The 56,803-nt window shown below is 72.7% G+C and carries 47 protein-coding genes (1 of these 47 running past the window's edge); 22 read left to right on the top strand and 25 right to left on the bottom strand.

The genetic code is table 11. The features are described 5' to 3' along the window. Positions 1-983, top strand: the 3' portion of a protein-coding gene (locus ACWD11_RS27865) for a magnesium and cobalt transport protein CorA (protein WP_389420514.1). It extends 145 nt beyond the left edge of the window; the window shows 983 of its 1,128 coding nt (coding positions 146-1,128); its start codon lies beyond the left edge, outside the window; its stop codon occupies positions 981-983. A 70-nt stretch (positions 984-1,053) separates the two neighbouring features. On the opposite strand, the gene ACWD11_RS27860 is transcribed toward ACWD11_RS27865, so the two are convergent. Next, positions 1,054-1,515, bottom strand: coding sequence for a hypothetical protein (locus ACWD11_RS27860; protein ID WP_451286257.1), 462 nt, complete (start codon positions 1,513-1,515; stop codon positions 1,054-1,056). Positions 1,516-1,857: 342 nt separating this feature from the next. On the opposite strand from ACWD11_RS27860, the gene ACWD11_RS27855 reads away from it, so the two are divergent. Further along, positions 1,858-2,160, top strand: coding sequence for a hypothetical protein (locus tag ACWD11_RS27855; RefSeq protein WP_451286255.1), 303 nt, complete (start codon positions 1,858-1,860; stop codon positions 2,158-2,160). A gap of 24 nt (positions 2,161-2,184) precedes the next feature. Here ACWD11_RS27855 and ACWD11_RS27850 read toward each other — a convergent pair whose 3' ends face one another. Genes ACWD11_RS27850 through ACWD11_RS27840 form a run of 3 tightly spaced genes read right to left on the bottom strand, consistent with a single transcriptional unit; the run spans position 2,185 to position 3,999 of the window. Beyond that, entirely contained in the window at positions 2,185-3,039 is an 855-nt protein-coding gene (locus ACWD11_RS27850) for an aminoglycoside phosphotransferase family protein (protein ID WP_451286253.1), read from the bottom strand. Between the two features lie 11 nt (positions 3,040-3,050). After that, entirely contained in the window at positions 3,051-3,524 is a 474-nt protein-coding gene (locus ACWD11_RS27845) for an iron chaperone (protein WP_389420510.1), read from the bottom strand. Positions 3,525-3,549: 25 nt separating this feature from the next. Further along, positions 3,550-3,999 (bottom strand): carboxymuconolactone decarboxylase family protein, encoded by a 450-nt coding sequence (locus ACWD11_RS27840; protein WP_451286251.1) that lies wholly within the window; start codon positions 3,997-3,999, stop codon positions 3,550-3,552. Between the two features lie 183 nt (positions 4,000-4,182). On the opposite strand from ACWD11_RS27840, the gene ACWD11_RS27835 reads away from it, so the two are divergent. From ACWD11_RS27835 to ACWD11_RS27820, 4 genes are all read left to right on the top strand, one after another. Then, positions 4,183-6,627 (top strand): ATP-binding protein, encoded by a 2,445-nt coding sequence (locus tag ACWD11_RS27835; RefSeq protein ID WP_389420508.1) that lies wholly within the window; start codon positions 4,183-4,185, stop codon positions 6,625-6,627. A 74-nt stretch (positions 6,628-6,701) separates the two neighbouring features. Continuing rightward, complete coding sequence (locus ACWD11_RS27830) at positions 6,702-7,472, top strand: polysaccharide deacetylase family protein (protein WP_451286249.1); 771 nt, start codon at positions 6,702-6,704, stop codon at positions 7,470-7,472. Positions 7,473-7,487: 15 nt separating this feature from the next. After that, complete coding sequence (locus ACWD11_RS27825) at positions 7,488-7,928, top strand: SRPBCC family protein (RefSeq protein ID WP_451286247.1); 441 nt, start codon at positions 7,488-7,490, stop codon at positions 7,926-7,928. Between the two features lie 24 nt (positions 7,929-7,952). Beyond that, a complete protein-coding gene (locus ACWD11_RS27820) occupies positions 7,953-9,266 on the top strand; it encodes a lanthionine synthetase LanC family protein (protein ID WP_389420505.1) in 1,314 nt (437 codons plus the stop codon). Here the strand turns inward: ACWD11_RS27820 and ACWD11_RS27815 are convergent. The 5 genes from ACWD11_RS27815 to ACWD11_RS27795 form a co-directional block, all read right to left on the bottom strand. Beyond that, on the bottom strand, positions 9,218-10,369 hold the full coding sequence (locus ACWD11_RS27815; protein WP_389420504.1) for an XdhC family protein: 1,152 nt from the start codon (positions 10,367-10,369) through the stop codon (positions 9,218-9,220). The two genes, ACWD11_RS27820 and ACWD11_RS27815, sit on opposite strands and share 49 nt — an antisense overlap. Before the next feature lie 40 nt (positions 10,370-10,409). Continuing rightward, positions 10,410-11,867 carry an NCS2 family permease gene (locus ACWD11_RS27810; protein WP_389420503.1) on the bottom strand — a complete coding sequence of 486 codons (1,458 nt, stop codon included), beginning with the start codon at positions 11,865-11,867 and terminating at the stop codon, positions 10,410-10,412. Between the two features lie 186 nt (positions 11,868-12,053). Beyond that, positions 12,054-14,450 carry a xanthine dehydrogenase family protein molybdopterin-binding subunit gene (locus ACWD11_RS27805; RefSeq protein WP_389420502.1) on the bottom strand — a complete coding sequence of 799 codons (2,397 nt, stop codon included), beginning with the start codon at positions 14,448-14,450 and terminating at the stop codon, positions 12,054-12,056. A 2-nt stretch (positions 14,451-14,452) separates the two neighbouring features. After that, entirely contained in the window at positions 14,453-15,037 is a 585-nt protein-coding gene (locus tag ACWD11_RS27800; protein ID WP_389420501.1) for a (2Fe-2S)-binding protein, read from the bottom strand. Beyond that, positions 15,037-15,927: an FAD binding domain-containing protein gene (locus ACWD11_RS27795; RefSeq protein ID WP_389420500.1), complete on the bottom strand. Its 891-nt coding sequence runs from the start codon at positions 15,925-15,927 to the stop codon at positions 15,037-15,039. The genes ACWD11_RS27800 and ACWD11_RS27795 overlap by 1 nt, the downstream gene beginning before the upstream one ends. Positions 15,928-16,314: 387 nt before the next feature. On the opposite strand from ACWD11_RS27795, the gene ACWD11_RS27790 reads away from it, so the two are divergent. Together ACWD11_RS27790 and ACWD11_RS27785 are read left to right on the top strand one after the other, a co-directional pair. Further along, positions 16,315-17,988 (top strand): PucR family transcriptional regulator, encoded by a 1,674-nt coding sequence (locus ACWD11_RS27790; RefSeq protein ID WP_389420499.1) that lies wholly within the window; start codon positions 16,315-16,317, stop codon positions 17,986-17,988. 156 nt (positions 17,989-18,144) lie between these two features. Next, positions 18,145-18,915, top strand: coding sequence for a hypothetical protein (locus tag ACWD11_RS27785; protein ID WP_389420498.1), 771 nt, complete (start codon positions 18,145-18,147; stop codon positions 18,913-18,915). A gap of 309 nt (positions 18,916-19,224) precedes the next feature. Here ACWD11_RS27785 and ACWD11_RS27780 read toward each other — a convergent pair whose 3' ends face one another. Further along, the gene (locus ACWD11_RS27780) at positions 19,225-20,010 is read right to left on the bottom strand and encodes a GntR family transcriptional regulator (protein WP_451286243.1); all 786 of its coding nucleotides are present in this window, start codon (positions 20,008-20,010) and stop codon (positions 19,225-19,227) included. 155 nt (positions 20,011-20,165) lie between these two features. Here ACWD11_RS27780 and ACWD11_RS27775 point away from each other — a divergent pair, with 155 nt between their 5' ends. Both ACWD11_RS27775 and ACWD11_RS27770 read left to right on the top strand, forming a co-directional pair. Beyond that, on the top strand, positions 20,166-21,014 hold the full coding sequence (locus ACWD11_RS27775) for a (2Fe-2S)-binding protein (RefSeq protein WP_451286241.1): 849 nt from the start codon (positions 20,166-20,168) through the stop codon (positions 21,012-21,014). 301 nt (positions 21,015-21,315) lie between these two features. Beyond that, the gene (locus tag ACWD11_RS27770) at positions 21,316-22,368 is read left to right on the top strand and encodes a DUF2637 domain-containing protein (protein ID WP_389420495.1); all 1,053 of its coding nucleotides are present in this window, start codon (positions 21,316-21,318) and stop codon (positions 22,366-22,368) included. 80 nt (positions 22,369-22,448) lie between these two features. Here the strand turns inward: ACWD11_RS27770 and ACWD11_RS27765 are convergent, their stop codons facing one another. Further along, positions 22,449-22,832, bottom strand: coding sequence for an ATP-binding protein (locus ACWD11_RS27765; protein ID WP_389420599.1), 384 nt, complete (start codon positions 22,830-22,832; stop codon positions 22,449-22,451). Between the two features lie 314 nt (positions 22,833-23,146). Beyond that, entirely contained in the window at positions 23,147-23,764 is a 618-nt protein-coding gene (locus tag ACWD11_RS27760; protein ID WP_389420494.1) for a hypothetical protein, read from the bottom strand. Between the two features lie 190 nt (positions 23,765-23,954). Here ACWD11_RS27760 and ACWD11_RS27755 point away from each other — a divergent pair, with 190 nt between their 5' ends. Next, on the top strand, positions 23,955-25,505 hold the full coding sequence (locus ACWD11_RS27755; protein WP_451286239.1) for a helix-turn-helix domain-containing protein: 1,551 nt from the start codon (positions 23,955-23,957) through the stop codon (positions 25,503-25,505). Here the strand turns inward: ACWD11_RS27755 and ACWD11_RS27750 are convergent. Together ACWD11_RS27750 and ACWD11_RS27745 are read right to left on the bottom strand one after the other, a co-directional pair. Further along, the gene (locus ACWD11_RS27750; RefSeq protein ID WP_451286237.1) at positions 25,502-27,244 is read right to left on the bottom strand and encodes a pyruvate dehydrogenase; all 1,743 of its coding nucleotides are present in this window, start codon (positions 27,242-27,244) and stop codon (positions 25,502-25,504) included. The genes ACWD11_RS27755 and ACWD11_RS27750 overlap by 4 nt on opposite strands. 71 nt (positions 27,245-27,315) lie before the next feature. After that, entirely contained in the window at positions 27,316-28,509 is a 1,194-nt protein-coding gene (locus ACWD11_RS27745) for a PP2C family serine/threonine-protein phosphatase (RefSeq protein ID WP_451286235.1), read from the bottom strand. A gap of 155 nt (positions 28,510-28,664) precedes the next feature. Between ACWD11_RS27745 and ACWD11_RS27740 the strand changes: the two genes are divergently transcribed. Further along, positions 28,665-29,147 carry a DUF456 domain-containing protein gene (locus ACWD11_RS27740; protein ID WP_389420490.1) on the top strand — a complete coding sequence of 161 codons (483 nt, stop codon included), beginning with the start codon at positions 28,665-28,667 and terminating at the stop codon, positions 29,145-29,147. Between the two features lie 2 nt (positions 29,148-29,149). On the opposite strand, the gene ACWD11_RS27735 is transcribed toward ACWD11_RS27740, so the two are convergent. The 5 genes from ACWD11_RS27735 to ACWD11_RS27715 form a co-directional block, all read right to left on the bottom strand. After that, positions 29,150-29,674 (bottom strand): methylated-DNA--[protein]-cysteine S-methyltransferase, encoded by a 525-nt coding sequence (locus ACWD11_RS27735; RefSeq protein ID WP_451286233.1) that lies wholly within the window; start codon positions 29,672-29,674, stop codon positions 29,150-29,152. After that, positions 29,671-31,068, bottom strand: a complete 1,398-nt coding sequence (locus tag ACWD11_RS27730) for a DNA-3-methyladenine glycosylase 2 family protein (protein WP_389420598.1) — start codon at positions 31,066-31,068, stop codon at positions 29,671-29,673. The genes ACWD11_RS27735 and ACWD11_RS27730 overlap by 4 nt, the downstream gene beginning before the upstream one ends. Positions 31,069-31,137: 69 nt before the next feature. Next, on the bottom strand, positions 31,138-32,229 hold the full coding sequence (gene rsgA / locus ACWD11_RS27725; protein ID WP_451286231.1) for a ribosome small subunit-dependent GTPase A: 1,092 nt from the start codon (positions 32,227-32,229) through the stop codon (positions 31,138-31,140). A gap of 236 nt (positions 32,230-32,465) precedes the next feature. After that, complete coding sequence (locus ACWD11_RS27720) at positions 32,466-33,962, bottom strand: cellulose binding domain-containing protein (protein WP_451286229.1); 1,497 nt, start codon at positions 33,960-33,962, stop codon at positions 32,466-32,468. A gap of 139 nt (positions 33,963-34,101) precedes the next feature. Further along, complete coding sequence (locus ACWD11_RS27715) at positions 34,102-35,421, bottom strand: radical SAM protein (protein ID WP_389420486.1); 1,320 nt, start codon at positions 35,419-35,421, stop codon at positions 34,102-34,104. Positions 35,422-35,597: 176 nt separating this feature from the next. Here ACWD11_RS27715 and ACWD11_RS27710 point away from each other — a divergent pair, with 176 nt between their 5' ends. The 6 genes from ACWD11_RS27710 (at position 35,598) to ACWD11_RS27685 (ending at position 44,217) form a co-directional block, all read left to right on the top strand. Continuing rightward, positions 35,598-36,848, top strand: coding sequence for an FAD-binding protein (locus ACWD11_RS27710; RefSeq protein WP_451286227.1), 1,251 nt, complete (start codon positions 35,598-35,600; stop codon positions 36,846-36,848). Positions 36,849-36,940: 92 nt separating this feature from the next. After that, a complete protein-coding gene (locus tag ACWD11_RS27705; RefSeq protein ID WP_451286225.1) occupies positions 36,941-38,170 on the top strand; it encodes an ROK family transcriptional regulator in 1,230 nt (409 codons plus the stop codon). A 137-nt stretch (positions 38,171-38,307) separates the two neighbouring features. Then, entirely contained in the window at positions 38,308-39,573 is a 1,266-nt protein-coding gene (locus ACWD11_RS27700; protein ID WP_389420483.1) for an ABC transporter substrate-binding protein, read from the top strand. A gap of 22 nt (positions 39,574-39,595) precedes the next feature. After that, complete coding sequence (locus tag ACWD11_RS27695) at positions 39,596-40,507, top strand: carbohydrate ABC transporter permease (protein WP_389420482.1); 912 nt, start codon at positions 39,596-39,598, stop codon at positions 40,505-40,507. After that, positions 40,504-41,346 (top strand): carbohydrate ABC transporter permease, encoded by an 843-nt coding sequence (locus tag ACWD11_RS27690; protein ID WP_389420481.1) that lies wholly within the window; start codon positions 40,504-40,506, stop codon positions 41,344-41,346. Before ACWD11_RS27695 ends, ACWD11_RS27690 begins: the two co-directional genes overlap by 4 nt. Positions 41,347-41,358: 12 nt before the next feature. Then, positions 41,359-44,217, top strand: a complete 2,859-nt coding sequence (locus ACWD11_RS27685; protein WP_451286222.1) for a glycoside hydrolase family 2 TIM barrel-domain containing protein — start codon at positions 41,359-41,361, stop codon at positions 44,215-44,217. Positions 44,218-44,232: 15 nt separating this feature from the next. Here ACWD11_RS27685 and ACWD11_RS27680 read toward each other — a convergent pair whose 3' ends face one another. Next, positions 44,233-44,748: a hypothetical protein gene (locus ACWD11_RS27680; RefSeq protein WP_389420479.1), complete on the bottom strand. Its 516-nt coding sequence runs from the start codon at positions 44,746-44,748 to the stop codon at positions 44,233-44,235. Continuing rightward, the gene (locus ACWD11_RS27675; protein WP_451286220.1) at positions 44,745-46,442 is read right to left on the bottom strand and encodes a PHP domain-containing protein; all 1,698 of its coding nucleotides are present in this window, start codon (positions 46,440-46,442) and stop codon (positions 44,745-44,747) included. The genes ACWD11_RS27680 and ACWD11_RS27675 overlap by 4 nt, the downstream gene beginning before the upstream one ends. Positions 46,443-46,701: 259 nt before the next feature. On the opposite strand from ACWD11_RS27675, the gene ACWD11_RS27670 reads away from it, so the two are divergent. Continuing rightward, positions 46,702-48,021, top strand: coding sequence for a jacalin-like lectin (locus tag ACWD11_RS27670; protein WP_451286218.1), 1,320 nt, complete (start codon positions 46,702-46,704; stop codon positions 48,019-48,021). Positions 48,022-48,097: 76 nt separating this feature from the next. Beyond that, positions 48,098-48,682: a TetR/AcrR family transcriptional regulator gene (locus tag ACWD11_RS27665; protein ID WP_451286217.1), complete on the top strand. Its 585-nt coding sequence runs from the start codon at positions 48,098-48,100 to the stop codon at positions 48,680-48,682. On the opposite strand, the gene ACWD11_RS27660 is transcribed toward ACWD11_RS27665, so the two are convergent. From ACWD11_RS27660 to ACWD11_RS27645, 4 genes are all read right to left on the bottom strand, one after another. Continuing rightward, positions 48,634-49,428, bottom strand: a complete 795-nt coding sequence (locus ACWD11_RS27660) for an isocitrate lyase/PEP mutase family protein (protein WP_389421277.1) — start codon at positions 49,426-49,428, stop codon at positions 48,634-48,636. The two genes, ACWD11_RS27665 and ACWD11_RS27660, sit on opposite strands and share 49 nt — an antisense overlap. Beyond that, a complete protein-coding gene (locus tag ACWD11_RS27655; protein ID WP_451286215.1) occupies positions 49,425-51,152 on the bottom strand; it encodes a DUF2264 domain-containing protein in 1,728 nt (575 codons plus the stop codon). Before ACWD11_RS27655 ends, ACWD11_RS27660 begins: the two co-directional genes overlap by 4 nt. A gap of 67 nt (positions 51,153-51,219) precedes the next feature. Further along, positions 51,220-52,257 carry a rhamnogalacturonan acetylesterase gene (locus tag ACWD11_RS27650; RefSeq protein WP_451286213.1) on the bottom strand — a complete coding sequence of 346 codons (1,038 nt, stop codon included), beginning with the start codon at positions 52,255-52,257 and terminating at the stop codon, positions 51,220-51,222. Further along, positions 52,254-53,666: an RICIN domain-containing protein gene (locus tag ACWD11_RS27645; protein WP_451286211.1), complete on the bottom strand. Its 1,413-nt coding sequence runs from the start codon at positions 53,664-53,666 to the stop codon at positions 52,254-52,256. The genes ACWD11_RS27650 and ACWD11_RS27645 overlap by 4 nt, the downstream gene beginning before the upstream one ends. A 176-nt stretch (positions 53,667-53,842) precedes the next feature. Here ACWD11_RS27645 and ACWD11_RS27640 point away from each other — a divergent pair, with 176 nt between their 5' ends. Continuing rightward, the gene (locus tag ACWD11_RS27640; protein WP_451286209.1) at positions 53,843-55,387 is read left to right on the top strand and encodes an FAD-dependent monooxygenase; all 1,545 of its coding nucleotides are present in this window, start codon (positions 53,843-53,845) and stop codon (positions 55,385-55,387) included. A gap of 74 nt (positions 55,388-55,461) precedes the next feature. Beyond that, positions 55,462-56,370 carry a homocysteine S-methyltransferase gene (gene mmuM / locus ACWD11_RS27635; protein WP_389421272.1) on the top strand — a complete coding sequence of 303 codons (909 nt, stop codon included), beginning with the start codon at positions 55,462-55,464 and terminating at the stop codon, positions 56,368-56,370. Positions 56,371-56,803 lie beyond the last annotated feature (433 nt).

Below are 56,803 nucleotides of genomic sequence, written 5' to 3'. Positions count from 1 at the left end.
TGCGCGTGGCCTCTCCCGCCACGCTCGCCGACACCTACCGCGAGCTGCACGAACAGTCCGGCGGCATGGCCTGGATCGGCCTGGCCCGCCCAACCGAGTCCGAACTGCTGTCCCTGGCCGCCGAGTTCGATCTGCACCCGCTGTCCGTCGAGGACGCGATGGAGGCCCATCAGCGGCCGAAGCTGGAGCGCTACGGCGAGACGCTCTTCGTCGTCCTGCGCGCGGCCCGCTATCTCGACGCGGTGGAGGAGGTCGACTTCGGTGAGCTGCACGTGTTCGTCGGCCCCGACTTCGTGATCACGGTCCGCCATGGCGCGGCGCCCGATCTGTCGGCGGTCAGGCGCCGGATGGAGGAGACCCCGGAGCTGCTGAAGCGGGGCCCGGAGGCGGTGCTGTACGCGATCCTCGACGCCGTGGTCGACGGGTACGCACCGGTCGTCGCGGGCGTGCAGAACGACATCGACGAGATCGAGACGGAGGTCTTCCGCGGCGACCCGGAGGTCTCCCGCCGCATCTATGAACTCTCCCGCGAGATGGTGGAGTTCCAGCGCGCCACCCGCCCCCTGGTCGGCATGCTGCACGGTCTGATGGCGGGCTTCGCGAAGTACGGCACGGACGAGGACCTGCAGACGTATCTGCGGGACGTCGCCGACCACGTCACGCACACCAGCGAGCGCGTGGACGGCTTCCGCCAGGCCCTGACCGACATCCTCACGGTGAACGCGACTCTGGTCACCCAGCAACAGAACGCGGAGATGCGGGCGTTGGCGGAGGCCGGTTTCGAACAGAACGAGGAGATCAAGAAGATCTCGTCCTGGGCGGCGATCCTGTTCGCGCCGACGCTGGTCGGGACGATCTACGGCATGAACTTCGACCACATGCCGGAGCTGCACTGGCTGTTCGGGTATCCCTTCGCCATCGGCTTGATGGGGGTGGTCTGCGTCAGTCTGTACGTGATTTTCAAGCGGCGCGACTGGCTCTAGGAACCTGACTGCCGGCAAGGAGGTCCTCGGCTGTCGATCCGCTTCTCGCTGCCCCTGGCCAGGCCCGTGTTCACCGGCCCTGGAGGAGGGAGATCTCGCTCGCGGAGCGCTGCAGGACCACCTCCAGGACGTCGGGCATGATCAGCGTGCCGGTGCCGTCGGGCGGGCACAGCCAGCGCACGGCGCCCCAGCGGCAGTGGGGTGCGGGAGCGGCGATCCACGCGCCTCTGCCCAGGTAGCGCAGACCGGTGCCGACCCACACCGCCTGGGGGTCCGGGGGCAGGAGGAATCCCACGTGATGGGTACGGGCGTCCAGCAGGCACGGTCCGGGCTGGATCAGCGGCAGTTCGTCGAGGATTCCGGCGACGCGCAGACCCAACTCCTCGGGGACGACCAGGACGTCCCAGAACCGGCCGGCGGCCAGCAGCGCGATCCCGGAGGGGCCGTTCTGCCACTCCTCCTTGCAGGCGCGGGGGTCCTCCGCCGCCGCAGCCAGCCACTCCATCGACCTCGTCCAGTGTGCGAGTGCCATCACAGCCTCCTTGGGGGTGCCGATGTCCGGGACGACGCGCAGGGAATGCGGGCGGCGAAGTCCGGAGCGTCGAACGGCTCGCGGCCATTCCGGTCAGCGTGATCGGTGGAGGACCCAGTGCAGCCGGATCGGCGACCTGTGGCCAGGAGGAAGCGGCTCAATTCGCCGTATGGGGCGAGCGCCGGAGCGCCCCGAGGGCAGATATATGCAGCCGCGCGCCCCTCTGCTCCCACAGCCCTACTGATTGCGGCATTCGGGGGATCGTCGCCGGGTGCCGCAACCGGAGTGCCCCGCCCCGCGACTTCACCGGGTGACAGACACCCCGAGCGAGGGAGACCAGCGGTGAGCTCATACGGCGACACACTCGTCCCGTTCCAGGAGGTGTGGCCCATGTGCGACCAGTACGCCTCCCCCTGCGATCTCGACACCGGCGGCGACTACCCGCTGCCGCCCCCCGACCCGGCCCAGCGCCTGAACCTTCCGCTCAGCGCCGCCGACCACCGGCGCCTGGACCTGTACGCCGCGCTCACCGTCCGCGGCATCGCGCCGGTCCCCGGCGACCAGCACGCCATCGACACCATCAGCACCCTCGGCGACGAGGTGACGACCGCCGTACTGCGCTGGGTCGCCGGCGCCACCGGGTGACCCGGGGACTATGCAGGCATCGGGTCAGCTGGACCCGCCCGGGGAACCGGAGCCCTGGACCGTCGAGGTGAGGCGGCGCAGCGCGGCCCGGGCCGGCGGGCCCCAGGTGGGCTTGCCGCCCGGCCGGCCGTGGATCCCCGCCTCCGCGATGAAGAGGCAGGCGAACGCCTTCAGCACCGCCCAGCCGCGCGCCCGGCGTCGTGTCGCGGGGTCCGCGGTGGGCCGGTAGGCGGCGTGGAAGCGGTCGACGGCGCCGTCCGGCAGCAGGATCCACGCGGCGGCCAGGTCGCAGGCCGGATCCCCCGCGAAGAGGTCGCCGAAGTCGATCACGCCGCAGAACGTGCCGTCCGCGGTGAGGACGTTGGCCGGGTGCAGGTCGCCGTGGAGCCACAGCGCCGGGCCCGTCCACGCGGGCGCGGTGACGGCGTCCTCCCAGACCGCGCGCACGGCGTCCGGGTCGGGCAGCAGGCCCAGTTCGGTGGCCGAGGCGAGTCCCCGCGCGAACGGTTCCGCGTAGTCGGCGAGCGGGCCCCCGCGGTCCCGGCCGGCGGGCGCCCCTTCGGGGGCGGGCCGGTGCAGGGCCGTCAGGAAGGCGGCCAGGGCGTCGGCCGCCTCCGCGGCGCGCACGGCGGGAGCCCGGTCGGCGGGCGCGCCCGGCACCCAGGTGGTGACGGTCCAGGGCCGCGGGAACCGCTCGGAGGGCTCGCCCAGCCGCTGCGGCACGGGCACCGGCAGCGGCAGGTCCGGGGCGAGGACGGGAAGCCACGCGTACTCCTTGCGCAGCAGCGCGTCCGCGGACGGTGTCGCCCAGGGCAACCGGACGGCGAGCTCGTCGCCGAGCCGCCACAGTTGGTTGTCCCAGCCCCGTGCTCGTGACACGCGCCCCCCGGCTACTTGACGGCCCTCGCCACCAGCTCCCCGATCCGCGTCTCGTCCGCCGCCGTGAGCCGGGTGAGGGCGAAGGCGGTCGGCCACATGGTGTCCTCGTCGAGGTTCGCGGTGTCGTTGAAACCGAGGGTGGCGTACCGGGCGTTGAACTTCTGCGCGCTCTGGAAGAAGCAGACGACCTTGCCGTCCCTGGCGTAGGCGGGCATGCCGTACCAGAGCTTCGGTGCCAGCTCCGGGGCGCTCGTCGTGACGACGGCGTGGATGCGCTCGGCCATGACCCGGTCCGACTCCTGCATCTCGGCGATCTTCGCGAGCACGGCGGCCTCGTCCTGGGCCGCCTTGTCGGCCTTCGATCCGCGGCGGGCGGACGCCTTGACCTCCTTGGCGCGCTCCTTCATCGCGGCGCGCTCCTCGTCCGTCCACTGCTCGGACGCGGTGTTCTCGGTGCTCTTGGTGGACTGCTGTGCCTTCGTCATGACTGGTTCCTTACACGTGAGTTCGTCAGGTGGTGGAGCTCTGGCGGGTGGTGGCGCCGAGCCGGTTGAGCAGGTTGGTGACGCCGGTCAGCAGGACCAGCGCGGCGAGCTGGGTCTCGTCGTAGTGGGTGGCGGCCCGGTCCCACACCTCGTCGCTGACCGCGTCGGGGCGGTCGGCCAGCCGGGTGGCGGACTCGGCCAGGTCCAGGGCCGCCCGCTGCGCCGGGGTGAAGTGCGGGGTGTCCCGCCAGGCGGTGAGGGCGAGCAGCCGTTCGTCGCTCACTCCGGCCTCGCGGGCCGTCCGGGTCCCGTCGTCCACGTCGGCGGCGCACCCGTTGATCTGGCTGATCCTCAGGCGCACCAGTTCCAGCGTCCGGGGCTCCAGGCCGGCCGAGCGCACGGTCGTCAGGAGCTCCTGGAGGGGGGCTGCCGCGCCGGACAGGACGACGGCGGGGTTCCGCATGCGGGACCGCACGGGGCTCTCCTTCGCTTCCGGTTCGGTGCCCCGTTCCGTCGGGGCGTGACTCCATGACAGCCCGGCCCGCGCCGCCGGGCCATGACGGTGGGACGGCGTGGGACAGCGGAACGGGCCTTGACCTGCGGCGAACGGGGTGAGAAGACTTCTCGCACGGTGGGACGGACAGACGGGGGAACAGAGATGGACGCGTCCACAGCGGATCCGCAGGAGGAGCTGGCGGCCCGGCTGCGCATGCTCCAGGAGCTCTCCGGGCTCGGCGTACGGGCGCTCGCCCGCGACGCCGGACTGAGCTCCTCGTCGCTGTCGCGGTACCTCAACGGCCGTACGCCGCCGCCCTGGCCCGCCGTCGTCGCCCTGTGCCGCCTCGTCAAGCGCGACCCGCGGCCGCTGCGCCCGCTGTGGGAGCGGACCGCGCACCCGCTGCCGGCGCCGCCGAGGAGCAGCCGCCAGGTGAGGCCCGCGCCCCGCAACACACTGCCGCGCGACGTGGCCGACTTCACCGGGCGCGAGGAGGCGCTGGCCGCCGTGCTCGCGGCGGTGGACAGCCACCGGGCGGTCTGCGTCGACGGCATGGCGGGCGTCGGCAAGACCTCCCTCGCGGTGCACGCGGCGCACCGGCTGGCCGCGGGCTTCCCGGACGCCCAGCTCTACGTCGACCTGCACGGGTTCACCGAGGGCCGGCCCCCGCTCGACCCCGACTCGGCGCTGCGGATGCTGCTCGGGGCGCTGGACGTCCCCTCCGAGCGGGTTCCGCAGGAGGGTCTGGAGCAACTGGCCGCCTGCTGGCGGGCGGAGCTGGCCGGACGGCGCGCGGTCGTGGTCCTCGACAACGCCGCCGACGCCGAGCAGGTCCGTCCGCTGCTGCCCGGCGCCGGGGAGTCCGTCGCCCTGATCACCAGCCGCAACCGGCTGCTCGGCCTGGACGAGGTGCCCCCGGTCTCGCTCGACGTCCTCAGCCCCGAGGAGAGCCTGGAGCTGCTGGCCCGGGCCGGCGGCGACCCGGGCGGCCCCGGGGGCAGGCTGGCCCGTGATCCGGAGTCCACCGCCGAGGTGCTGCGGCTGTGCGGGCGGCTGCCGCTGGCCCTGCGGCTGGCCGGGGCACGGCTGCGGCACCGGCCGGGCTGGACCGTGGGCATCCTGGCCGAGCGGCTGGCCGAGGGCACGGACGAGTTCGACGCCGCGTTCGCCATGTCGGTACGGCAGTTGGAGCGGCCGCACGCCCGGCTGTTCCGGATGCTGGGGCTGCTGCCCGGGGCGTCCTTCGACGAGTACCTGGCGGCGGCGCTGGCGGACGTCCCGGTGCGCGCGGCGCGGGCGATGCTGGAGGACCTGGTCGACGCGCACCTGGTCCAGCAGCCGACGCCGGGCGGCTACCGTCTGCACGACCTGGTGCACCAGCACGCCCGCCGGGCCTCGGCGCGAGCGGACCCGGCGGCCGAGCGGGAGCGCGCCCTGGTGCGGGTGCTGGACTACTACGTCCACGCGGCGGCCGCCGCCGACGCCGCGATGCCGTTCGTGTCCCCCGCCCGTCCGGTCGCGGCGGGACCGGCCCCGGCGGAACTGCCCCGGTTCGCGGACAAGAACGCGGCCATGGGCTGGCTCGTCGCGGAGTACGGCAACCTGATCGCCGCGTTCGAGACGGCGGCGGCCGTCGGGTCCGACGTCCATGTGTGCGAACTGCCGCGCTTCCTGCGGGCGTACTTCGCGCGGCGCTGCGGCACGACCCACCTCAACGTCCTGTTCGAGCGGTCGCTGGCCGCCGCCGAGCGGCTGGGGGAACCGCTGCGGCTGGCGGAGGCGTACAGCGATCTGGGCTTCGCGCGCTACAACGCGGGCCGGACGGCGGAGGCGGCCGAGGCGTACGAGGCGGCCGGGCTGCTGGTGCCCGGGGCGGGGGACGCCCGGGTGGCGGCGGAACTGACGCTGCGCCGCGGCTATCTCGGCTGGGACGCCGGGCAGGTCGAGGAGCCGCTGGAGCTGTTCCGGCGGGCGGCGACGTCGTACGCGGACGCCGGCTGCCCCGAGGGTGCGGCGCACGCCGCCGCCGCGGAGGCCTGGGCGCTGCTGCAGCTGGGCCATCGCGAGGAGGCGGCGCGGCTGGCCCGCGAGGTGCTGGACGTCCCGCACACCGACGCGGCGTGGCCGCCCGCGCTGACGGCCCGGATCACGCTCGGGGTGGCGCTGGCCCGGGAGGCCCCGGACGAGGCGGCGCGGGAGCTGCGCCGGGCGCTGGAGTCGGCGCGTGAGGACGGGCATCTGCACAACCAGGCCTGGTGTCTGAACTGCCTGGGCGTGGCCCTGCGCCAGATGGGCCGGTACGACGAGGCGCTGGCCGGCCACCGGGCGGCGTTCGCCCTGCTCGACGAGTTGTTCGAGGAGCACTGGAAGATCCACTTCCTCAACGGCTACGCCGAGACCTGTCGTCTGGCGGGGCTGGACGAAGAGGCCCTGCGCCTGCACCGGCAGGCCCTGGACCTGGGCGCGCGGCTGGGCAACCGCCACCAGGAAGTCCTGGCCCACGAAGGCATCGCGGCCGTGCTCGACGCTACCGACCCGGCGGGGGCGGCCGAGCACCGGGAGGCGAGCCGGACGCTCCTGCGGGCGCCGGCCACCGGGGCTCGCTGAGGCGCCCTTTCCCGCGCGGGGGCAGCATCGACGCACTATACATCACGTGTATACACGCGACGTATAGTCTCGGCATGCCTTCTCCGACCAAGAAGATGAAGAAAACGGGGGCCGCGTTCCTCGCCGCCACGATGCTGTCCGCCGTCGTCACGCTGACCGGCTGCACCCGTCTGGAGACCACCTCACCGGCCGACGTCCGCGCCGATGCCACCGCCGTCCGGGCCCGGGCCGGGACCGTCGACTGCGAGGAGGTCAAGTGCATCGCGCTGACCTTCGACGCCGGACCCAGCGAGAACTCGCCACGCCTGCTGGACATCCTGAAGGAGGAGCGGGTCCCGGCGACCTTCTTCCTGCTCGGCGAGCGGCACATCGAGAAGTACCCGCAGCTCGTGAAACGGATGGCGGCCGAGGGTCACGAGGTGGCCAGCCACACCTGGGACCACAAGATCCTCACCGACCTGGAACCGGACGAGATACGCGAGGAACTGGAGCGCCCGAACGAGGAGATAGAGCGCCTGACCGGGCAGCGCCCGACCCTGATGCGCCCGCCGCAGGGCCGCACGAACGACACCGTGCACGAGATCTGCCGGGAGCTGGGGCTCGCGGAAGTGCTGTGGAGCGTGACCGCGAAGGACTACAAGACCAATGACTCGGCCCTGATCCACGAGCGGGTCCTCGACCAGTCGTCCCGGGACGGGATCATCCTGCTGCACGACATCTACGCGGGCACGGTGCCCGCGGTGCCCGGGATCATCAAGGACCTCAAGAAGCAGGGGTACGTGTTCGTGACCGTGCCGCAGCTGCTGGCGCCCGGAAAGGCCGAACCCGGCAAGGTCTACCGCTGAATCTAAAATCGGGCGGTGGTCAACTTTCAGCTGGAACGCACGGCGCCGCTCTCCCCCGACGAGGCCTGGCGCCGCCTCACCGAGTGGCCCCGCCACGGGGAGGTGGTCCCGCTGACCCGCGTCACCGTGGTCACCCCCGGGCCCAACCGGGAGGGCACGGTGTTCGTGGCGCGCTCGGGCCTCGGCCCGCTCGCCGTGGACGACCGGATGGAGGTCACCGTGTGGCGGCCGCCGGCCGAGGACTCGCCCGGACTGTGCCGGCTGGAGAAGCGGGGCCGGGTGGTGCTGGGCTGGGCGGAGATCGAGGTGCGCCCGGGCCCCGGCGGGCGGGCCCAGGTGGTGTGGCGCGAGGAGCTGCGGGTCCGGCCGCTTCCCGGGCTCTTCGACCCCCCGCTGCGGGCGGCGGCGCGGTGGATGTTCGGGCGGGCGGCGAACCGCCTGCTGCGCGGCGCTTGAGACCTGCCTGACAGACTGGGCGTCATGATCTCAAATGGAGCCGCGGGACCGGCAGTTGACGAGGTCGAGGAGCTCGTGGCGGACGCGCTGCGCGGGCTGCTCGCACAGGCCCGGGAGGTGGGCGACGGCGGCCTCGGCTGGCCCGTGCGGCCGTCCGACGAGGCGCCGGACCCGATGTTCTACAACGGCACCGCCGGCATCGTCCCCGTCCTGCTGGAGGCCTGGCGGCACTTCGGCGACGACGCCTGTGCCGACGCCGCCGTGCGCGCCGCCCGGGGCCTGGCCGCGGCCGTCGAGGAGACGGAGGACTGCTCCCTGTACTTCGGGCTCACCGGCATGGCGCTCGCGCTGCGGGCGGTCGCCGACGACCTGGGCGAGCGAGCCGCCGCTGCCGCCGCGGACCGGGCCATGGCGCTGGTGCGGGCCCGCTTCGACGGGACGCGCTGGGGCGAGCTGTTCGAGCTGATGGGCGGCAACGCCGGGATCGGCCTCGGCGCGCTGGCGCTCGGGGACCCGGAGTTCGCCGTACGGGCCGTGGAGCCGTATCTCGACACGACGGAGCGGACCGCGGCCGGGGTGCGGTGGGCGTTCCGGCCCGGTGTGCCGGGGCGGATGCACCACATCTCGCACGGCACGCTCGGCATCGCCCTCGCGCCGGCCGCGATCGGGGCGGCCGCCGGCCGCACGGACCTCACCGAACTGGCGCTGGCAGGTGCCGCGGACGTCGTCTCCCGGGACGAGGCGGGGCCCGACGGCTTCCTGGTCCCGCACTCCGACCCGCGGCACGGCGGAGAGCGGGCGGCCCGGTACAGCTACGGCTGGTGCCACGGTCCGGCCGGGGACGCCCAGGCGTTCCGGCTGCTGCGGGACGCCTTCGACGACTCCGCCTGGTCGGTGCTGGCCGACCGCTGCTGGCACACCGTCACCCGCTCGGGGCTGCCCGCGCGGGTCGGCCCCGGCTTCTGGGACAACAACGGCCGCTGCTGCGGCACCGCGGGGGTCCTGGCGCTGGCCTGCGACCGGATCGCCGAGCAGGGCGACTCCCCGGACTTCGCCGGCCTCCTGGTCGCGGATCTCGCCGCGCGCGCGACCCGGGGCCCGGACGGCGCCCACTGGTCGAACGTGGAGCACCGGGCCACGCCGAGCGCGCTGGAGCCGGAGACCGGCTGGGCGATGGGCACCGCGGGCATCGCGCGGGAACTGCTGCGCTGGGTACGGCTGAGCCGGGGCGGTGCCCCGGACTACGCGTTCGCCTGGCCGGATCAGCCGGCCGTCCGCCGGGACCTGGCTCAGGCCACCGAGCCGATGCGCCGGGCCGGGGCCGAGGCCGTGTCGTGATGGATGGGCGTGTGGGCGCCGGTCAGTGAGGCCCCGCTGCCGCCCCGCCGGTTCGCGACGATCTCGGCGGCGATCGACAGGGCGGTCTCCTCGGGCGTACGGGCGCCGAGGTCGAGGCCGATCGGGGACCGCAGGCGGGCCAGCTCCATGTCGGTGACGCCGACCTCGCGCAGCCGTTCGTTGCGTTCGAGGTGGGTGCGGCGCGAGCCCATCGCGCCGACGTAGGCGACCGGCAGGCGCAGGGCGAGCCGGAGCAGGGGGACGTCGAACTTGGCGTCGTGGGTGAGCACGCACAGGACCGTGCGTGCGTCGACCCGGGTGCGTTCCAGGTACTGGTGCGGCCACTCGACGACGATCTCGTCGGCCTCGGGGAAGCGGGCCGGCGTCGCGAAGACGGGCCGGGCGTCGCACACCGTCACGTGGTAGCCCAGGAACTTGCCGATCCGCACCAGCGCCGAGGCGAAGTCGATCGCCCCGAAGACGATCATCCGGGGCGGTGGGACCGAGGACTCCACCAGCACCGTGAGCGGTGCTCCGCACCGAGAGCCCTGCTCTCCGATCTCCAGGGTGCCGGTGCGGCCGGCGTCCAGGTAGGCGCCCGCCTCGGCGGCCACGGTGCGGTCCAGTCCGGGATGGGCGCCGAAGCCGCCCTCGGGGGAGCCGCCGGGCCGGACCAGCAGGGCCCGGCCCATCAGTTCCGTAGGGCCCGAGACGATCCGGGCCACGGCCGCCGCCTCACCGCGGGCGGCGGCGGCCAGCGCCGCGCCGATCACCGGGCGGGCCGGATCGGCGGCCCGTACCGGGGTGACCAGGATGTCGATGACGCCGCCGCAGGTCAGGCCCACGGCGAAGGCGTCCTCGTCGCTGTAGCCGAAGCGCTCGAGGACGGTGTCCCCGTCCTGGAGCGCCTGCCGGCACAGTTCGTAGACGGCGCCCTCCACACAGCCACCCGAGACCGAGCCGATCGCCGTGCCGTCGGTGTCCACCGCGAGCGCGGCGCCGGGCTGGCGGGGCGCGCTGCCGCCGACCGCGACCACGGTCGCCACGGCGAAGTCACGGCCCTGCTCGACCCACCGGTGCAGCTCTTCGGCGATGTCCAGCATCTCTCGGTCTCCTTGAGGGGGTGGTGTGGAGGGCTCCCGGCTAGTGGACGCCGAGCCAGCTTTCGATCGGGTTGAGGGCGAAGAACACCAGGAAGATCACCGTCAGGGCCCACATGAACACCCCGATCTCCCGGACCTTGCCCTGAGCGGTCTTGATCGCGACGTACGAGATGACGCCGGCGGCGACACCCGCGGTGATGGAGTAGGTGAACGGCATGATCACGACGGTCAGGAAGACCGGGATCGCGGTGGCGCGGTCGCTCCAGTCCACGTGCCGGGCGTTCATCATCATCATGGCGCCGATGACGACCAGGGCGGCGGCCGCGACCTCCCCGGGCACGATCGCCGTGAGCGGGGTGAAGAACAGACAGGCGGCGAAGAACAGGCCGGTGACGACCGAGGACAGGCCGGTGCGGGCGCCCTCGCCGACGCCGGTCGCCGACTCCACGAAGACGGTCTGGCCGGAGGCGCCGGAGACGCCGCCGATCGCGCCGCCCGCGCCGTCGATGAACAGCGCCTTGGACAGGCCCGGCATCCGGCCCTTGTCGTCGGCGAGCTTGGCCTCGGTGCCGACGCCGATGATGGTGGCCATCGCGTCGAAGAACCCGGCGAGCACCAGCGTGAACACGATCATGCCGACCGTCATCGCGCCGACCTCGCCCCAGCCGCCGAACTCGACGTCACCGAAGAGGGAGAAGTCCGGCATGGAGACCGCGCTGCCCCGGAGTTCGGGAGCGCCGCTCGCCCACTGCTTGGGATCGATGACGCCGAACGCGTTGAGGGCGACGGCCAGGACCGTGCCGCCGAGGATGCCGATCAGGATCGCGCCGGGGACGCCCCGGGCCTGGAGCATGAAGATGCCGAGCAGGGTGACGGCGAACAGCAGCACGGGCCAGCCGGCCAGTTCGCCGGTCGGGCCGAGGGCGACCGGGGTGGCCTCGCCCTGGTGCACGAAGCCGGCCTTGTAGAAGCCGATCAGGGCGATGAACAGGCCGATGCCCATGGTGATCGCGTGCTTGAGCGCCAGCGGGATCGCGTTCATGATCATCTCGCGCAGACCGGTGACGACCAGCAGCATGATGACCACGCCGTACATCACGCACATGCCCATGGCCTGCGGCCAGGTCATCTCCGGGGCGACCTGCGAGGCGAGGACACCGGAGACGGAGAGGCCGGCGGCCAGGGCCAGCGGCACCTTGCCGAAGAAGCCCATCAGCAGCGTGGTGAGGGCCGCCGCGAACGCGGTGGCGGTGATCAGGGCCTGCTGCCCGAGGGTGTTCCCCGCCGCGTCCTTGCCGGACAGGATCAGGGGGTTGAGCAGCAGGATGTACGCCATCGCCATGAAGGTCGTGACGCCGCCGCGCACTTCGCGCGCGACCGAGGAGCCTCTCCTGGATATGTGAAAGTACCGGTCGAGCCAAGACCGTCCGGCCGGGACGAGGGTGCCTTCACCCGCGTCGTCGGCAACGGTCTTCGGCTCCAGTGACTGCTGGGTCATGTGGGCCTACTCCCAAGGTTCAAAGGGGCACCCGCATCGACAACCGCCTCTGCGGCTGCGGGATTTGGGAAGGTGCTTCGGCCGCACGACCCGGGGGACGGCCCGAGACGAACGATCTGGGTACTCCGGGCGGCGCGGCGAAGTGTGACGTTCCCGGCGCCGCCCGGAGAGACTTGCGGTGTGTGCCTACGCCGTACCGGTGAGGTGCTCCGGACGGACCGGCGTGCGGTTGAGCTCCAGCCCGGTCGCCGCGCGGATGGCCGCGAGCACGGCCGGCGTGGACGACAGGGTGGGGGCCTCGCCGATGCCGCGCAGCCCGTACGGGGCGTGGTCGTCGGCGAGTTCGAGCACATCGACCGGGATGATCGGCGTGTCGAGGATCGTGGGGAGCAGGTAGTCCGTGAAGGACGGGTTCCTGACCTTCGCGGTGACAGGATCGACGACGATCTCCTCCATCACCGCGATGCCCATGCCCTGCAGGGTGCCGCCCTGGATCTGGCCGAGGACGGACAGCGGGTTGAGGGCCTTGCCGACGTCCTGGGCGCAGGCCAGCTCGATCACCTTGACCAGGCCCAGCTCGGTGTCCACCTCGACGACCGCGCGGTGCGCGGCGAAGGAGTACTGGACGTGGCCGTTGCCCTGGCCGGTGCGCAGGTCGAAGGGCTCGGTCGGACGGTGCCGCCACTCGGCCTCCACCTCGACGGACTCCCCTTCGAGGACGTCCGCCAGGTCGGCGAGGACCTCGCCGCCGTCGGTGACGACCTTGCCGCCCTCCAGCAGCAGCTCGGCGGTGGCCCAGGCGGGGTGGTAGGAGCCGAACTTGCGGCGCCCGATCTGCAGGACCTTCTCCCGGACGAGCTCGCAGGAGTTCTTCACGGCGCCGCCGGTGACGTACGTCTGACGCGACGCGGAGGTCGAACCGGCGCTGCCCACCTGGGTGTCGGCGGGGTGGATGGTGACCTGGGTGACGCCCAGCTCGGTGCGGGCGATCTGCGCGTGGACGGTGACTCCGCCCTGGCCGACCTCCGCCATCGCGGTGTGCACGGTCGCGACCGGCTCGCCGCCCACGACCTCCATGCGCACCTTGGCGGTGGAGTAGTCGTCGAAGCCCTCGGAGAAGCCGACGTTCTTGATGCCGACCGCGTAGCCGACACCGCGGACGACGCCTTCGCCGTGCGTGGTGTTGGACAGGCCGCCCGGCAGCTGCCGTACGTCCGCGCCTTCGCTGGACTCCCACTGGCGCTCCGGCGGCATGGGCATCGCCTTGACGCGGCGCAGCAGTTCGGCGACCGGGGCCGGGGAGTCGACGGGCTGGCCCGTCGGCATGAGCGTGCCCTGCTCCATGGCGTTGAGCTGCCGGAACTCCACCGGGTCCATGCCGAGCTTCGCCGCCAGCTTGTCCATCTGCGCCTCGTAGGCGAAGCACGCCTGGACCGCGCCGAAGCCGCGCATGGCGCCGCAGGGCGGGTTGTTGGTGTAGAGGGCGACGGCCTCGATGTCCACGTCGTCGATCACGTACGGGCCGACGGACAGGGAGGAGGCGTTGCCGACGACCGCCGGGGAGGCCGACGCGTAGGCGCCGCCGTCCAGGACGATCCGGCACTTCATGTGCGTGAGCTTGCCGTCCTTGGTGGCGCCGTGCTCGTAGCTGAGCTTCGCCGGGTGGCGGTGGACGTGCCCGAAGAAGGACTCGAAGCGGTTGTAGACGATCTTGACCGGCTTGCCGGTGCGCAGCGCCAGCAGACAGGCGTGGATCTGCATCGACAGGTCCTCACGCCCGCCGAACGCGCCGCCGACGCCGGCCAGCGTCATCCGCACCTTCTCCTCGGGCAGGCCGAGGACGGGGGCGATCTGGCGCAGGTCGGAGTGGAGCCACTGGGTGGCGATGTAGAGGTGGACGCCGCCGTCCTCCTCCGGCACCGCGAGACCGGACTCGGGGCCGAGGAAGGCCTGGTCCTGCATGCCGAAGGTGTACTCGCCCCGGACGATGACATCGGCCCGCTTCGCGGCCTCGTCGGCGTTGCCGCGGACGATCGGCTGGCGGTGCACGATGTTCGGGTGCGGGACATGGCCGCTGTGGTGGTCGTCGCGGCCCTCGTGGACGAGGATCGCGTCCGGCGCGGTCGCGGAGGCCTCGTCGGTGATGACCGGCAGGTCGCGGTACTCGACGTGGATCTTCGCGGCGGCGCGGCGCGCGGTCTCCGGGTGGTCGGCGGCGACGATCGCCACCGGCTCGCCGTGGTGACGCACCTTGCCGTGGGCGAGGACCGGGGTGTCCTGGATCTCCAGGCCGTAGTTCTTCACGTCGGTCGGCAGGTCGTCGTAGGTCATGACGGCGTACACGCCCGGCATGGCGAGGGCCTGGCTCGTGTCGATGGACACGATCTCGGCGTGGGCGACCGTGGAGCGCAGGATCTGGCCCCAGAGCATGTCCTCGTGCCACATGTCGGACGAGTACGCGAACTCGCCGGTGACCTTGAGGGTGCCGTCCGGGCGGAGCGTGGACTCGCCGATGCCGCCCTTGGTCGGGGAGCCCTGGGTGACCTTGGTGGGAGCACCAAGGGGAGCGCCGTTGCTGGGCATCGTCAGACCGCCTCTCCCTGCCGGGCGGCCGCGAGGCGGACCGCGTCCATGATCTTCTCGTAGCCCGTGCAGCGGCACAGGTTGCCCGAGAGCGCCTCACGGATGTCCGCGTCGCTCGGGTTGGGGTTGCGCTCCAGCATCTCGTCGGCCGCGACCAGCAGACCCGGGGTGCAGAAGCCGCACTGGACGGCGCCGGCGTCGATGAACGCCTGCTGGATCGGGGAGAGCTCGGTGCCCTCGCCGGTGTGCGAGTCCTGGCCCTTGGCCTGCCAGCCCTTGGCCTCGTCGACCGAGGTGCCACAGGCACCGGTGGCGCAGCCGCCGTGCTCGGCGCGCTGCTTGGCGAAGTCCGCGAGCCCCTCGACGGTCACGACCTCCCGGCCCTCGGCCTGACCGGCGGCGACCAGACACGCACACACCGGGACGCCGTCCAGGCGGACCGTGCAGGAGCCGCACTCGCCCTGCTCACAGGCGTTCTTGGAACCGGGCAGGCCCAGCCGCTCGCGCAGGACGTAGAGCAGGGACTCGCCCTCCCACACGTCGTCGGCTTCCTGCGGACGTCCGTTGACAGTGAAGTTGACACGCATCAGGCGACTCCCTCCGTGCGGGCGGCGGTGCCGCGGTAGGACTCCCAGGTCCAGGTCAGCGTGCGGCGGGCCATGATGCCGACCGCGTGGCGGCGGTAGCTCGCCGTGCCCCGGACGTCGTCGATCGGGTTGCAGGCGGCGGCGCACAGGTCCGCGAACTGCTTGGCGACCGACGGGGTGATGATCTTGCCGTTGTCCCAGAAGCCGCCCTCTTCCAGCGCGGCGTTCAGGAACTCCTCGGCGGCCTTGGCCCGCACCGGCGTGGGCGCGGCCGAGCCGATGCCGGTCCGGACGGTCCGCGTCCGCGGGTGCAGCGCGAGCCCGAAGGCGCACACCGCGATGACCATGGCGTTGCGCGTGCCCACCTTGGAGTACTGCTGGGGCCCGTCCGCCTTCTGGATGTGCACCGCGCGGATCAGCTCGTCCGGCGCGAGCGCGTTGCGCTTCACTCCGGTGTAGAACGCGTCGATCGGGATCCGGCGGCTTCCGCGCACCGACTCGACCTCGACCTCGGCGCCCGCCGCGAGGAGCGCGGGGTGGGCGTCGCCGGCCGGGGAGGCGGTGCCGAGGTTGCCGCCGACGCCGCCGCGGTTGCGGATCTGCGGGGAGGCGACCGTGTGCGAGGCGAGGGCGAGACCCGGCAGCTCGGCGCGGAGGTTCTCCATGATCCTCGTGTACGGGACGGAGGCGCCGAGCCGTACGCTCTCCTCGCCGACCTCCCATTCGTAGAGGTCGCCGATGCGAGTGAGGTCGAGGAGGTACTCGGGCCGGCGGTGGTCGAAGTTGATCTCGACCATCACATCGGTGCCACCCGCAATCGGCACAGCGGTGGGGTGCGCTGCCTTCGCGGCGAGCGCCTCCTCCCAGCTGGCGGGGCGAAGGAAGTCCATGACCGGCTCTCTTCTTCGTCTCAGTGCTCTTGGAAGTCGTACAGATTGAGCCAATCCGTGTGCGGCGGGCGCGGCTCGTTCACGTGCTGTTAACGCGGAGTGGTGTCAGTACACCGCCCCGTCCTCCCACGGGGTCAGTCACGGAAACCATGAAGGAGTTGGCTGGCCAGGGTGGTCATCTTGTAGATTCGTATGAACGGAGGTCATCAGCAACCTCCTGGTTTTCCTCTGGAAACGTGAGGCACACACCACGTGACCTGGCACACAGCCGAATCGTGACCCCTGACCCGGCGTGTGTCACCCACCGGCCCGCCGGACGGGCCCGAGACCTCACCCCTCCACCCAGATCCATCGTAGATTTCGAGACAAGGAACGGCGGCGACGAGAATGCGGCTGCGCGCACTGCTGGACACCGACGCGCTGGGCCTCAGGCTGCTCGGCGGCGAAGAGGAACTCGACCGCACCGTCCGTGGCGTGATGACCACGGACCTGCGGGACCCCAGCCGCTACCTGTCGGGCGGTGAGCTGGTCCTCACCGGCCTGGCCTGGCGCCGGGACGCCGACGACTCGGAGCCGTTCGTGCGGATCCTCGCGCAGGCGGGGGTGGCCGCCCTCGCGGCCGGGGAGGCCGAGCTCGGCGATGTGCCCGAGGACCTGGTGACGGCCTGCGCCCGGCACCGGCTGCCGCTGTTCGGCGTGCACGAGTCGGTGGCCTTCGCGACGATCACCGAGCATGTCGTACGGCAGGTCTCCGGGGAGCGGGCCGGGGACCTCGCGGCGGTCGTGGACCGGCACCGGCGCATGATGACCTCGGGGCCCGCGGGGGGCGGTCCGGACGTCGTCCTGGACCTGCTGGGCTCGGACCTGGACCTGCGCGCCTGGGTGCTGTCCCCCACCGGACGGCTGATCGCCGGGTCGAAGGTGGGCGGCCCGGTCCTGGCCGCCGACCTGTGCGCCAAGCTCGCCGCCGAGCACCTGGCCGCCGCCCGCACCGGCCGGCGCGGCCCGCACCGGATCGTGCTGGACTCCACCCCGTACTCCCTGTTCCCGGTCCGCAGCACCGGCCGCTCCCCGCAGGCCTCGCGGGACGTGCGCGAGACGGTGCTGTCGGACTGGCTGCTGGCCGTGGAGGCGGACGCCGGGGACTGGCCCGAGGAGCGGCTGGACCTGCTCCAGGGGGTCACCCAGCTGATCGCCGTCGAGCGGGACCGCCGGGACGCGGCCCGCACGGTGCGCCGCCGGCTGGCGCAGGAGGTCCTGGAGCTGGTCCAGACGGGCGCCGCGCCCGCCGAGATCGCGGCCCGGCTGAGGGTGGCCGCACCGGTGCTGCTGCCCGGGCTGGGCGCGGCCCCGCACTGGCAGGTCGTGGTGGCCCGGGTGGAGTGGGAGGGCGGTGCGGTGGAGGGCGGCCCGGTGGCCCAGTCGCTGCTGGAGGAGATCCTGGTCGACCCGCTGACCACCGGTCCGGAGCCCTCCGACCGCATCGCGGTGGCACACACGGGCGACGAGGCGATCGCGCTGGTCCCGCTGCCCGCCGTCTCCTCCGAGCACGACGGCTCCGAGACGGGCCTGCTCGCCGACCAGCTCCTGGAGTCGGTCCGTGACCCGCTCTCGGCGGGCCTCGACGACGACGGCCGGGTCACGCTCGGCGTCAGCGCGGCGGTGCACTCCGCCGAGGGGCTGCGCGGGGCGCTGGAGGAGGCGCGGCACGCCCGCCGGGTCGCGGCCGCGCGGCCGGGGCGGGTGTGCGCGGCGGGGCATCAGGAGCTGGCCTCGCACGTGCTGCTGCTGCCGTTCGTCCCGGACGACGTGCGGCGCGCCTTCACCGCGCGCCTGCTGGATCCCCTGCGGGACTACGACCGCCGGCACCGCGCCGAGCTGATCCCGACGCTGGAGGCGTTCCTGGACTGCGACGGCTCCTGGACGCGGTGCGCGACCCGGCTGCACCTCCATGTCAACACACTGCGCTACCGGGTGGGGCGAATCGAGCAGTTGACGAGCCGGGACCTGTCCCGGCTGGAGGACAAGCTCGATTTCTTCCTGGCGCTGCGGATGAGCTGAGGTGGCGCGGGCATACCCCTGGTGGGGTCGCGGTCCCACGACTTTGTGAAATCCTTCACCTACCCTCTTGGCCTGTGTGGGCCGCAGATGCTGAAATGCGGCCACCACTCAAAGCTCAAGGGCGTGCTCGGGGAGGGCAACGTGGCGCATACCGCCATGTCTGGTAACGGAACGACCGCCGGTGACGATCCACTCCAGACCGCGGTATGGCGCTTGCGCTCGCGGGCCTGCTGGGCCGACGCGGCGGCCCTGCTGCGGCCCGAGACCCCGGCGGCCGCGCTGCAACGGGCGTCGCTGCTGGTGGAGCGGTGTCTGTACACCGAGCAGGGCTGGGAGGACGCGGAGGACGCGCTGCGTACGGCGGAGGCCGCGGCGCACACCGACGAGGAGCGCGGGGCGGCCGCTTGTGAACGGGGGCACCTTGCCTACGCCGCCACACTGCACACGGTCCGGGACCGGGCGGACGAGGCGCGGGCGGCGCTGGGGCGGGCGGCGGCACTGATCCCGCCGGGGGCGCCGGGCCGGGCGCTGCTGGACTTCCGGCGGGGTCTGCTGGCGGAGAACCTGGCGCACTCGCCGCAGGCGGCGCGGGCGGCCTACCGCCGGGCGCACGCGGCGGCGACGGCCCACCCGGATCCACTCCTGCTGTCGTTCACCTGGCGCCATCTGGCCGGACTCGCCCTGCGCGAGGGCGAGTTGGCGGAGGCGCGGCACGGCTTCGCCGAATCCCTGCGGATCCGCGAGGAGTTGGGCTACCTGGTGGGCACGGCCCCCGCGCTGGCCTCACTGGCGGACACCGAGCCCGAACCGGAAGCCTCCCGCCTCCGCGAGGAGGCCCGCCGCCTGTTCCGCCTCCTGGGCGGCGTCCCGACCTGGCTCGCCCGCCACTTGACGACCCCACCGACAACGGACGCGGCAACGGCCTGACACGTCCGGCAGATCAACCCGCCCAGCAGCGCCGCCCGTTCGACCGCGACGGCGGGCGGGGCGGGGCGGGCGGGGAGCACCGGCGGCGACGCGATGCCGGGCGGCTACGAGGCCCCGGCGATGGGCTCGCCCGGAAGGGCCGGGGCACTTCACGCACCGGGCAGCGCCGCCCGTTCGGCCGCGACTGCGGTCACGGCGGGGCGGGCGGCGATGCCGGGACGCCCGGGGGCGCCTACGAGCCCTCCGCGGAGTGCTCGGCCAGCAGGGCCCTGGCCATGCACGCGCCCACCAGCACCGGCCGTGGCCGGGCTACGAGGTCGCCGTGAAGTGTTCGGCTGTCAGGGTTCGCACCGTGTCCAGGTCTCGGGCGATCAGCGCGTCCAGCAGGGCCGTGTGTTCGGCCGCGTCGGTGATCAGGTCGCCGCGGCCGCGGCCGGGCTGGGGGCCGACCAGGGGCCACTGGGCGCGGCGGTGCAACTCCCCGGCGATGTGGACCAGTTGCTCATTACCGGACAGGGACAGCACCGCCGCGTGGAAGGCGCGGTCCGATTCGGCGTACGTCGCCCGGCAGCCGCTGGAGGCGGCCCGTACCGTCGCCTCCGCGAGCGGGCGCAGGCCGGCCCAGCGTTCGGGCGGGACCGTGCGGGCCAGCCGGAGCAGCACCGGGACCTCGATCAGGGCGCGCACCTCGGCCAGTTCAACCAGCTCCCGGGCGCCGCGCTCGACCACCCGGAAGCCCCGGTTGGGCACGACCTCCACGGCCCCTTCCAGGGCCAGTTGCTGCATCGCCTCACGGACCGGCGTGGCGGAGACACCGAACCGCTCGCCGAGCGCGGGGGCCGAGTACACCTGTCCCGGCGTCAACTCCCCCGCCATCAGCGCCCGGCGCAGCGCGTCGAGGATCTGCCCGCGCACCGAGGACCGCTGCACGACCGCCCGAGGGCGCGGCAGCAAAGGCTCGCTGTGGGTGTGTTCGCCCCGCGCCACGTCCGCGGCGCCGGGCTGGACGGGCACCCGGGCCTCGCCCCGGACCCGCGCGATCCCCGGCGTCCCCGCGGCCCGCGCCTCGGCGGAGCCCTGCGCACCCTGGTTCACGGGCTCCTCCTGCGGACGTGTCGGTCTTGGGGTCATTACGGCGGGTTGTTACTCATCCGTCAAGCACCATAAGCGCACCGGCCGCCAGTTCAAATCCAAGCGATCTTGGGTAAGGTAAGGCTTACCTGAAAACCGCACTGAGTCGGGAGTCCCGGATGCCTGTGCCCCGTTCGGCCACCACGGACGCGTACACGCGGCTCACCGAGGTCCTCCCGTCACTGCGGGTGACCGAACTGGACACCGCGGACCCCACCCCGACCGGCTCCGGCTGGGTCACCGCCGCCGAGCTGGCCGCCGGGGGCGCCCCCCTCGACGCCTTCCTGGCCTGGGACGACGAGCAGGTCTGGCGCGACTACGCACAGCGGGCCCGCCCTGACGTCACCGCCGGCTTCGGACTGCACCGCTACGCCTGGCCCGCCTGCCTGCTGATCACCGTCCCCTGGTTCCTGCACCGCCGCGTCCCCCGCCTGCCCGTGACGCATGTCTCCTACGACCGCACCACCCCCGACTTCCCCATCGGCCGGATGGCGGTCCGCCCGACCGCCGGCTTCGCCTGTCTGCCCGGCGACCCGGCGGCCGGTCTCCCGGGCGCCCGGGTGGTCCCCCACGAGGAGGCCCTGCGCGCCGAGGTCCGCACCGCCGTGGCCGAGCACCTCGAACCCGTCCTCGCCGGCTTCGGCCCGCGCATGCGCCGCCGCGGCCGCGCCCTGTGGGGCATGGCGACCGACGAGATCGTCGAGAGCCTGTGGTACGTCGGACAGCTCCTCGGTGAGGAGGAGCGCGCCATGCGGGAGCTGGAGCTGCTGCTGCCGGGCTCGACCAAGCCGTACGCCGGTTCCGCCGCCTTCCGCGTGCTGACCGGGCCGGACGGGAAGCCGCTGTCCACCCGGGACCGGGTGAGCTGCTGCATGTTCTACACCCTGCGCCCCGAGGACACCTGCGCCACCTGCCCGCGCACCTGCGACACCGAGCGCGTCAGCAGGCTGCTGGCCACGGCGAGTTGACCCGGCGCGGGGCACGAGCACCCCGCCGGTTCCCGTAAGATCAACCCCGCGGACCGCCCGCGGGGTTTCAGGTGTTTCACAACTTCCTCACTCGTCGCAGGAACTTTCCGTGGAACCACCCGTGCGGGTAGTCTTATTCGAACTCAACTCCCGCCCCTCACGCGGCAGTTCGAGCAGAACGCCGCCCTGGGCATCCCCTTGCACTTCCTTGGCGGCCTCTTGCCCCGAAACCCCCTGAGGGCCGGTGGGATTGGGCCACTATGGCGGGCGTTACGCCCTATCCCAATGCAAGGGACCCCAGATGAGACTGACCGACATATCGCTGAACTGGTTGCTTCCGGGCGCCGTACTGCTCCTGGGCACGCTGGCGGCGATGGCGGTGCTCACGCGCGGAAAGCGCTCCTCGGGGAAGGACACGAGTGCGGACGACTCGTGGGAGCGCAGCGAAGAGCGCCGCAGGCGCAAGGAGGCCATATACGGCACCGTCTCCTATGTGCTCCTGTTCTGCTGTGCCGCGGTGGCCGCGGCGCTCTCCTTCCACGGCCTGGTCGGATTCGGCGAGGAGAACCTCGGCCTCACCGGCGGCTGGCAGTACCTGGTCCCGTTCGGCCTGGACGGAGCCGCGATGTTCTGCTCCGTGCTGGCGGTGCGCGAGGCGAGCCACGGTGACGCGGCTCTCGGCTCCCGGATACTCGTATGGACGTTCGCGTTCGCCGCGGCCTGGTTCAACTGGGTGCACGCGCCCCGGGGGGTCGGCCATGACGGCGCCCCGCACTTCTTCGCGGGCATGTCCCTGTCCGCGGCGGTGCTCTTCGACCGGGCGCTGAAGCAGACCCGCCGGGCCGCCCTGCGCGAGCAGGGCCTGGTGCCGAGGCCGCTGCCGCAGATCCGCATGGTCCGCTGGCTGCGGGCGCCCCGGGAGACCTACAGGGCCTGGTCCCTGATGCTCCTGGAGGGTGTGCGCAGCCTGGACGAGGCGGTCGAGGAGGTGCGCGAGGACAAGCTGAAGAAGGACGAGCAGCGCAGGCGGCGCCGCGAGGCGCAGCGCGTGGAGCGTGCCCAGCTCAAGGCCATCAGCCGCGGCCACCGCGGGTTCGTCGGCCGGGGCGGCGGACGCCAGGTGGAGGTGGAGGTCCAGGCCGTGGAGCGCGGCGGCTCCGACCGGGTCACCGCGGAGCCTGCCATATCGTCGCCGGAGCAGCTGCCCGTACGCTCGCGTCCCTCACTTCAGCCCGCCCGCACCGGTTCTGAGCCGGTGACCGTCGACCTCACCGCGGAGGACGACACCATGGCCCTGCCGCGGCTGGACTCCCTGGAGCGCAAGCTCAAGGAGATGGAGCAGCAGTTCGGCTGAAAACCGCTCTCCTCGGACGAGCCACGGGAGGGGGTGCGGCGTCAGGTCGTACCCCCTCTCGTCGTCGTGCGGGCCGCCGTTCAGGCGGCCTCCGCGTCGAGCTCGAACCACACCGCCTTGCCCACGCCGTGCGGTCGCACGCCCCACGCGTCCGCGAGGGACTCCACCAGCGCCAGGCCCCTGCCGTGCGTACCGTCGTCGGCGTCCGGTACGCACACCCTGGGCCGGTGCGCCACGAAGTCCCGTACCTCCACCCGCAGTCCACACGGTCCCAGAGTGGCGGTCAGGACCGCGTCATGGTCGGTGTGGACGAGTGCGTTGGTGACGAGTTCGCTGGTCAGCAGCTCCGCTATCTCCGATCGTCCCGGCCTGCCCCAGTGCCGCAGCAGCTCGCGCAGTTCCCTGCGCGTCTCGGGCACCGCCCTGAGGTCGGCGCGCCCCAGTCTGCGGCTGAGCCGGCACATCGGTGCCGGTTCCCCGCCGCCGTCGCCCTTGTCCTGAGCCGTGTCCGTCGGGAAGGCCCCGATCGCTACGGGACCGACCCCTCGTACCTGCCTCTTCATGACCCCCCGCCCGCGTGCCGATGTGGTTCCCTCCTGCTCGAACACGTTCACGGGATCCATGCCCCGTCGGGCACGGGGCAGTCATGTCGAATCGTCAACGACCAGGCGTTCGGCCACAAAGGGGGCGGCACGCGAGCGGCGGTACGGGGTGCGTGGGCCGCCCTCCCGACCCCCGTGGCGAGAGGGCGGCCCGGTTCCCCCCGGCGCCACCGCGGTCAGTACAGCTTGTTGACCGCCTTGGTGGTGGTCTTCTTGAAGGCGGACACCGGAGCGTCCGAGAAGTCGCCCAGCTGCGACCAGTCCACGACGGTGACGGTCCGGCCGTCCCGGCCGACGGAGAGCAGCCGGATGTCGGTGGCGCCCCAGGTGGTCTCGGTGTGCAGACCGTGCACGCGGGCGCCCTCCTCGACCGGCAGCGAGCCGTAGGACTTGTACGTGGCCTCGATCTCGGGGTCGGCCTCGATCCGTTCGGCGCAGGCCTTGAACTCCTTGTTCAGGCTGCTCGCCAGCGCCTTGGCCTTGGCGGCGGTGCCGACGACGATCGTCAGCTGCCGGGCGCTGGTGTCGAGGTCGGTGTGGAAGGGGCGGTACCGGGAGTCGTAGGCGAGCAGCGCCTCCTCCAGGCAGAACCGCATCTCGTCCGGGACTCCGTCGGTGACCTTGCCGGCGGTCCAGGTCGCGGAGGGGTGCGGCGGGAGCTGGGAAGCGGACAGGAAGCGGGGCGCGCTCGCCGTCTTCGACGCGGCTCCCGCGGGTACGGTGAGGGCCGCGCCGACGGTGAGGCCGGCGACGGCGAGTACGGTGATGGCGCCTGCTCGGGTGCGCTTGGGCATGAGTGTCCCCCGTGGGTGAGTATGGGTGCGGGTCGTCGTCACCGCGCCGCCGGCTGGTCGGTCCGGCCGTCGTCGGTGCGACACCTCGAGCATCAGCGGTCACAGGACCCGGACGCAACAGGGGACGCGGCTTTCCCCGGGGTGGAACCATCCCAGGCCGTCTGACGTGCAGGTACATGGGGTGCCTGGGATGCCGTCCCGGGCGGGAGAACACGGGGGAAGGGTGTCGGCACAGGACGACGTCGAGGAGTTCGCCGCACTGCTGCGGCGGTTCAAGGAGCGGACCGATCGCAGTTACGGCTCGCTGGCCCGTCGGCTGGGCATGAACACCTCCACGCTGCACCGCTACTGCGCCGGTGAGGCGGTCCCCCAGGACTTCGCCCCGGTGGAGCGCTTCGCCGCACTGTGCGGGGCGTCGGCGGAGGAGCGGATGGAGTTGCACCGGCGCTGGCTGCTCGCGGTGGCGGCCCGGCAGCGGCCCCGGGGCACGGCGGCACCGCAGACTCCTGCGGAGCAGGCACCCGTGAACGCGACACCCGACCCGGCGCCCGAGGACCCGACTCCGGAACCGGCGCGCGAGAAGGGCACGCTCGACCCGGCGCCCATGAACCCGACGTCCGCCCCGGCACCCGAGAACCCGACTCCGGAAGCGGCCCCCGAGCACGCGACACCCGGCCCGGCGCCCATGAACCCGACGTCCGACGCGACGTCCACCCCGGCGCCCGATGACGCGACTTCCACCCCGGCGCCCGTGAACCCCGCGTCCCACCGGGCTCCCGACGACGCGACTGAGGAACCCACGCCCGTCCCGTCGGGCCGTCCCTGGTACCGCCGTCGGCGGAGCGCGGTCGCCGCGGCCGTGGTCTCGGTGCTCCTCGTCACCCTGGGCACCCTCTCCGCGCTGGACACCGGCCCGGACTCCACCGTGAGCGACCGGCCCCAGGGCGCGGGCAAGCCCCGTACGACCGCACCCGCCACGACGTCGAAGAGCCCGTCCCCCAGGTCCCCGAGCCCCTCGGCCACCGGCGCCTCCCCCTCCGGATCTCCGACGGTGAAGCCCTCGCGGCCCGCCGCGGAGAAGAGCAGCGGCGCACCCTCCGCGCAGGGCGAGCCGAAGGAGGGTGTGCCGCTCACCTGGACCGCGGACTCGCACGTCTGGTCGGAGGGGTGCGGGCACGACTACGTCATCGGCGAGCCGCCCGCGCGGGTGCCGCCGCCGCCCGCCCCGCAGGACGCCAGGGTGTGGGCCGGGGCGCAGGGCGCGGTGCACGGGCGGGAGACCATGGTGCGGATCTCGGTGCAGGGGCGGACGTCCACGGCGGTGATCCTGGAGGCCCTGCGGGTCCGGGTGACCGGCCGCGCGGCGCCCGTCGAGGGCAACGCCTACGCCATGGACCAGGGCTGCGGCGGGGCGCTGACCCCGCGTTACTTCGACGTCGACCTGGACCAGGACCGGCCGATCGCCCGCCCGGTGGACGGCAATGACGCGGGTACCACGATCCCGGCGATGCGCCTGCCCTACCGGGTCTCCGCCGAGGACCCCGAGGTCCTGCTCGTCACCGCCCGTACCGAGGGCTGCGACTGCCGCTGGTACCTGGAACTCGACTGGTCCTCCCAGGGCCGCACCGGCACCATCCGCATCGACGACCGCGGCACCCCGCTGCGCACGACGGGCATCAAGGGCCTGCCCCGGTACGCGTACGACACCTCGGCGCGCGAGTGGGGGCCGTACGCCCCCTAAGGCCGGGGCACGTTGCGGAGGTTGGAGCGGGCCATCTGGAGCATGCGGCCCACTCCGCCGTCCAGGACGATCTTGGAGGCGGACAGGGCGAAGCCGGTGACCATGTCGGCCTTGATCTTCGGCGGGATGGACAGGGCGTTGGGGTCGGTGACGATGTCGACGAGGGCCGGGCCCTTGTGCCTGAAGGCGTCCTTGAGGGCGCCCGCGAGCTGCTTGGGCTTCTCCACGCGTACGCCGTAGGCGCCGCAGGCCTGGGCGACGGCCGCGAAGTCGGGGTTCTTGTTCGTGGTGCCGTACGACGGGAGCCCGGCGACCAGCATCTCCAACTCGACCATGCCGAGCGAGGAGTTGTTGAACAGGACCACCTTCACCGACAGGTCGTACTGGACCAGCGTGAGGAAGTCGCCCATCAGCATGGAGAATCCGCCGTCGCCGGACATCGACACCACCTGGCGGCGGCGGTCGGTGAACTGGGCGCCGATCGCCATGGGCAGCGCGTTCGCCATCGAGCCGTGGGAGAAGGAGCCGATGACCCGGCGGCGGCCGTTCGGGGTGAGGTAGCGGGCGGCCCAGACGTTGCACATGCCGGTGTCGACCGTGAACACCGCGTCGTCGGCGGCGATCTCGTCCAGCACCGCGGCCACGTACTCCGGGTGGATCGGGACGTGCTTGTCCACCTTCCGGGTGTACGCCTTGACGACCCCCTCCAGCGCGTCGGCGTGCTTCTTGAGCATCTTGTCGAGGAAGCGCCGGTTCTTCTTGGTCCGCACCCGCGGGATCAGGCAGCGCAGGGTCTCGCGCACGTCGCCCCACACCGCGAGGTCCAACTTGCTCCGGCGGCCGAGGTGTTCGGGCCGGACGTCGACCTGGGCGATCTTGACGTCGTCGGGCAGGAAGGCGTTGTACGGGAAGTCGGTGCCGAGCAGGATCAGCAGATCGCACTCGTGGGTGGCCTCGTAGGCGGCGCCGTAGCCGAGGAGTCCGCTCATGCCGACGTCGAAGGGGTTGTCGTACTGGATCCATTCCTTGCCCCGCAGGGCGTGTCCCACCGGGGACTTGATCTTCTCGGCGAACTCCATGACCTCCGCGTGCGCGCCCGCCGTGCCGCTGCCGCAGAACAGGGTGACCTTGTCGGCAGCGTCGATCAGCCGGACCAGCTTGTCGATCTCCTCGTCGCCGGGGCGGACCGTGGGCCGGGTGGTGACCAGGGCCGTCTCGACCGCCTTGTCGGGGGCGGGCCGGTCGGCGATGTCGCCGGGCAGGGAGACAACGCTGACGCCGGAGCGGCCGACCGCGTGCTGGATGGCGGTCTGGAGCAGCCGGGGCATCTGCTGCGGGCTGGAGATCATCTCGCTGTAGTGGCTGCATTCGCGGAACAGCCGGTCCGGGTGGGTCTCCTGGAAGTAGCCGAGGCCGATCTCGCTGGAGGGGATGTGCGAGGCGAGGGCGAGGACGGGGGCCATGGAGCGGTGGGCGTCGTAGAGGCCGTTGATCAGGTGCAGGTTGCCGGGGCCGCAGGAGCCCGCGCAGGCGGTCAGCTTCCCGGTGATCTGGGCCTCCGCCCCGGCGGCGAAGGCGGCGGTCTCCTCGTGCCGTACATGCACCCAGTCGATGCCGGAGTTGCGGCGTACGGCGTCCACGACGGGGTTGAGGCTGTCGCCGACCACGCCGTACAGGCGCTCGACCCCGGCGCGGACGAGGATGTCGACGAACTGCTCCGCGACGTTCTGCTTGGCCATGGCTGCGCGTACCCCTTCGAATCGCCTGCTCCGGGTTCCATTGGAGGCACAGGGGCGCGTGGTTCGCTCGGTCAGTTCTCCCAGACGGCGGCGGCCGTACGGTCGTCGGCGTAGCCCTTGACGCGGACCTGGGTGTCGGCGAGGAACGCGGCGAGCCCCGGCGGGGTGGGGGCGGACCACCGGTCGGTCAGATGGCGGACGAGGTCCGCCTCGCCGCGCAGGGGTTCGGCGAGGCCACCGGTGCACATCAGGAGCGTGTCGCCCGGACGGGCGACCGAGGCCCGGAAACGGAACGGCTCGCGGGGTGGTTCCGGGGCGGGCTCGTAGGGGCTCGGGGGCCTGGGGATGCCCAGGTCCATGGTGAGCCGGTCGCCCTCGGGGGTCTCGGACGGCGGCGAGCCGAAGCCCACCACGGGCTCGCCCACGACGTCCGTGACCCGCGGCTCGATGTCCTGCCACTCGCCGTCCCGCAGCCGGAACAGCCCTCCGGCGCCGACGCCGAAGAAGACGCGGGTACGGCACTCGGGGTCGGCGGGGAGCAGCAGGCAGCGCAGGGTGGCGGCGTACTCCTCCGGGTCCACGCCCAGTTCGGCCGCGCTGGCGCGGAGCTTGCCGAGGCTGCGGGCGGTCAGCCGGTGCAGTCCGGACTTCAGGTCGCCGCGGCGGGCGGCGCGGATGTCCTCGGCGAGGCGGGCGTGGCTGCGGCCGACGGCCCTGCCGATCCAGTGGCAGGCCTCGGCGGCGGCGCGGTGGGCGCCGGGGGTGGCCCGGGCGCCGGTGGCCATGGCGACCAGGACGAGCGCGGTGTCGCCGGTGCCGAAGCGGGCGGTGAGGAGGGAGTCGCGGCGGGGTTCGCCGCGGTAGCGGGCGGAGTCGCCGCGGACGGAGGCGGCGCGCAGGGTGCAGGTGCCGTACTGGGCGCCGTCGAGGACGGTGTCGGCGACCAGGTCGTCCAGGTCGTCGGGGTCCGCGGGCGGGAGGGCGGTGGGTTCGGGCTCGTAGGTGGGCGGGCCGGAGCCCACGTATGCGACGGTCGGTGGGGCCGGGTCGGCGGTGACCGGGGGTGCCGTCACCATCACCGTCGGCGGTGGCTGCGGCGGTTCGGAGGGGGCCCGTTGCTTGTTCACCGTGGTCGACGCCGAGGCGAACCGGTCGTCCAGGGAATCCGGGGCGGCCGCGGGACCCGTGTCCTCGGTCCTGTCGTCGTACAGCTCCATCCACCAGTCGTCGTCCCGACCGGTGGGCCTTCCCCCCTGCTGGCTCATGCCCCTAATTGTCCACCGCCGGGGCCGGATGAAAACGGGGCATCCCGAAAATCGGGTGAAGCACAGAACGCGGGTGCGACCTCCGCGCGCCCGGGCGGCGACCGGTCCGCAAGCGCTGACCTGCGGGTCCGCCCGGGCTCCTGCACTCTGGTCAGATGGGAGTGGCGGACACCCTGCTGGTCGGCATGGTCATCCTGCTCGGCCTGTGCGGAGTGCTGGCGCCCGGCGTACCGGGGTCGTGGCTGGTATGGGCCGCGATCATGTGGTGGGCGCTGCAGGACCCGCGGCCGGTGGCGTGGTGGCTGCTGGTCGGGACGACCATCGCCCTGTTCCTGTCCCAGGTGGTGCGCTGGGCCCTGCCGCCCCGGCGGCTGCGGGCGAGCGGCGCCACCCGCCGGATGGGCGTGTGGGCCGGGGCGGGCGCGTTGCTCGGGTTCTTCCTGATCCCCGTGGTCGGCGCGATCCCCGGCTTCATGGCCGGTATCTACCTGGAGGAACGCCGGCGCCTGGGCCGGCACGCGGAGGCCCGGGCGGCCCTGCGCACGGCGATGCGGTCGGGGGGCTCCAGCGTGCTGGCGGAGCTGTTCACCTGTCTGCTGATCGCGGGGGCGTGGCTGGGCGTGGTGATCTGGGGGTGAACTCAGCGCGCCGAGGGCTCCGGTCCGGTGGTGCCTGCCACCGCGAGTGCCCCTTCCAGGGTCAGCAGTGCCGTCTTGCGGTCCAGGCCGCCCGCGTAGCCGGTCAGGGTGCCGTTGGCGCCGATCACCCGGTGGCAGGGGCGGAGGATCAGCAGCGGGTTGGCGCCGATCGCGCCGCCGACGGCCCGGACGGCCGCCCGGGGAGCGCCGATCCGCGCGGCGATCTCGCCGTACGTGGTGGTCCCGCCGTAGGGCACGGTGTCCAGGGCCTCCCACACCCTCGCGCGGAACGCGGTGCCCTCGGCGCGCAGCGGCAGCCGGAACTCCTTCAGCTCCCCCGCGAAGTAGGCGGTGAGCTGCTCCTGGGCGTCCCGGAAGGCGTCCGGCTCGTGCCGCCAGCCCTCCTGGACGCTCCGGCCGCCCTTCTGGCCGGGCACGGACAGTGAGGTGAGAGCACCGCTCACGGGGTCGGCGGTGACCAGCAGGGGGCCCACGGGGCTGTCCAGGTTCGTCCACAAGGTGGTCATCGGGCTTGCTCCAACTCCCCTGCTGCGCGCAGGTGTTGCCAGGCGTACGAGCGCCAGGGGCGCCAGCTGTCGGGGACGTCGGCGCCGGGCGGCGCGACGTCCGGGTCACCGAGGGCGCGGGTGCGCACCACGGCGACGGTACGGGCATCGAGGCCGGGCAGGGCGAGCAGCGCCCGCTCGGCGTCGTCCCGGTCGGCGCCCGCGTCCAGGCGTACGGCGCCGTCGGCGAGGGCGGCCGTGAGCGCGCCCAGGGGGCCGTGCGGCTCCGCCCCGGCCAGGACGGCCGGTTCCGGGAAGAGGTGGGTGAGGCTGCCGCAGGGCGCGTCCAGCGCCTTGCCGTACGCGTGCACCAGCCGCTCGGCAGCGGCGGTCCCCACCAGCGCCCGTACGGCGAGTTCCTCGGGGTCGGCGGCCCCGGGCGAGCGCAGGCCCGGGCGGGCGGCGATCAGGGGGGCGAGCCGGGCGTCGGCGCCGAGCCGCTCGTCCACGGCGTAGGGGTCGGCGTCGAGGTCGAACAGGCGGCGCAGTCGCTGGACGGCGGTGGTGAGGTCGCGGGGGTCGGTGAGGTGGAGCCGGGCGTCGAGCCAGCCGCCGGGGTGGGTCCCGGTGCCGGGTGCGCTGCCGCCGGGCCGCTCGTCGACGGCGACGATGCCCGTGCCGTGCGGCAGCCGCAGGGTACGGCGGTAGGTGCGCCGGCCGGGGGTGCCGCTCACCTCCTCCACGCCGGGCACGGCCTCGGCCTGGAGCAGGTCGAAGACGGCGCCGGACCGGTAGGGGCCGCGGTGGGCGAGCCGGAGCGGGATTCCGGCGGTCGGGGTGCCGCCGCGCCGGGCGGACCGGGCGGCCTCGGCGCGCAGGGCACTCGGGGTCCGGGCGTAGACCGCCCGCATGGTGTCGTTGAACTGCCGCACACTGGCGAATCCGGCGGCGAAGGCGATCTCGGTGATCGGCAGATCGGTGGTCTGGCACAGGACGCGCGCGGTGTGCGCCCGCTGGGCGCGGGCCAGCGCGACCGGGCCCGCGCCGAGCTCGCCGGTCAGCTGGCGCTGCACCTGCCGGGGGCTGTAGCCGAGCCGGCCGGCGAGCCCGGCGACGCCCTCCCGGTCGACGACGCCGTCGCCGATCAGCCGCATGGCCCGGCCGACGACGTCCGCGCGGACGTTCCACTCGGCCGAGCCGGGCGCCGCGTCCGGCCGGCACCGCCGGCAGGCCCGGAAACCCGCGCCCTGCGCGGCGGCGGCGGTCGCGAAGAAGCGGACGTTGCGGCGCTTGGGGGTGACGGCGGGGCAGCTGGGCCGGCAGTAGATGCCGGTGGTCTCGACGGCGAAGAAGAACTCGCCGTCGAACCGGGCGTCCCGGCTGCACACGGCCTCGTACCTGGTGTCTTCGTCCATCACGCGTCCCAGTCTCCGGCAGTCACCGGGACAGGGCCAGCGGGATTCGGACGTGACGGTCGGTGCGGCCTAACGCCAGCCGTTGCGCTTGGCCTGCATCGCCGCGCGCCCCTCCGCCCCCCTTCGCTTCCAGTCGCGCCGGATCTCGGCCCGCAGCCGGGCGTCGGTCTTGGCGACGATCCGCTGGTTCTCCCGCATCAGCTTCCGGTAGCTGTCGAGCCGCCGCACGGCCAGCTCCCCGGAGTCGATGGCGGCGAGGACGGCGCATCCCAGCTCCGCCTCGTGCGCGCAGTCGTGGAAGCGGCAGCGCGCGGCGAGCTCCTCGATCTCCGCGAAGACCTGCCCGACGCCGGTCCCCGCGTCGAACAGCCCGACCCCCCGCAGACCGGGGGTGTCGATCAGGACGCCCCCGCCGGGCAGCGCCAGCAGATTGCGCGTGGTCGTGGTGTGCCGCCCCTTGCCGTCGATGTCCCGGGTGGCCCGGACGTCCATGACCTCCGCCCCGAGCAGCGCGTTGGCGAGGGTGGACTTGCCCGCGCCGGACTGCCCGAGCAGTACGGACGTACCGCCTCCGACGACGGCGGCGAGGACCTCGAGCCCTTCGTCGAGATGGGCGCTGACGGTCAGCACCGGTACACCCGGCGCCGTCGTCTCGACGTCCTGCACGAGATGCGCGAGCGTCACCGGGTCCGGCACGAGGTCCGCCTTGGTGAGCACGACCACGGGCTGGGCGCCCGATTCCCAGGCGAGCGCCAGGAACCGCTCGATCCGGCCGAGGTCGAGTTCGACGGCCAGCGACACGGCGATGACGGCGTGGTCGACGTTGGCCGCGAGGATCTGCCCCTCGGACCGCTGGGAGGAGGTGGAGCGCACGAAGGCGGTACGGCGCGGCAGATACGTCCGTACGTAGCGCGGGTTGCCGCCGGGTTCGACGGCGACCCAGTCACCGGTGCACACCACGCGCATCGGGTCGTTGGGGGTGACGAAGGCGGTGTCGGCGCGGAGCATCCCGTCGGCGGTGACGACGTCGCACTGCCCGCGGTCGACGCGCACGACGCGCCCGGCGAGCAGGCCTTCGGCGTCGTAGGGGGCGAACTCGTCCGCCCAGGCGTCGTCCCAGCCGTAGGGGAGGAGCGAGGTGAAAGCGGAGCTGGAAGTCAAGGGTGACCCTTCACAAGGGCGGCCCCGGCGCGCGTCGCTGGACGCGAGGGAGAGTGGGTTTCAGCCGGTGGCCACGGAGGTGGACTTGATGGATTCCTGGATGCGGGCAGCGCCCATCGCAAAGACAGCCATCGGTCGACACCTCCTCGTCCACTCTCGTCGGTTCACACGCGATCGGTGTGATGCGCCGTCACTGTAGCCCGGCCCCGCGGCCGGGCGTCAACGTATTTTTCCGCTCAGGTCGTGCCGCACTCCCGGCCGTTCAGCGCGAAGTCGTGCGCCGGGGAGTTCTTGCCCTGCCAGGAGGCGGTGAAGCCGAAGGTGAGCGTGCCGTCGGCCGGGACCGCCTTGTTGTAGGCGGTGGCGGTGGCGGTGACCCGGGAGGCGTTCTGGGTGAAGTCCGCGTCCCACATGTGGCCGACGCGCTGGCCCTCGCGGAAGGACCAGGCCACCCGCCAGGTGTCCAGGGGCTGCTCGGTGGTGACGGTGACGGTGGCCTGGAAGCCGTCGGGCCACTGGTTGACCAGGTGGTAGCGGACCCGGCAGGTCTCCGGGGCGCTGGGGGCGGCTGCGGAGGTGGTGGTGGCGGTGCCCTGGGGTCCGGGGTCGGGGTCCTCGCGCTCCGGGGTGCGCTCGGGGGTGCGCTCGCCGGGACCGGCGGAAGGCCGTGCGGACGGGCTCGCGGCGGTGTCCTCGGCCGAGGGCTCGAAGGACGGGCCGGACTGGCCGGCCACCGGCTGACGGCCAAAGTCGCCGGCCGCCGTGTCGCCGCCGGAGCCGGAGCCCGAGCCGGAGCCGCCGAACGGCATCAGCGACACGGCGAGCGCCAGCAGCGACACCAGGACGGCCGCGGCGAGCAGACCGCCGCGTACCGTCTTCGCCTTCCGCGCCGCGGGGTCGGCGTCCACGCCGTCGGCGACCGCCGGGCCGGGGCGTCCGGCGCCGAGCCGGACCTCGGCGGCGCGCCGGCGGCGCTCCAGGTAGGCGAGGCCGCCCCAGCCGATGACCCCGCCGGCGAGGGCGGCGGGCAGACCGACGCCGTGCAGCCGCAGACAGGCGGCGGCCTCGGCGCAGTCCACGCAGCGGGCGAGGTGCTGGGAGAGGTCGGCCGGCACCTCGGTGACGGGTGAGCGGGTCACCGCGTCGAGCAGCCGGACATAGCCGCGGCACTCGGGGGCCTGCGGCGCGTCGAGGAGGTTGCGGTGGCAGCGGTCCCGGAACAGGCCCCGCACCTGGACGAGTTCCTCGGAGACGGTGGCCGGGTCGAGGCCGAGCCGGCGGGCCACGACGGACAGCGGCAGCGCCTCCACCTCGGCCAGCCACAGCAGTTCGGCGTCGGGCTGCTGCATGTCCCGCAGTCCGCGCAGCGCGAGCGGGCGCCCCTGCGGCGGTCCGGCGTACCGGGCGGCCTTGCCGGAGTTGAGCCACAGCCGCAGATCGGGGTCGAGACGGCTGCCCCGGCCGCTGACCTCCCAGTCGGCGGCGGCGGTGCGTACGGCGGTCAGCAGCAGGGGTATCCGGGGCAGCCGCGGGGAGCGGCGGCCGGCGTACCGGGTGCCGTGCGACGCGGCGGCACGGACCTCGCGCATGCCGGCCGAGAACGCCTCCCTGGCCAGGTCGGTGGCCGCGGTGGAGCCGGCCGTGCACAGGTCGGCGTACGAGAGCACGGCGTCCCAGCACTCGGAGAACAGCGCGGCCTCGGCGGCGTCCTGAGGGCTCGGCAGGTCGGGCATGGGTCTCCTGCATCCACAAGCGAAGTCAACTCACCATAGGGGCAATGGAGTTGGGGGAAACCTCGCGGCAGAGGACGAGCCTTTCACGTCGTCGACACACCTGACAAGCGCGCTCTTCACCTCTCACGGGCCACTGCCGTCACGCCGTGGCCGACTGCTCCTCGGGCAGGCTGTCCATGAAGGAGCTGACCGAGAACACCGCGCGGCCGGGTCCGGGCGGGCCGTAGCCGGGGGGCGAGGAGAGCCCGAAGTCCTCCATCGTCCGACGATAGGCCTGGAGCAGCCGGATGTGGTACTCCAGGGGCGCGCCCTGCGGGTTGGCCTTGCCGAGCGGGGTGGTGGGCTCCGGGCACCAGGTGGTGAAGCGGGGCGTGATGCCGTGCGACATGAAGAAGCGCAGGCCCTCGGTGGTGGACTCGATCGCCTCGTCGACCGTGGTGAAGCCGAAGGGCTCCGCCATCTCCACGCCTGCCACGAAGTTGGGGATCACATTGCGGGCGCCGAAGATTTCCGCCGAGTCCAGGATCCGCCTGTGCCACTCGTCACGGCCGACGTAGCGCTCCTTGCCGGGGCAGTACAGCTCGAACAGGCGGCGGTCCCACACCTCGTAGTTGGGGTGGTAGATCTGCACGCCGTAGTCCTTGAAGCGCTGCACGTCGTCACGGGGCAGCGCCTGGGCGACGACCTTGCCGATCCACCGGCCCGGGAAGCGCTCCTCGATGGCCTTGGCGTAGTGGCCGTAGAAGTCGGCCTCGTCGCGCCCGGCGACGGTCCTGGTGATCGCGCCGCCGGTGAGGGTGTAGGCGGTGGACACCTTGGCGGTGTCGTACCGGTCGATGATCTCCAGGGCTTCGAGGACCTCCTCGACGTCCTTGACCCCGGTGTACGGCCGCCCCGCCGCCTTGTGCTGGCGCCAGTTGTGGTTGATGTCGCAGTACTGGCACTCCTCCTTGGCGCCGAAGTACTGGCAGACGCGGAAGACGGTGAGGTAGATCAGGTAGCCCCACTGGATGGTCGGGGCGACCTCCATGACCGACTTCCCGCTGGCGAGGGTGTGCCGGTAGTACTCGGGCATCGGCGGGACCCCGACGTCCGAGATCCGCCTGCCGTCCAGGTAGAGGCCGAGCACGCCGTCCTCGTCGGCGGCCACCCGGTAGGGCGAGGCCGGGTTCACCCGCACGGAGACCACGGTCCGGCGCAGGTCGTAGGGACCGCCGGTGAGGATGATCTCCTCCGGCGGCCGCCGCAGCGCGGCCTCGCCGAGCTCCGGCAGGGTGCCGTGGTCGAAGGAGAAGATGAAGTACGACTTCGGCTTGACCTCGCCGGACTCGTTGTCGCTCAGCGCGGACGGGTCGAAGGCGACACCGCCGCGGAGCAGGTCCTCCTTGAAGACGGCCTCCCGCGGTACGTGCGGAAAGCGCTCCATCAGATCCTCGACCAGCGCGGTACGGCTGCCCATCCCGTGTCTCCTCCCGGCTCAGGCGTTCGACTCCTCACGGTATGCCCCTGCCTGCGCGTGATCCGTGCCGGGTCCCCTCGTGCCGCGGATCCGTCCGGTATGCACCACTGTGCCCCAGGGCCCGGACGGGCGGATGAGAGGCTCGGCGCACACGCACTCTCCGGGAGGGACGACGGATGACGGAGACGGTCACCAACTGGGCCGGCAATATCACCTACGCCGCCAAGGAACTGCACCGCCCGCACTCGCTCGACGCGCTCAGGGCCCTGGTGGCCGGGAGCGCCCGGGTGCGGGTGCTGGGCAGCGGGCACTCCTTCAACGAGATCGCCGAGCCGGGGGCCGGGGGGGTGCTGCTGTCGCTCGCCGGGCTGCCCGCCCCGATCGACGTGGACACCGCCGCCCGGACCGTGCGGGTCGGCGGCGGGGTGCGGTACGCGGAGCTGGCCCGGGTGGTGCACGGACACGGACTGGCGCTGCCGAACATGGCGTCCCTGCCGCACATCTCGGTGGCCGGGTCCGTCGCCACCGGCACCCACGGCTCGGGGGTGGCCAACGGCTCGCTGGCCGCGCCCGTGCGCGAGGTGGAGCTGGTGACGGCGGACGGGTCGACGGTCCGGATCGGGCGGGAGGACGCCCGGTTCGGCGGGGCGGTGACCTCGCTCGGCGCGCTCGGCGTGGTCACCGCGCTCACCCTGGACCTGGAGCCCGCTTATGAGGTGGAGCAGCATGTCTTCACCGAACTCCCGCTGGAGCGGCTGGAGTTCGAGACGGTGGCCCGGGCGGCGTACAGCGTCAGCCTGTTCACCGACTGGCGGGCGCCGGGCTTTCGGCAGGTGTGGCTGAAGCGGCGCACCGACCAGCCGCTGCCCGCCTTCCCCTGGGCCACGCCCGCGACGGAGAAGATGCACCCGGTGCCGGGCATGCCCGCGGTCAACTGCACCGAGCAGTTCGGCCTCCCGGGTCCCTGGCACGAGCGACTGCCGCACTTCCGGGCGGAGTTCACCCCGAGCAGCGGCGACGAGCTGCAGTCCGAGTACCTGCTGCCCCGGCCGTACGCCATGGACGCGCTGCGCGCGCTGGACGCGATCCGTACGACCGTGGCGCCGGTGCTGCAGATCTGCGAGGTGCGGACGGTGGCCGCCGACGAGCAGTGGCTGAGTCCGTCGTACGGCCGGGAGACGGTGGCCCTGCACTTCACCTGGATCGCGGACCCGGCGGCGGTGCTGCCGGTGGTGCGGCGGCTGGAGGAGGCGCTGGACGGGCTCGACGCGCGGCCGCACTGGGGGAAGGTGTTCACCACGCCGGCCGGCACCCTGCGCGAGCGGTACCCGCGGCTCGGTGACTTCCGGGAGCTGGCCCGGTCGCTGGACCCGGGCGGCACCTTCACCAACGCCTTCCTGAGCGACTTCCTCCAGCCCCTTTCCTAACCCCTTGTCGAACCTCCCCCGGGGCCCATAGCCTGGCGCCGCGCCGGTGCCGCTGCCGACCGGCCAGAGCGAGAGGGACAGGGGCCGGCCCGGTGAAGCGCACCTCACGAGACATCCGCACCGCGAACCGCTACGAGGTGTTGCGGCAGATCATCGCCGCGTCGCCCACCTCCCGGCAGGAGCTGGCGGCCGCCACCGGGCTGAGCCTCGCCACGGTCGCCACGCTCGTCGGGGAACTGCTCGACCTGCGGATGATCACCGAGGTCGGCTTCGAGGACTCGGCGGGCGGCCGGCCCCGGGGACTGGTCGCGGTCAACCCGTCGGGCGGCGCGCTGATCGGCGTCGACATCGCGGAGACGTACGTCCATGTCGAGCTGTTCGACCTCGCGCTGAACGTCCTGGCCCGCGCCGAGGAGGACGTCCGCCCCGGCGAGAGCCTGCCCGAGCAGGTGGTCGGGCATGTCGCCGCCGCCGTCGGCTCGGTGGTCGCGCAGGCCGGGGTCGAGGGGGCGCGGGTGCTCGGCGTGGGGGTCAGCGTGCCGGGCCAGGTCGACCGGGCCACCGGCGTCTCGGAGTACGCGCCGAACTGGGACTGGCACGAGGTGCCACTGCTGGACCTGCTCACCGAGCACATCGCCTACCCGCTGCACCTGGACAATCCGCTGCGCGCCTCCGCGGTGGCCGAGCTGTGGTTCGGGGCCGCGCGCGGGCGCGGGGACGCCGTGGTGGTCAACCTCGGGACCGGCGTGGGCGCCGGGCTCGTCCTCGGCGGCGCGCTGCACCGGGGGGTCAGCAACAGCGCCGGCGAGTGGGGCCACACCACCATCGTCCTGGACGGACGGCTGTGCCGCTGCGGCAAACACGGCTGCGTGGAGGCGTACGTCGGCGCCTCCGGAATCATGCTGACCCTGCGGGAGCTGAGCCCCGGGAGCACCCTGCTGCACCCGGAGGACCAGACGGCCACCATCGCCGCGCTGGCCCGGGGCGTACGGGCGCAGGACCCGGTGGCGCTCAAGGTGCTCCGCGACACCGTGCGCTACCTGGGCACCGGCATCGCCGACCTGGTCAACCTGTTCAACCCCGAAGTGGTCGTGCTCAGCAGCTGGGTGGCGACCGCCCTCGGCGAACCGCTGGTCGCCGAGGTGCGCGAGGCCGTCGCCCGGCACGCGCTGCCGCGGCCGATGGCCGCCACCGAGATCGTCCTGTCGCCCATCCCCACCGACCCGGTGTGCCTGGGCGCGGCCACGTTCGCGCTGGAAGGGGCCCTCCAGTCCGCCGGACGCAGGCAGCCCAAGAGGACCCGTACCGCCTCACCGTCCTGACGACGGACGGGAGTTGTACGGCATCCCGAACGCCGCACAACTCTTCGCACCGACTTCGTCCAACCCCTTGCCGAAGGATTGGCCGAAGGTTAACGTCCCGCTCCGCAAGCGCAGCCGTCTAGAGACAAGGACGTCAGATGTCGGCAACGAGGAACAGCAACTGGGACCGCCGCACCGTTCTGCGCGCCGCCATGGGCCTGGCCGCCGGCGGCGGCCTCGCGGCGTGCGGCGGCAACAACGGCCGTGGTGGCGGCTCCGGTTCGGGCGCGCGCCTGGTGCAGTACTTCCACGCGTACGGCGAGGCCGGCACCGAACAGGCCATCAAGCGCTACGCCAAGGCGTACCGGGAAGCCGACGTCACCACGCAGTGGATCACCGGCGACAACTTCGAGAGCAAGCTGTTCTCCGCGCTGCTCACCGACAAGGCCCCGGACCTGTTCGAGTTCCATCCGCAGATCCAGCTCGTCAGGAGCGGCCAGGTGGCCGACCTGACCGACATCGTCGGCCCGGTCAAGGACGACTTCAACCAGGCCGACATCGCCTCGCACACGGTCGACGGGAAGATATACGGCGTCCGGATGATCGACGACCCGCAGTTCTTCTACTACCGCAAGTCGCTGCTGGAGAAGGCGGGCGTGGGGGTGCCGCAGACGCTGGAGGAGCTGATCGAGGCCGCCGCGAAGCTGACCACGGACAAGGTCAAGGGCCTCTTCCTCGGCAATGAACTCGACGCGATCATGCGGCCGTTGATCTGGGCGGCCGGCGCCGACACCCTCGACGAGAACAACGAGATCGCCTACCACACCGACGGGGTCAAGGACGGCCTCGTCCAGTTGCGGGGGCTGTTCAAGAGCGGCGATCTCCTGCTCGGCGCCCCGACCGACTTCTGGGACCCCTCCCCGCTCAACCAGGGCCTGACCGCCATCCAGTGGTGCGGGATGTGGGCCATGCCGCAGATGCAGCAGGCGCTCGGCGACGACCTCGGCATCTTCCCCTTCCCGAAGGTCGGCGACGCGGGCAAGCCGTCGGTCTACAACGGCGGCTGGTCGATGTTCGTCAACGCCAAGGGCAAGAACGTCGAGGCGGCCAAGGAGTACGTGAAGTGGCTGTGGATCGACCAGAAGGAGTACCAGGAGGACTGGTCGCTCTCCTACGGCTTCCACATCCCGCCGCGCACCTCGCTCGCCGAGTCCGCCGACAAGCTCAAGTCGGGCCTGCCCGCCGAGGGCGTCAAGCTCTTCAACGAGTACGGCCACTTCGACAACATCGGCTTCACCCAGGCCATGCTCGACGCCGTCGAGGACGTCCTCGCCGACTGCGTACGGCAGGACGGGGACCCCGAGGGGGCTCTGGACAAGGCGGACGGCAAGGTCGACCGCGAGCTGAAGAAGCTCTTCGGATAGCCGCCGGTCAGGTATCCGCGACATGGCGACCATCACGCGACGGCTGCGGGGCAACCCCACCGCCGCCTTCTGGCTCTTCACCGGCCCGTTCCTGATCGGCCTCGGGCTCTTCGTCTACGTCCCGATCGGCTGGAGCCTGTGGCTCTCCTTCTTCGACGCCCGCTTCACCGTCACCCCGAGCGAGTTCATCGGGTTCGACAACTACCGCTACATGCTGTCGAACGACGACTTCACCGGCTCGCTCGTCACCTTCACCGTGTTCGCCGCGTTCATCGTGCCCACCACGTGGGCGTTCTCGCTCGGCCTCGCGCTGATGGTGAACCGGCTGCGGTTCATGCGGGCGTTCTTCCGGTCGGTGTTCTTCCTGCCGACGGCGGTCAGTTACGTCGCCGCCTCGCTGATCTGGAAGATGTCGATCTTCAGCGGGGTCCGGTTCGGCCTCATGAACACCGTGCTCGGCTGGTTCGGCATCGACGACATCGCCTGGCTGGCCAGCCCCGACCCGCCCTGGTACTGGCTGGTCATCCTCACCGTACGGCTCTGGCTGCAGGCCGGCTTCTTCATGATCCTGTTCCTGGCGGCCCTGCAGAACATCCCGCAGGAGCTGTACGAGGCCGCCGCCATCGACGGCGCCAAGCGGGGCCCGCAGACCTTCCGGTACATCACGCTGCCCCAGCTCAGGGCCACCTCGACGGCGGTGATCCTGCTGCTGTTGGTGCAGGCGTACCAGGCGTTCGACGAGTTCTTCAACCTGCTCACCAACTCCACCTGGGGCCGCCCGCCCCTGGTCGAGCTGTACTACATCGCCCTGGGCGAGAACCAGGACTACGGCGCCGGCAGCGCGGGCGCGATGATCCTGACCCTGCTGATCTGCGTCGTCACCCTGCTCCAGGGCAGGTTCCTGGGCTTCGGCAGAAGGGAGGGATCCACGTGAGCAAGGCCAGGCGTGGCGGGGTCCTCGGCTCGGCGGGCCTCTACGCCGCCACCGGCGTCGCCGCCTTCCTCTTCCTCGTCCCCTTCTATCTGATCGTCCGCAACGCCCTGATGACCGACCCGGAGATCACCGGCGAGGACTGGAAGTTCTTCCCCACCGACATCCAGTGGGGCAACATCACCGAGCCCTTCGACGACCCGACCGTCGACTTCGCCCGCGCCCTCGGGAACTCGGCGATCGTCGGCGTCCTGCACACGGTCGGCACCCTGCTGGTGTGCTCGCTCGCCGGCTACGCCCTGGCCCGCATCCCCTACCGGCACGCCGACAAGGTCTTCTACGCCGTGCTGGTGACCTTGATGGTGCCGACCGCGGTGACCTTCGTGCCCAGCTTCGTGCTGGTCTCCTCGCTGGGCTGGGTGGACACCTACCGGGGCCTGATCGTCCCCGGTCTGTTCAGTGGTTTCACCTGCTTCCTGTTCCGGCAGTACTTCCTGGGATTCCCGAAGGAACTGGAGGAGGCGGCGCGCGTGGACGGGCTCGGTTACTGGGGCGCGTACTGGCGTGTCGTGGTGCCGAACTCGCTGAACTTCTTCGCGGCCATGGCCACCATCACCTTCATCAGCGGCTGGAACTCCTTCCTGTGGCCGCTGGTCATCGGCCAGGACCCCAGCGCCTGGACGGTGCAGGTGGCGCTCTCCTCGTACATGACCAACCAGACCGTCAACTTCCATCTGATCTTCATGGCCACCGCCCTTTCCATCCTGCCCCTGGTGTTCGTGTTCCTGTTCCTGCAGCGCTGGCTGGTGCAGGGGATCGCGCAGACCGGCATCAAGGGCTGACCGAGGAGACCGATGACTTTCCGCACCACCGACGTCAGCTATGTCGAGGACGTCTCCCCCGGCCGCGGTGCCCTGCCGCCGCGGGCCTGGTACGCCGCTTCGGACGCGAGATCACTGTCCCTGAACGGCAGTTGGCGCTTCAGGCTGTCGGCCACCGCGGACGCCGAGGATGACTCGTTCGCCGCGCGGGGCTACGACGCCGGGGACTGGGCCGAGGTGTCGGTCCCCGGCCACTGGGTCCTCCAGGGACACGGCGCGCCCCACTACACCAACCACCTCTACCCCTTCCCGGTGGACCCGCCGCACGTCCCGACCGAGAACCCGACCGGCGATCACCTGCGCGTCTTCGACCTGCCCGGCGACTGGCCCGCGGACGGTGACACCACCCTCCGCTTCGACGGCGTCGAGTCCTGCGCCCGGGTCTGGCTGAACGGCACCGAGCTGGGCGAGTTCAAGGGCTCCCGGCTGCCGCACGAGTTCGCGGTCGGGCGGCTGCTGCGGCCGGGCGGCAATGTGCTGGCCGTCCGGGTCCACCAGTGGTCGGCGGGCTCGTACCTGGAGGACCAGGACCAGTGGTGGCTGCCCGGCATCTTCCGTGATGTCACCCTGCTGTACCGCCCGCCGGGCGCCGTGGGCGACTTCGCCGTACACGCCTCCTACGACCATCTCACCGGCGAGGGCACGCTCCGGGTGGACTCCGAGGTCGCCGGGCGGGTGACGGTGCCCGAGCTGGGCGTCGACGCGGCGACCGGCGAGGCGGTGACGGCCGTGGTGGAGCCGTGGACCGCGGAGACACCACGGCTGTACGACGGCGTCCTGGCGACCGGGGGCGAGCGCGTCCCGTTGCGGATCGGCTTCCGCACGGTCGTCCTCCAGGACGGCCTGATCAAGGTCAACGGCCGGGCGGTGCTGTTCAAGGGCGTCAACCGGCACGAGTGGCACCCGGAGAAGGGCCGCGCCCTGGACCCGGGGACCATGCGCGAGGACGTGCTGCTGATGAAGCGGCACAACATCAACGCGGTCCGCACCTCCCACTATCCGCCGCACCCCGCCTTCCTCGACCTCTGCGACGAGCTGGGCCTGTGGGTCGTCGACGAGTGCGATCTGGAGACCCACGGCTTCACCGAGCAGGACTGGCGGGACAACCCCGTCGACGACGACCGGTGGACCCCGGCCCTGCTGGACCGCGTGGCCCGGACGGTCGAGCGGGACAAGAACCACCCGTCGGTCGTGATCTGGTCGCTGGGCAACGAGGCCGGCACCGGACGGGGCCTGACCGCGATGGCCGAGTGGATCCGCGCCCGCGACCCCGGGCGCCTGGTGCACTACGAGGGCGACCGGGACTGCCGGGACACCGATGTGTACTCGCGGATGTACGCCTTCCACGACGAGGTCGAGCGGATCGGGCAGGGGCTCGACGGCGGCACCCGCAAGCGGCGTGAACTGCCCTTCATTCTCTGCGAGTACGGACACGCCATGGGCAACGGACCGGGCGGACTCGCCGAGTACCAGGCGCTGTTCGAGCGGTACGAACGGCTCCAGGGCGGTTTCGTCTGGGAGTGGATCGACCACGGCATCAGGCATCCCGGGTTCGGTTACGCCTACGGCGGCGACTTCGGGGAGGAGCTGCACGACGGCAACTTCGTCTGCGACGGGCTGCTCTTCCCGGACCGGACGCCGTCGCCGGGGCTCGTGGAGTACAAGAAGGTCATCGAGCCGGTCCGGTTCGAGGGCGACGGCGCCGACGGCACCGTACGCGTCGTCAACCGGTACGACTTCGCGGACCTGTCGTCGCTCACGCTGGAGTGGTCGTACCAGGTGGACGGCGAGACGGTTCAGGCCGGTGTGCTGGCGATGCCGCAGCCGGCGCCGGGCGCGTCGGCGGACGTGAAGCTGCCCGAGCCGCCCGCCGGCACCCGGGACGGCGAGGCGCGGTGGACGCTGCGGGCGGTGCTGGCCGAGGACACCGCGTGGGCCCCGCAGGGGCACGAGGTGGCGTGGACCCAACTCCCGGTCACCGGGCGGGTGAGGCCGACGGTGACCGCGAGCAGCCGTCCCGTCCTCGCCGAGGGGCTGATCCGCCTCGGTCCGGCGGTCTTCGACGCCCGCACCGGATCGCTGCTGAGGGTCGGCGCCGTGGAGATGAGCGCGCCCCGCCTCGACGTGTGGCGGGCGACCACGGACAACGACGACGGCGCGGAGTGGCAGACGGGCCTGCGCCACGGACCGCTGTGGCGCACGCTCGGCCTGCACCGGATGCAGCACCGGCGGGACGCGGTGGAGTGGGATTCCGGGGCGCTGACGGTCCGCACCCGGGTGGCCCCCGCCGCCCGGGAGATCGGCCTGCGCACCGTCTACCGCTGGAGCGCGGACGGGGACCGGCTGCGGCTGGCCGTGTCGGTGACCCCGGAGGGCGACTGGACGGTGCCGCTGCCCCGGCTCGGCATCCGCTTCGGGCTCGCCGAGGCGGACCCGGTGAGCTGGTTCGGGGGCGGGCCGGGCGAGGCGTACCCCGACTCCAGGTCGGCGTCGCGGCTCGGCCGCTGGCGGTCCACGGTGGACGCCCTGCAGACGCCGTACGTCCGCCCGCAGGAGAACGGCGCCCGCTCCGACGTCCGCTGGGTGGAACTGGGAGGTCTGCGCATCGAGGGCGACCCCGAGTTCTGGTTCACCGCCCGCCGCTGGACGAGCGAGCAGCTGGACGCGGCCCGCCACCTCACCGACCTGACGCCGGGGAAGGGGGTGTGGGTCAACCTGGACCACGCCCTGCACGGCATCGGCTCCCAGTCCTGCGGGCCGGGCCCGCTGCCGCGGTACGTCCTGCGGGCCCGGCCGGCACAGTTCGGCTTCGTGTTCTCGGAGGCCGGCTGAGCCCCTGGGGCCCCTTCAGTGGTCCGCGCAGCACGGCGTCGGATCCGGTACCTCGAAGGGGACCAGGACTCCGCCCGCCGCGGGCATCGTGGCGAGGACCAGGGTGCCCGCCTGCCACTGCGGGCGGACGTGGTCCCGGGTGACGAGGCGGGTCTCGGGGGGCGGGGGCTCCGCGGTGCCGAGGACCGTCACCGTGTCGATCGCGGAGCGGCCGAGCAGTTCCGCGACCGTCAGCGTGCCGGTGAGCGCGGTGCAGCCGGGGTACGCCACGGCCCGGCCGACCGGGTCCGGCAGTCCGGGCGTCACCGCGTACCCCTGGCCGGTGAGCGCCTCCAGGGCGGTGCGCAGGAGGGGTTCGGTCGGCAGGGCGAAGGACAGGGCGACGCGGGGCCGGTCGTCGCGCACCAGGTGCGTGCAGCCGAACATGTCCTCGGGGAGGGCGAGTTCGGCCGCCAGCTTCAGGAGCAGATGATCGGCCGCGCGCAGGTCCCGCAGCTCCGGGTCGACGGTGACGGCGTACCCCGGGGTCACGACGGCAGGACCCACACCGGGTTGGAGTAGAACCACAGGTCCACCCACGGGTCGGCGTCACCGACGACGTCGATGGCCGGGCCCGCCGGGTCGACCGCGGCGCCCATCGCGCCGACGGCGGACCGGTTGCCGTCGCTGCCGCGCAGCCGGACGTACAGCGGCCGGTCCACCCGGCCGAGCTGGTAGGTCAGCCGCACGGTGCCGGACGCCTTGTCCACTTCGTACGACTTGACGACCTTGGCCGTGGGCGCCGTGAGGGTGTCCTTGTCCGCCGCCGCGCCCGTCATGTCGCCCTGGATGACGTCGACGCGCGCCAGCTTCGGCGTGAAGCCCGCCCAGTTGGGGCCGCCGGCCAGGGCGATGTCCACGCTCAGGGTGACCTGGGTGCCCTTCTTCACGTGCAGCGCGCCGCCCAGGGTGGCCCACCGGCTGCCGCCGGAGACCCGCACGTCGAGCCCGCTGATGAGCTGGCCGTGGTCCACCCAGATCCGTCCGGCGCGGATGCCGTCCATGACGGCGGCGTAGGAGAAGCCGTCGGCGCCGACGTGGGTACGGCTGTACTGGCCGGGCCAGTAGTCGCCCTGGGTGACGTCGATCTTGCCCGCGTAGACGGGGTCGTCGTAGCGGCCGTTGGCGGTGAAGTCACCGCCGCCGCGCGCGGCGGTGTCGGCGTAGACCTGGTGGGAGTCGGAGTTGGCGGTGATCCACCACGGCTTGCCCTCGGCGAGGAGGCTGTCCCACAGGCCGCCGACGGTCGCGGTCATCCAGTCGAAGCCGCCCCAGGTGCGGTAGCTCTCCGGCGGGTACCCGGCGAAGGAGTTGGCGCCGGGGTTGTTGTCGTAGATGCCGCGGGCGCGGGCCATGCCGAGCGGCGCGGGCAGACCGGCGGCCTGGTGACCGGGGGCGCCCTCGAAACCGACGGCGATCTGCCGGTCCGCGCCGGTCGCGTCCCGCCAGCCGCGGATCTCGTGCGGGGAGTCGACACCGCGCCGCGCCGGGTGGTTGGCGAGCATCAGCGCGTCCTTGACCTTGCGCCGCTGCACCTGCTCCGCGAGGAAGTTCAGGCCCGCGATGGCGAGGGCCTCGTTGGCGGGCGTGGAGTCGGAGGCGCCCTTGACGCTGCCGTCGTAGTCGGTCTCGAACTGCTTGAGGACGGAGACCTCGTTCTTGCCCGGGTGGACGAAGACCGTGCCGTGCTCGGCGGCCGGGATGTTCCACTCCAGGCCCTGGAAGACAAGGGTGTCCTCGTAGGCGGACCGGGCCTGCTGGATGTCCGGGTTGACCTTCTCGACGCCGATCCTGGCGTGCGTGGCGCTGCCGTGGTCGGTGATGACGAGCCAGTCCATGCCGTGCTTGGCGCCCTGGCGGACCTGGTCGACGACGCGGTACTTGCCGTCGCTGCTGTACTGGGTGTGGATGTGGTGGTCGCCGGCCAGCCACAGGAAGCCGTTCGTGCGGCGCCCCGCTGGGGCGGCGGCCGCGGCGGGCGTCGCCTGGGAGGCGAGGACGCTGCCGGCGGCCAGGCCCGCGCCGAGCAGGCCGGCGCGGCGCAGCAGCGAGCGGCGCGACTGCTGCTCGGGGGTGAGGGCCTCGTCGGGGACGTCGATGTCGAAGGCGGCGGGCAGCGCCGTGACCTCCGCGTGGTCGTGGTCGTGTCCGTGGTGATGGTGGTGGTGATGATGCCCGTGTCCCATGACGCCCTCCCGGTTGCCGCCGACTGTCCGCGGCTGCCTTCCGCGGCGCGACCACGCCGCCTGTGGAGGATCGAGCCGAAACATGAACGTTGAACAAGCACCGCGTTGCCGCCGCATGCCCCGCACACGGCGGATCACCACGCCTTGCACAGTTTTCCCAACGGGCCTTGCACGTCAGGGCAGTTGACGCCGAACCTGAACTGCGTTCAGGTTCCACCGCAGCCGCCCGCTCCCCCCACCCGACGGAGACACCGCCACCATGAGACGAGTCCTCGGCACCCTCGCGGCCGCCGCGCTGGCCCTCACCGGCCTCACCGCCACCGGCGCGGGCCCCGCGACCGCCGCCGCCTCCGGCTCCTTCGACGTGCTGACCTACAACATCGCCGGCCTCCCCCTCGGCCTCGGCGACAGCGACCCGGCGACGAACACCCCGCTCATCGGTCAGCGGCTCGGCCCGTACGACATCGTCCATGTCCAGGAGGACTTCAACTACCACGCCTCCCTGTACGCCCACGACACCCACCCCCACCGCACCGCGACCAGCGGCGGGGCGGGGGTCGGCGACGGCCTGAACACCCTGTCCCACTTCGCCTTCGAGGACTTCGAGCGGGTCGACTGGAACGACTGCACGGGCACGGACTGCCTGACCCCCAAGGGGTTCACGCTGGCCCGGGTCCGGCTCGCGGAGGGCGTCTTCGTGGACCTCTACAACGTCCACACCAACGCCGATGTCACCGACGCCGCCCTCGCCGCCCGCCGCGCCAACATCGACCAGCTGTCGGATTTCATCCGGGCCAACTCCGCGGGCAACGCCGTGATCGTCATGGGCGACACCAACACGCGTTACACGCGCGCGGGCGACAACATCCGCACGCTGCTGTCGGAGAACGGCCTGCGGGACCCGTGGGTCGACCTGGTCCGGGGCGGCACCGCGCCCGCGCCGGGCAGCGACGCCCTGGTCTGCGACGCGGCGGCGCCGACGGACGGCTGCGAGGTGGTCGACAAGGTCCTCTACCGGGGCAGCGCCCTCGTGTCCCTGAACGCCACCCGCTACCACAACGCGTGGGCGTCCTTCCTCCGCGACGACGGCGCACACCTCTCCGACCACTTCCCGCACACCGTCGGCTTCTCCTACTCCCTCAGCCCGTCCCTGAGGGCGAGCGACTTCTTCGGCGGCCCGCACGGGACGGCGTTCACCGACGCCGACGATCTGCCGGGAACCGCCTCCCCCCGGACCCTCACCCTGCGCGGCGGCTCCCGGCTGGACGCCGTGGCGCTCACCCACGACGGCGGTACGGCCCTAGTCCACGGTGGCACGGGCGGCACCGCGGCCTCCCTGACCCTGGGCTCCGGCGAGCACCTCACCTCGGTGCGGTTGACACGGGGTCAGAAGGACGGCCGGACCAGGATCTTCTCGGCGGCCTTCACCACGGACCGGGGCCGGACCCTGTCGGCCGGTACGGCGACCTCCGACGCCACGACCTTCACCGCGCCCCCGGGGTGGCAGATCGCCGGTTTCACGGGACGGTCGGGCCAGGAGATCGACAAGCTGGGCGTGCTCTACGCGCCGATCGGCTGAGCGGACGGGCGAGGGCAGCCGCTGCCCAGGACGACTAGGCTGCTCCCCAGGCGCACTGGGTCCGGAGGGCGGTGTCATGGCGCGTGCGGGACTGACCGCCGAGCGGCTCACGGCGGCGGCGGCCGAGCTGGCCGACGAGGTCGGCTTGGAGAAGGTGTCCCTCTCCGCGCTGGCCCGCCACTTCGGCGTGCGGGACGCCAGCCTGTATTCGCACGTCAAGAGCCTCAAGGACCTCAGGGCGCGGATCGCGCTGCTGGCGGGCGGCGAGATGATCGACCGGATCGCCCTGGCGGTCGCCGGCCGGGCGGGCAAGGACGCCCTCGCCGCCTTCGCGGACGCCTACCGGGCGTACGCCCTGGAACACCCCGGCCGCTACGCGGCGACCCAGCTCCCGGTGGACCGGGCCCTGCTGACGGACTCCCCCGCCCTGCGCCGCACCGCCGACATCACCTACGGCATGCTCCGCGGGTACGGCCTGGAGGAACCCGACCTGACGGACGCGGTGCGCCTGCTGCGCAGCACCTTCCACGGCTACTGCGCCCTGGAGTCGGCGGGTGCTTTCGGCGCGCCCAGGGACGTCCGCCGCTCCTGGGACCGGGCGGTGGAGGCGCTTCACGTGGCGCTGGTGCACTGGCCGTGCGAGCCGAAGTCCGGTGCCTGAGCCGCCCGTTGCACCTCGGCGTAGGTCGGTGTGGTCCCGCCGGGGGCCCGCCCGGCCCGGATGTCCGCCACCGTCTCCAGGGCCGCGCCCAGCGCCCGCCGGTACAGCAGCGACCCGAGACTGACGCGGCGCACGCCGAGGTCCGCGAGGTGCGCAAGGGCCGGTCCGGCGGGCGACCAGAGGATGTTGAGCGGGGTGTCGAGGTGCCGGACCAGGGCGCCGATCCGCGCGGGGTCGGTCAGGCCCGGGACGAACACCCCGTCGGCGCCCGCCTGCTGGTAGAGGTCGAGCCGGCGCAGCGTCTCCCCCTCGTCCCCGTCCCCCAGCCAGTACGTGTCGGTGCGCGCGTTGACGAAGAGGTGCGGTACGGCCCGCTTGACGGCGGCGATCTTCGCGGCGTGCAGGTCCGCGGACCCCAGTGCGTCCTCCAGGTTGACGCCGACGGCGCCGACGGCGGCCAGGTGCCGTGCGAACTCCCCGACGGCGTCCGGGTCCTGGCTGAACCCGCCCTCCGCGTCGACGGAGAGCAGGAACGGCCCGCTCCCGAGGGTGAGGGCGAGCCGTAGCGTGTCGTCCCGGGTCACCGAGGCGCCGTCCGGCAGTCCCGCCGCCGCGGCGACGGCGAGGCTGCTGGTGCCGACGGCCCGGAAGCCCTCGCCGGCCAGGGCCAGGGCGGAGGCGTGGTCCCAGGCGTTGGGCAGGAGGAGGGGTTCGCCGGTGTGGTGGAGGCGGGCGAAGGCGGTCATGCGGCCATGGTGGGCCCCGGTCCGTTCGGCCCCCGCCGAACGATGGACACGTCCACCGACCCGTCCCCCACCCGGACCCGGGCCTCCGGACCCTCGGCCCACTCCACGACGACCTCCCCGGCGTCCTCCGCGCTCAGCGTGGCCGTCCCCGCCAGCTCGGCCGGATCCGGTTCCCCGGTGAGACGGGCGAGGGCGGCGAAGAGCGTGGGCCCGTCCCCCATGGCTCCCCTGAGTTCCTCGTCCAGGGCGAGGGCCGGTGCCAGTTCCGCCCGGACGCCGTCTCCCGCGGGCCAGCCCGTCACCCGTACCGGCGTCCCCGGCTCCGCCCCCACCACCAGGTGGATCCGCACCTCCACGGCACCGTGCACGAGCACCACGCTCGTCACCCGGACGCCCGGGGAGACGGTGTGGCGGGAGGCCGCCCAGCCGTCGCCCACGCCCAGCGGCTCGATGTCCGTGCGGCTCGGGTCGTCGCCCACGAACACGGTGTTGTCGTACGACGGTGCCGGCCGCGTCGACGTCGAGTAGGCCAGCCGCGTGTAGTACGGGTCGTAACGGACCTCCTCGCTGCCGTGGTTGTGCAGGCGGACCAGGCCGTCCGAGACGGTGGAGTGGAGCAGCCAGTTGGGCGGGGTCACCGGGTACGCCGCGTCGGAGCGTTCCGCGGGGCCCGGTTCCTCCGTCGCCGTCCACACCTCGTGCTCCGCCGGCAGCAGCAGTCCCAGGAAGCCCTTGCTCGCCCAGTACGGGGAGGCCGGGCCCGAGTAGTCCTGGAGCAGGGCGGGTTCGGGGCCGTGCCAGCCCAGGGTCAGCAGGCCCCGTTCGTCGACCGCGCCCCGTTCCAGGAAGTAGCGCAGGGCGCCCGAGGCGAGGCGCCGGGTCTCGCCCGGTGGCAGGGGGGTGTGGCCCGTCAGGGCGCCCAGCCACAGGGGGGCCGTCGTCGCGAAGCGGTACGTCAGGGAGCGGCCCTGGTGCAGGGGGGCGCCGTCGGCGGCGAACAGGTGGGCGTAGTCCTGGAGATGGCGGGCGAGTCTGCCGCCGTACCGGGCCAGCAGCTCCGGGTCGTCCGCCAGCCAGGCGTGCAGCACCGGGTAGAGGTGCATCGCCCAGCCGTTGTAGTAGTCGAACTTGCGGCCGTCGCCGTCGGTGTACCAGCCGTCGCCCACGTACCACTGCTCGATGCGTTCCAGGCCCCGGTCGACCGCCTTGCGGGACACCTCCGGCTGATGGCCGATCGAACCCAGGAAGCCGCCGACGGTGACCGGGAACAACTCCCAGTTGCACGGCCAGGGTTCGGCGGTGAGCGCGTCGCCCAGCCAGACCGCCGCCCGCTGTCGCACGGTGTCGTCCAGGCGGTCCCACAGCAGCGGGCGGGTCAGCCGCAGGGCCAGCGCGATGGAGGCCGCCTCCACCAGGGGCTGGCTGCGGTGCCCGACGCGGGGCCATACCCCGGCGACGCCCGCGGCCAGTCCCGCGGCGTAGCGTCCGAGTGCGGTCTCGTCGCGGCGGAAGGCCGCCAGCAGCAGCGTACGGGCGTAGCCCTCCAGGCCGTCGGAGAGGCGGCCGGAGGCGCTCACCCGGTCGCCGGGGAAGTGGTAGAGGGCGCGGTCGGCGGTGGCGTACGGCTCCACCGCGGCGAGCAGGGCGTCGGCGGCCGCCTCCCAGTGGGTGCGGGTCCAGCCGGTGCGGGGGCTGAGGATGCGGTCGTCGGGAGGCAGCTGCATCGGTTCTCCAGATGGCTCGGGACACAGACCTGGGGCGCCCCGGTTCCGGTCGAGGCGCCCCAGGGGTTCATCCCACCCTCACCAGGCCCTCGGGCACCAGCCCCTGGAGGAGGAGTTCGTCACGGACCAGCTCCGCGTACGCGGTGGCTCCCCGCACCGAGGTGTGGGTGTTGTCCCGTTTCTCGTTGTACAGGTAGAGGGACTTGGAGCCCTCCACGCCGAGCGACTCGACCAGCGCCTTCGTCCTCGCCGTCAGGTCGATCAGCGGCACGCCCTCGGCCGCGGCGACCGAACGGACGACCGCCGGATGGTCCACGCCCAGGCCGTTCACCAGCAGCGCGGTGCCGTTGTCGAGCGTGCCGTCGGCGTTGAACCAGCGCCGCACGACCGGGGTGACGAGCACGGGTTCACCGCCCCGCTCGCGCACGCCCGCCACCAGGGCCTCCAGGTTGGCGCGGTAGGTGGCCTCGTCGGTGGTCTTGTCGTTGTGCGCGAGCTGGACGAGGACGAGGTCGCCGGGGTGGATCCGCGGCTGGACGGTGGCCCACAGCAGCGGGTTCCCGAGATAGGTGACCGTACTCTCCCCGGAATCGGCGTGGTTGGCGACCGACAGGCCCTTGCGGAGGTACTGCGGGAGCTGTTGGCCCCAGCCGTAGTAGGGGTCGCCGGGCTGGTCGCAGACCGTGGAGTCGCCGATGAGGAGGATCTGGCGGGCGTGCCGGGCGGGGGTGACCCGGATGCCGGCCAGGGCGGGGGCCGAGCCGCCGAGGGCCAGGTCGAGCCCCGCGGTTCCGGCGGGGCCGGTGGGTTCGCCCTCGGGGGTGCGGACGTCCACGGTGAAGCTGCGGGCGACGCGCTCACCGGCGCCCGCCGCCGTCTCGGGGAGCAGGGCGCGCCGGGTCTCGCCGGTGATGGCCGTACTCGACTCCGTGTCGTCGCCCAGCAGCACCTTCACGTCGTACGTCCCGGGCGGGAGGTCGAAGTGGCAGGCGGAGGCGGTGCAGTTCGCCAGGCCCGGCGCCGGTTCACCGGCGTGTGCGGGGACCGCACTGAGCGCTGCGCTCAGCGCCACGGCTGCCGACAGGGTGACGCTGATGCGTCTCAACTTGCGCGCGTCCACTGCTGGTTCGTTCCTCCGTTGCAGGTGTACGTGATGATCGCGGCGGAGTTGACGGTGGACGCGCCATTCACGTCCAGGCACTCGCCGGTGGCGCGGGAGACGACGGTGACGTAGGAGCCGGTGGTGGTCAGCGACCACTGCTGGTTCACCGCCGAGGCGGCGCAGGTCTCCTGCGTCACCGTGTTCGCGTTCTCCTGGACGCACAGGGAGCTGTGCCGGGCCATCAGCTGGTAGTGGCCGCCGCCGACCGGCTTGAACCAGTAGCGCTGGTTGCCGCCGCCGTTGCAGTCGTACTGCTTGAGCTGGGCGCCCTGCCACTGCGACTGGCTGGTCACGTCGGCGCACCGGCCGGAGTGCCGGGCGGTCAGCGAGTAGTACGTCGCGTTCGTGCCGGTGAGCGAGCCGGTGGCTGTGTCGACCGTGACCTCCGGGGTCCAGGCCATCGACAGGGTGGTCGCGTTCGGGAAGGTCAGCGGCAGCCACACGTACCGGGAGTCGTTGACGGTCCCGCCGAAGGAGTTGCCCCAGCGGTCGCCGAGGTAGAGGTAGGAGGTGCCCGAAGTCCCCTGCACGGGAAGGACGTACGCGGTCTGCGAGCCGTACGCCGTGGCGTCGCCGGCGTTCCTCATGGCGGTCCACGGGCCGGACAGCGAGGTCGCGGTGGCGTACTGCTGCTGGTTGGGGTTCCAGCCGGTGGCACCCGAGGTCAGCATGAAGTACACGCCGTTGCGCTTGAACAGCGCCGGGGCCTCGCGATGGCCACCGTGCCAGGGGTCGGCGACCAGGGCGGCGATGCCGGTGTAGTCGGCGGTCAGCCGGTAGATGTGCAGGTCGTAGTTGTCCCGTGCGGCCGAGACCATGTAACCGGTGCCGTCGGTGTCGACGAAGACCGTGATGTCCCGGGACATGTGCCGGTCGAGCGGGCGGAAGCTGCCCCGCCAGGTGTAGTCGCCGTCCACGGTGTCGGAGACGGCGACGGCCGCGCGCGCCTCGCTGTAGTCGGTGCCGTTCTCCTTGTGCATCCACATCACGAACGTGCCGGTGGCCGCGTTGTACATGACCTTGGGCCGCTCGATGTTGGCGGTGGCCAGCTCCGGGTCGGTGGCCTCGGTCAGGACGTGGTTGCGGAACTCCCAGTTCTTCAGGTCCGTGGAGCGGTAGGCGGAGACGTACCGGAAGGTGTTGTCGGCGTTGCGGTTCTCGCCGAACCAGTAGTAGTACGCGCCGACCTTGATGACGCCGCCGCCGTGCGCGTGCACCGGGTTGCCCGATGTGTCGGTGAACTGGGTGCCGTTGGTGACGGTTTGCGGTGCCGCCCGGGCGGGACCGGCGATGGCCAGGGCTCCGGCGAGCGCCAGACAGAGGGCGAGCAGGGTGGCGTACGCACGTCTCATCTCACGCACTCTCCTCGGATCGGTTCGGCATTGCGAACAACATCTGACATGGCGAACGCCGAAAAGGTATGGGTGTGTTACGGGAAGGTCAACGGGTCCGACGGGACGAGCTCAACCCCATTGCCACTGAACTCAACAAGTGATGAAATCAACGTATGGTGGATCAGGACGTCCCCGTGGACGACGAGGTAGAGGTGTTGATCGTCGGCGGAGGGCCTGTCGGGCTCACCGCCCGGGCCCTGTGCGAGCGTTGGGGCCTGCGGGTCCTGCTGGTCGAGAAGCACCGGCAGTTGTCGCCCTTTCCGCGGTCCCGGCTGGTCAACGTGCGGTCGATGGAGATCTTCCGGCTGCTCGGGATCGACGGGAAGATCACGGCGTCCGCGTTCGGGCCGGAGTACGGCCGCATCCGCTTCCGGGAGACCCTGGCCGCCCCCGACTTCGCCTCCGCGGCGCTGGTCGGGATCGAGGCGCCGGTGGCCGAGAGCCCGGCGCTCGGGGTGATGACCTCGCAGGACCGGCTCGAACCGCATCTGCTGGCCGCGGCGTCCGCGCCGGCGCGGTTCGGGGTCGAACTCACCGGCCTGACCGAGGAGGAGGACGGGGTGGTGGCCCACCTCGTCGACCACGGGAGCGGCGAGCACACGCGGGTCCGGGCCCGCTGTCTGCTCGCCGCCGACGGCGCGCACTCCACCGTCCGGGACCTGCTCGGCATCGGCACCGCCGGCCCCGGGGCGATCGCCGACGTCACCACCGTGGTCTTCGACGCCGACCTCGGCCGCTGGTGCGCGCGGCACCCCGCCGGTCTCTATGTGGCCCCCCACGGCTCCGTCATCCCGCTCTACCCCGAGGGCGGCTGGGCCTGGGTCGGCGCCACCCCCGCCGACCCCGGGCACACCGACTGGGCCGGTCTCGTCACGCACACGCTCGGCACCGGAACCGATGTGCGGGTGGACGTGCTGCGGGTGCAGCACTGGGTGATGAACGCGTTCGTCGCCGAGCGCTTCCGCCGAGGCCGCGTCCTGCTCGCCGGTGACGCCTGCCATGCGGTGCCCGTGGTGGGCGGCCTGGGCATGAACGCCGGGATCGCCGATGTGCACAACCTGTGCTGGAAGGTGGCCGGCGTCCTGCGCGGGTGGGCCGGACCGGGCCTGCTGGACAGCTACGAGCGCGAACGGGTCCCCGTCGCCCACCGGACGCTCGCCCAGGCGGTGGCCAACGCCCAGTTGCTGTTCCAGGTGCAGGCCCGGCGCCAGGAACAGTCGGCGAGCGGGGCCGCGCCCTCGGAACAGGTCGAACTGCCGTGGACGGAGCGGTACTTCGCGCAGCTCGGGCTGGTGCTCGGCGTCGCCTACGACTCCGGCGCCGTGCTCCCGGACGGCAGCGCCCCGCCCGAGCCGGACGACGAGGGCACGGACTACGTCCCCACCACGCGCCCCGGGCACCGTATGCCGCACCTCTGGCTGGCACCGGAGCGCTCCACGCTCGACACCTTCGGCGAGTGGTTCACCCTGCTCACCCCCGACCCCGCCGCCTGGGAAGGGCAGCTCGCCCCGCCCTGGCCGCTGCGCGTCGAGCGGCTGCCCGCGGGCCTGGGAGACCTCGGCCCGCACGGGGCGCTGCTGGTACGCCCGGACGGCCATGTCGGCGCCCGCTGGCCCGCCGGCCCGCCTGGCGACCGGGCCCTGCGCGAGGCCCTGACGGCGATCACCGGAACGACCTGATCCCCCATCACGACGCTGTGCCCACGCACCGGTCACGACCGGCCGCTCGACCACTGTTCGACTAGCGTCAGGACATGACCAGCGCCACCACCTTCGTCCAGGCCCTCGCGGCCGGTCCCGTCGTCCTCGACGGCGGGATGTCCAACCAGCTGGAGGCCGCGGGGCACGACCTGAGTGACGAGCTGTGGTCGGCGCGGCTGCTCGCGGAGCGGCCCGAGGCCATCACCGAGGCGCACCTCGCCTACTTCGAGGCCGGCGCCGACGTGGCGATCACCGCGAGCTACCAGGCCACCTTCGAGGGGTTCGCGGGCCGCGGGATCGGACCGGAGCGGGCGGCCGGGCTCCTCTCGCTGAGCGTGGAACTGGCCCGTGCGGCGGCCCGCCGGGCGCAGGCGGAGCGGCCGCTGTGGGTGGCGGCGTCCGTGGGCCCGTACGGCGCGATGCTCGCCGACGGCTCGGAGTACCGGGGCCGCTACGGCCTGAGCGTCGACGCGCTCGAACGCTTCCACCGCCCTCGTCTGGAGGTCCTGGCCGCCGCCGGTCCCGATGTGCTGGCCCTGGAGACGGTCCCGGACACCGACGAGGCGCGGGCGCTGCTGCGGGCGGTACGCGGACTCGGGGTCCCGGTCTGGCTGTCGTACTCCGTGGCCGGTGACCGCACCCGCGCGGGCCAGCCGCTGCGGGATGCCTTCGCGCTCGCCGCCGACGCGGACGAGGTGATCGCGGTCGGCGTGAACTGCTGCGCGCCGCAGGACGTGGACGCGGCGATCACAACGGCGGCCCGCACCACCGGCAAGCCGGTGGTGGTCTACCCGAACAGCGGTGAGTCCTGGAACGCCCGCACCCGCACGTGGCAGGGCCGCTCCACCTTCACCCCGTCCCAGGTCCGCACCTGGCGCGACAAGGGAGCACGCCTGATCGGGGGCTGCTGCCGAGTGGGCCCGGAGACGATCACGGGGATCGCGGGGGCGGTACGGGCCTAGGAAACACCCCCTCGCCCCGGGCGAATGGGCTCGCGTCCCACCCCGCCGGAGCACCTGCCGCACCCCGGGCGCCCGATCGCAAGGTCGCCCCGGCCGGGCCCGGTCACAGGGATCACGGAGGCGCCACCAGGCACGACCCCACCGGCCCAGGTCAACACCCGACGCACCACCGCCGCACGGCCGACGCCGGACTCGCCCCGACAACCGACCTCGTGCCACACCGGCCCAGGTGCACCCCTGACACGCCCCGGGCGCACACCCGACCCGAAGGCCCTCCCCGCCGGACCCCGGGCCACAGGAATCGCAAAGGCGCCACCGGACCCGCCCCGCCCACCGGGCACGACCCCACCGGCCCAGGTCAACACCCGACGCACCACCGCCGCACGGCCGACGCCGGACTCGCCCCGACAACCGACCTCGTGCCACACCGGCC

It is taken from the genome of Streptomyces sp. NPDC002776, assembly GCF_053592195.1.
Note: the sequence above shows the minus strand (reverse complement) of the source record. Positions and strands in the feature narration are given on the sequence as shown.

Excerpts from the sequence above, each read along its gene's own strand:
- ACWD11_RS27860 (WP_451286257.1), bottom strand. The coding sequence starts at position 1,515 with ATGGCACTCGCACACTGGACGAGGTCGATGGAGTGGCTGGCTGCGGCG.
- ACWD11_RS27845 (WP_389420510.1), bottom strand. The coding sequence starts at position 3,524 with ATGACGAAGGCACAGCAGTCCACCAAGAGCACCGAGAACACCGCGTCC.
- ACWD11_RS27835 (WP_389420508.1), top strand. The coding sequence starts at position 4,183 with ATGGACGCGTCCACAGCGGATCCGCAGGAGGAGCTGGCGGCCCGGCTG.
- ACWD11_RS27830 (WP_451286249.1), top strand. The coding sequence starts at position 6,702 with ATGCCTTCTCCGACCAAGAAGATGAAGAAAACGGGGGCCGCGTTCCTC.
- ACWD11_RS27820 (WP_389420505.1), top strand. The coding sequence starts at position 7,953 with ATGATCTCAAATGGAGCCGCGGGACCGGCAGTTGACGAGGTCGAGGAG.
- ACWD11_RS27815 (WP_389420504.1), bottom strand. The coding sequence starts at position 10,369 with ATGCTGGACATCGCCGAAGAGCTGCACCGGTGGGTCGAGCAGGGCCGT.
- ACWD11_RS27810 (WP_389420503.1), bottom strand. The coding sequence starts at position 11,867 with ATGACCCAGCAGTCACTGGAGCCGAAGACCGTTGCCGACGACGCGGGT.
- ACWD11_RS27805 (WP_389420502.1), bottom strand. The coding sequence starts at position 14,450 with ATGCCCAGCAACGGCGCTCCCCTTGGTGCTCCCACCAAGGTCACCCAG.
- ACWD11_RS27800 (WP_389420501.1), bottom strand. The coding sequence starts at position 15,037 with ATGCGTGTCAACTTCACTGTCAACGGACGTCCGCAGGAAGCCGACGAC.
- ACWD11_RS27795 (WP_389420500.1), bottom strand. The coding sequence starts at position 15,927 with ATGGACTTCCTTCGCCCCGCCAGCTGGGAGGAGGCGCTCGCCGCGAAG.
- ACWD11_RS27790 (WP_389420499.1), top strand. The coding sequence starts at position 16,315 with ATGCGGCTGCGCGCACTGCTGGACACCGACGCGCTGGGCCTCAGGCTG.
- ACWD11_RS27785 (WP_389420498.1), top strand. The coding sequence starts at position 18,145 with ATGTCTGGTAACGGAACGACCGCCGGTGACGATCCACTCCAGACCGCG.
- ACWD11_RS27775 (WP_451286241.1), top strand. The coding sequence starts at position 20,166 with ATGCCTGTGCCCCGTTCGGCCACCACGGACGCGTACACGCGGCTCACC.
- ACWD11_RS27770 (WP_389420495.1), top strand. The coding sequence starts at position 21,316 with ATGAGACTGACCGACATATCGCTGAACTGGTTGCTTCCGGGCGCCGTA.
- ACWD11_RS27765 (WP_389420599.1), bottom strand. The coding sequence starts at position 22,832 with ATGTGCCGGCTCAGCCGCAGACTGGGGCGCGCCGACCTCAGGGCGGTG.
- ACWD11_RS27760 (WP_389420494.1), bottom strand. The coding sequence starts at position 23,764 with ATGCCCAAGCGCACCCGAGCAGGCGCCATCACCGTACTCGCCGTCGCC.
- ACWD11_RS27755 (WP_451286239.1), top strand. The coding sequence starts at position 23,955 with ATGCCGTCCCGGGCGGGAGAACACGGGGGAAGGGTGTCGGCACAGGAC.
- ACWD11_RS27750 (WP_451286237.1), bottom strand. The coding sequence starts at position 27,244 with ATGGCCAAGCAGAACGTCGCGGAGCAGTTCGTCGACATCCTCGTCCGC.
- ACWD11_RS27745 (WP_451286235.1), bottom strand. The coding sequence starts at position 28,509 with ATGAGCCAGCAGGGGGGAAGGCCCACCGGTCGGGACGACGACTGGTGG.
- ACWD11_RS27740 (WP_389420490.1), top strand. The coding sequence starts at position 28,665 with ATGGGAGTGGCGGACACCCTGCTGGTCGGCATGGTCATCCTGCTCGGC.
- ACWD11_RS27735 (WP_451286233.1), bottom strand. The coding sequence starts at position 29,674 with ATGACCACCTTGTGGACGAACCTGGACAGCCCCGTGGGCCCCCTGCTG.
- ACWD11_RS27730 (WP_389420598.1), bottom strand. The coding sequence starts at position 31,068 with ATGGACGAAGACACCAGGTACGAGGCCGTGTGCAGCCGGGACGCCCGG.
- ACWD11_RS27720 (WP_451286229.1), bottom strand. The coding sequence starts at position 33,962 with ATGCCCGACCTGCCGAGCCCTCAGGACGCCGCCGAGGCCGCGCTGTTC.
- ACWD11_RS27715 (WP_389420486.1), bottom strand. The coding sequence starts at position 35,421 with ATGGGCAGCCGTACCGCGCTGGTCGAGGATCTGATGGAGCGCTTTCCG.
- ACWD11_RS27710 (WP_451286227.1), top strand. The coding sequence starts at position 35,598 with ATGACGGAGACGGTCACCAACTGGGCCGGCAATATCACCTACGCCGCC.
- ACWD11_RS27700 (WP_389420483.1), top strand. The coding sequence starts at position 38,308 with ATGTCGGCAACGAGGAACAGCAACTGGGACCGCCGCACCGTTCTGCGC.
- ACWD11_RS27695 (WP_389420482.1), top strand. The coding sequence starts at position 39,596 with ATGGCGACCATCACGCGACGGCTGCGGGGCAACCCCACCGCCGCCTTC.
- ACWD11_RS27685 (WP_451286222.1), top strand. The coding sequence starts at position 41,359 with ATGACTTTCCGCACCACCGACGTCAGCTATGTCGAGGACGTCTCCCCC.
- ACWD11_RS27675 (WP_451286220.1), bottom strand. The coding sequence starts at position 46,442 with ATGGGACACGGGCATCATCACCACCACCATCACCACGGACACGACCAC.
- ACWD11_RS27670 (WP_451286218.1), top strand. The coding sequence starts at position 46,702 with ATGAGACGAGTCCTCGGCACCCTCGCGGCCGCCGCGCTGGCCCTCACC.
- ACWD11_RS27665 (WP_451286217.1), top strand. The coding sequence starts at position 48,098 with ATGGCGCGTGCGGGACTGACCGCCGAGCGGCTCACGGCGGCGGCGGCC.
- ACWD11_RS27660 (WP_389421277.1), bottom strand. The coding sequence starts at position 49,428 with ATGACCGCCTTCGCCCGCCTCCACCACACCGGCGAACCCCTCCTCCTG.
- ACWD11_RS27655 (WP_451286215.1), bottom strand. The coding sequence starts at position 51,152 with ATGCAGCTGCCTCCCGACGACCGCATCCTCAGCCCCCGCACCGGCTGG.
- ACWD11_RS27645 (WP_451286211.1), bottom strand. The coding sequence starts at position 53,666 with ATGAGACGTGCGTACGCCACCCTGCTCGCCCTCTGTCTGGCGCTCGCC.
- mmuM (WP_389421272.1), top strand. The coding sequence starts at position 55,462 with ATGACCAGCGCCACCACCTTCGTCCAGGCCCTCGCGGCCGGTCCCGTC.